The organism is Photobacterium sp. BZF1 (assembly GCF_014349205.1).
In the GTDB taxonomy this organism is placed as follows: domain Bacteria; phylum Pseudomonadota; class Gammaproteobacteria; order Enterobacterales; family Vibrionaceae; genus Photobacterium.
Genome location: NZ_JACSOF010000045.1, coordinates 1 through 42,061, shown reverse-complemented (window position 1 = coordinate 42,061; position 42,061 = coordinate 1). Strand labels below are relative to the sequence as shown.

The window sequence follows — 42,061 nt, the reverse complement described above, 5'->3', positions numbered from 1 at the left end:
GCCGCATTCTGTGCAATATGATTGGTCAGTGGGTAGCAAACGGTGAAGTGCCTAATGATATCAACATGCTTGGTAAGATGGTGCAGGACATCTGTTTCAATAATGCCAAACACTACTTCGCCCTACCGGGAGAGCAAGCATGAAACGCGTAGCCCTTATCGGCGAGTGCATGATTGAACTCAACGGCGCGCCGTTTGGTGATATGCATCAGACTTACGGTGGTGATTCCCTCAATACGGCTGTCTATCTGGCCCGTACTGCAGGTATGTCAGCCGAAGTCCATTACGTGTCAGCACTTGGTTCCGATGCCATCAGTGACGGTATGATCGCGCGTTGGCAGGAAGAAGGTGTTAGTACCGGCTTGGTTCTCCGTGATGGTTCCCGCCAGCCTGGATTGTACTTGATCCAACTTGATGACAAAGGCGAGCGCACTTTCCTCTACTGGCGCAACCAATCAGCAGCCCGTTACATGCTACAACATGATGATTTCGAGCATATAGCAACACAACTTGGCAAGATGGATATGATCTACCTCAGCGGGATCAGTCTGGCTATCTTGCCGCAGCAAGACCGCCAAAAACTTGTTGAGCTACTTGGGCTTCTAGCTGAATCCGGTGTCGATATCTTGTTTGATACCAATTACCGCCCTGCCCTGTGGGAGTCAGCCGAACAGGCTCAAGAGTGCTACCAGCAGGTATTTTCCTACACGGCTTTGGCTCTCGTTACCAATGATGACGAAGCCAACCTGTGGGGCGATAGTAACGAAGAAGTGACTTTGGAGAGGCTGAAAGCCGCTGGCGTACGCCAAGCGGTTGTCAAAATGGGCGCGAAGGGGAACTACTACGAGGACTTCACCACCCAGACCCGCACCTTTGTCGCTACCACACCGGTCAAGCAAGTAATCGACACCACCTCTGCCGGCGACTCGTTCAATGCCGGCTTCATGGCTGGCTTGGTAAATGGTAAATCTCCGGTGAAATGCTCGGAACAAGGCCATCAACTGGCAGGCACAGTCATCCAGCACAAAGGGGCAATTATCCCTGCTGGGGCAATGTCACACATTGAATTTAACGAACAACAACCTGCTCTCTCTGAACAATAAAAAGGAAGACTCAACAATGAGCACTACTGCACAGCAACTTGCACAAATTAAAGTTATTCCGGTGATCGCCATTGATCGCGCAGAAGACATTATTCCCCTTGGTAAAGCATTGGCTGAGAACGGTCTACCTGCTGCGGAAATCACCTTCCGCTCTGATGCAGCAGCTGAAGCCATTCGACTACTTCGCGAGGCGCAGCCAGAGATGCTAATCGGTGCAGGTACGGTACTAAACCGAGAGCAAGCCATTGCCGCCAAGGAAGCCGGTGCAACGTTTGTGGTTTCCCCTGGCTTTAACCCTAATACAGTCAAAGCCTGCCAAGAACTGAGCATTGAAATTGTTCCTGGCGTCAATAACCCTAGCGCGGTAGAAGCAGCCATCGAGATGGGCGTAACGACACTGAAGTTTTTCCCTGCCGAGGCTTCTGGCGGTATCAATATGCTGAAATCCTTGTTGGCACCTTACACCCAGATCCAGTTTATGCCGACTGGCGGTATCAACGCCAAGAACGTCAATGACTACCTCGCTATCGACCGCGTATTTGCCTGCGGTGGTACCTGGATGGTTGATAAGAAACTCATCAATGAAGGCCGTTGGGATGAAATTGGCCGCCTTGCCCGTGAAGCCGCTGACTTGGTAAGCTAACTTCAAATCAGTATACCCAAGTTACCTCAAGGCTTCCTATGGGAAGCCTTTATTTTCTAATCAGTTTTTCATATCGGCTAAGGATTGCACCCAATGAAAATTGCTTTTCTCTACACGCTTGAGGCAAACAAAACCTTGTTTCTTCCTTATATCAACCAATACCTTGCCGACAAAAGCGTGACGATTAGCCACCATGTCAATGAGCTGCTTCTCAAGCAAGCCATAGCTGATGGCCTGACATCGAATGTCGTCAATCTTGTCCAGCAGGAAATTAAGGAGATTGCCATAGCAGGTGCTGACATTATTATCTGCACCTGCTCCACCATTGGTGATGCGGCAGAAAAAACGGCGGATATTACAGCCCGAGTCATCCGAGTCGATAGACCTATGGCGGAGCACGCTATTCTGAACAGCAGCATTCGCGTGCTGGCTGCGCTAGAAAGCACTATCGAGCCTACCCTAGAATTACTTCAGCAGTGTGCAAACCAGCTTAATCAGTCTCCTGCTATAGCCTATGATGTCATTCCCGATGCCTGGCAGTACTATGCTGATGGAGATACGGTTTCCTATGCGAAAACCATTGCAAAATACATCGAGCTCAATGAGATTTCCGACGATACCATCGTCCTTGCTCAAGCCTCAATGGCCCCAGCAGTTAAATATGTCCAACATTGGCCAATACCCATTTTATCAAGCCCAGTATTGTGCTGTCAGTATCTATCCAAGTTGGTTCCATCACACGATTAACCCTAAGAGATCACCGTAGAGACTTGTCATGTTAGAAATTAATTTTGCCCAGGGTGTCGGGCTGTTTGCCTTTGTTGTCGGAGCCAGTGCATTCCTTCATCAAAACGGCCAGCGTTTTCGACTACACCTGACCGTATTTCAAATCTTGTTATGTATTCACTTTTTTATGATGGGTGCATTCACGGCCGCGTTTGGCTGTGGAATTAGTGCGGCAAGAAGTTATGCTTCAACCAGAACGAATTCAAATAAAGTCATGTTGTTCTTTATTGCGTTATTATGGCTAATGGGTTTACCCAGTTTGCAACATAGCTATGAATTACTAACCATTTTTGGTGCATCAGTAGTAACCTGGGGATTATTTCAGGTTGATGGGATAAAATTGCGTCTACTTGTCTTGTTTAATTCATTCTGTTGGCTGACAAATAATTTGCTGCTAGGTTCTATTGGTGGGACATTGATGGAGACGACATTTATTATTGTCAACTTGTATACGATATCTAAAATGTTCATATCAAGACGTGCTATGTAGTCATTTAATTTCTACTATAATAAAATATAAACCACACTTCATATAAAAAAGCACATCACTTCAATTATGATGTGCTTTTAATTTTATCCATTTAAACAGTTTTGCCTTGAGTAACACACCAAGATAAAACCCTAAAAAGTAGAAAGAGTTCAGCTAAGCCGTTTCTAAAATGGCCTTCAACAAACCTTGATCGTGAGTCATACCTGGAATAAAGGCTAATTTGTCCGCCGACATTTTTTGACTATCCGCGAGTTGAATATGGTTTACTGTCCAAACGACACAACCATTCTCCAAGTTAAATAAACTACGTACTTGAGAGTACAAACAACCATCATCGTAGGCATCAGATACTGCGACAGCCCTTCCCTGCCAAGCTCCCAGCACCTTTTCTTGTGATACCGGAAGTTCAAGATAGAGCATTTCTGGCTCAACATCTTTCACCACTTTCATACAAAGGCGGGTCATATTGCTATCGAGCTTCTCAATCCATAATCGATGTGGAATAGCTGTATCTTCCCATTCCAGAACATTCATGTACGTATTCATTCAAACCTCGACTTTTCAATTAAATAACGCTTATTGATTTTAACTACTGCTTTTTTCACATTTTCAGGTTCGGACGTTGCAACCAAAGGACGATGAGGTTGATTTGTATCGAAGATAATAAAATCATCTTGATACAAGGTCACGAACTGCTCTTCATTGATATCCTTACTAAAGGCAACATCCTTCTTTTCTATTAAATCCTCATCAATCGAATTAAATGGGCTTAGGCTATAGCCGTAGCTTTCCTCACCTTCTAATACAATTTGAACATCAATATATTTTGCATGGATTTCTGGCTTTGTCTCTGAAAGCGGCTTTGTCTTATCATCAACAATAAAATAGAAAACATCATCTCCTAGAAGTGGATATGTACCAATTTTGCTATTAGATTGAATTTTTCGCTTTACTACCTGTATGAGTTCAATTAGCGAGTATGGAATGTGACGATAGCTTTCCAGAGAGCTTAAATTACCTCTGTACACAGATACCTCAAATGATAAATTAATTATGTAAGCTAATTATATACCAATCGCACAAGTTGGTTGACCAATTTAGATGAATTAGTAGACCAAGGTCAAAAAATAATACATTTATCGATAAAACCACTATTCCCCATACGAAAAACTCAATGAATAATACTACTTAACCTTACCTCAGTTTCCTGCCGATGCGATGTAATCTAAAAAGTGTTTAACTAAACCATCTTTGGGTGCATTAGATGGCCACACGGCATAAACACTGACAGGGGAAATACTCCATTCCGGTAAAACATAGGTAAGTCGGCCTGCCTCGATATCCGACATAATCAGAAACTCAGGAATAATCGCCAGCCCCACCCCACTGCACGCTAACTGGGCTAAAGCAAGAGCATTGTTAACACTAACTTGTGATTTTGGTTTTTGTACCAAACTAATTTGATCACCTGAGCATAGTTCTAATTTCTTATGCCACACTGGCGCCAATTCCAGCCAATCTTGCTTTGCCAACTCGTCAGGAGACATAATTTGCGCACGAGAGCTAAGATAACTTGGTGCAGCAACTAATCTTCGATTAATTTCATACAACTTCCTCGCTCTAAACGAGCTATCTTCAAGCGCTGTTGTCATTCTGATAGCAATATCAAAGCCATCAGCAATCAAGTCTTGCTTACTGTCCGAGTAATTTATCGCCAAGTTTACCTGGGGGAAATCCATTGCATATTCGGCAATCGTAGTAGTCAGATTCGACTGCGCCAAAACAGCAGGAATTGTCAGTTTAATCGTACCGGATGGCTGGTTAGTCTGGTTGGCAATATCCTGTATACCCGCTTCTGCTGCTTCTAACATGACATGAGCAGCCGCTAAGAGTCGCTGACCATCTGATGTTAGCGACAACTTTCGTGTAGAACGGTAAAGCAACGCAGTGCCAAGGCGCTCTTCTAATTGACCTATATGGTGGCTAACCACCGAGGGAGAGAGCCGGAGTGCTTTAGCAGCCGCACGAAAAGAGCCATGGTCTACGGAAGAGTACGGTTGAACTAACGCAAAAGAGCCTGATAGTGGCTATCAGGCTCTTTGATTACAAAAGGTTATTTGATGTTAGTAGCTCAAGCCATAACCGAATTCATAAAGCGTATCACCAGCCTTGTAATTCGGGTCATCAGAATCTTGGTCCACGATTGCCTGAGCACTATTGGCCAAAGCAAATGGTAGTTTACCTTGTGGATTAAATTCACCACTAACAACGTCCATTACCGCGCGGTCATCGGAGCCGAAGGTTGCAAGGATAGCACCAGCGTCTCTCATGCCACTTTCTTCATCAAGAACGTAAGGTTGGCGGAAGTAGACAGAAAGAACGGTATTTTCTGCGCCCACCTCATCCATCACGGCTTGGATATCCTCCAAGGAAGGGGTGACAACCCAAGAACTACCCTCACCTTTGATATCATTGGCCATGCTTGTAAAGTCGAGGACTGACAATTCGTCAAAGTCTGCGCCACCAAACGCCAAAGCACGGTTAGTGGTAGGATCGCTTCCCATCACCGCTGGAATATTGTCAACCCGGACACGAATAAGTGCATGATCGTTTCCAGTCGCATCAGCAATCTTGTTACCGTCGTCATCATCACCTACGGTTACAGCAAAACCATATTCTTTAGCAATGTCTCCATCCATCCCCATGGTAAACAAACTGGTGTTAGTCCGAAGTGGCAACGTTTTATTTTGGTTTTCAAGCAAAACTACCGCTTTGCGCTGAGCAAGTTGGGCTTTCTGCTGGAACTCTGGGTTACCGACGATTTCATTAGCTTTGCTGGCATCTACATAAGCGTTTTCAAACAGCCCTAAATCAAACTGTACTTTCAGTAGGCGTTTTACTGACTCATCGATACGCGCTACAGAAACCAAACCTTGCTCAACGACAGATCTGATCTCATCGTTTCGGTTAAAGCCAGAGAAAACGTCAGTACCCGCTTCTATTGCAATGACGAATTGCTCAGTTTTAGTCTTATCTTGCAAGCCCCATGCACGGTTGTTATGCATCATCTCGTAATCGGTGTGATCATTATTTTCGTCATTGATAATGCCAGTATCAGAGTTTATCACACCTTTAAAACCCAACTTCTGGCGTAGCAAGTCATCCAAGATACCTTTTGAGAAAGCAACACCCACATTGCCTGCAGGTTCACCAACTTCTGTAGAATAATCATTGTTAGCTACTCGTACCGTAAAATGATCTCTTTCGTCTAATAGATCAATTAGATACTTTCCACCCCCAACATAATGATCTGTTTCATCGGGATCAACCATTGACCAGTCACCACCGCCAACAACGCCGTAATAAGGCATGATTGCCGCAACCCCTGCATCAATAGCAGTAACAAAAGGCTTTAGGTGATATTCAAATTTGTCGGCAGGATAGCTTTGGTGTTGACCAGCCATATAATGAGGGTCTGCCCCCAAAAATTGCGGACCGCCACCAGGGAAGTGTTTCATCGTTAATACGATACTGTTCGAATCGACCTCTTTGCCTTGCAGATTATCGACCAATGTCTGAATAATATCGGAAGTTAGGTCTGCATCTGAACTAAAGGTTTCATGAACACGGTACCAGCGTGGCTCCGTTGCTAAGTCAGCCATATAACCGTACATGCCACGTAGACCAATTGCATTCCATTCAGCGCGCATGACTTCACCAAATTCAGCAATAAGCTCCATATCCCCTGTTGCCGCCAAACCGCCTTCTTTTGGCCACCCTGAAAATGCACCGGAGTCGACATTGATACCGGCTTTGGCATTCGGGTCAATATGGTTGCGCGCATTAGATTTAAACAGTGCAGGGATCCCTAGTCGCGTGCGCTCAGTAAGCTCCTGTACGGTATTCATGTACTGAGCAGCTTCCATTGGACTAATAACATAGTTAGGACCGCCGGGACCTCCAGCAGGCCCACCGTCTTGACGCTCTTCATCAGTCATCGCATCAATTTCTTCCTGAGTCAGAATATTGTTTCGGAAGATAAAGCGATTCATCTTTTGGCGGCTTACAAAATCTTGATGCTTCATACCAATATAGCCATAAGCTTCGGCATTGAGAGTATCGATCAGCATCATGCCAACTTTCTCTTCTAGGGTCATTCGGCTAACCAAATCAGCTGCCCGCTCCTCAGAAGATAAACGCCAATCCTCATAAGGAGCCAATTCGCCATCACCATTAGCATCACGGAATTGGTAACCATCAATTTCTAGAATATCGTGCACACGAGATTGAACAACAGGTTGAACAATCTTGTCTTTATCATCACTATCACTTGATGATGAATTACAACCTGCAAGAATGAGCGCCACCGCTACAGGCGCTAGGGTAAAGAGTTTTTTGCTCATGGTTCGCCTTTTAATTATTCATCGTTGGAAACATGATGAATACTACCTGTCATAAGTATTTGGTTAACCAATTTGTTTTATTATGGCGATCGAGATCAACCAGTTTTTGATTTTGGTTTACCTTGATCACGATACAGCATATTCACAGAAATTTATTCCATTTCTTTGCTATGCGCTCACAGAATCATTTGATCAAAGCTGATATTGCAGAATAAATATTTTGAAGTAATATCAAAAATATAGGGAAGTGTTTTTGTCGATATAGGGAGTTTTCGTGATTACCATCAAGCCTGCAAGATTGGAACACCAAACAGCGATTAGTCGCTTGCACGCGACAAGTTGGCAAACTGTCTATGCCGGTTTACTCAATTCGCAATACCTGTCAGAAGGTGTCTTCACAGAACGAGGTGCCCTGTGGCAGCAAAGGTTTAGCCATCCAAGTACTAATCAACGTATTTTTGTTGCAGAAGAAGGCAGCCAACTGCTTGGCTTTATCTGTATCTATCTGGATCAAAGCAAAGACTACGGAACGTTAATCGAAAACCTTCATGTCGATGCCAACACGACGGGAAAAGGAATTGGCAAAGCACTTATACAACAAGCAGCTCAAGTTATCCAAACAGAAGCCTTGTACAAAGGGGCTTATCTAGAAGTGCTCAGCCAGAACCTCAGCGCCCAGAAGTTTTATGACCACCTAGGTGGTAAACCTATCATAAGCCAGCAATGGCAAGCTCCAGAGGGAAGCCTGGTGGATGAGTTGGTTTACGCTTGGACTTCAATAACGCCGATATTAGAGAGTTAGCACTTCACTTCTCGACTCTGACAAACAACAAGTCACAAGGCATTTTCCGTAGCAAAGGCTCGCTGCTAGACATGGTCAGTTGATGGAACCAACTTGATTCATGGTGCCCGAACACCAATAAATCAACGTCGTACTCTTTAATGGCCTTGATTATTTGATCCTCTACATATCCTGCATAGAAGATGTGCTTGAAGATAGGATAATCAGCCTCCTTCAGTAACGCAGTCATTTCCCGTACTGACTCATTGTGCACCGAGTCATCAAACGCTGAGGGGTTAAACTCCCTCACCCCCTCATATAACTCTGTAAAATCTGGATCGATATGAATCACGCTGAGCAAGGCATCATGGGATCTTGCTTGCTGAGCCGCTTTCATCACCAAATACTCAGCATTCGCATCAAAGTTCACAGCCAACAAGACATGTTTGTATTTCATCTCTTATTCCTCAAGGGGCATGATTTATGAACACTATGAGTTTAGCTTAACGTGCGCATCTAAGAATCGTGACAAACATGACCCGCTATACTGTTAGCCAGATATCTGAAGTTTCACCAATTTCATAGCTTCAGTTGACACGCCACTCGCTTACGTTTGGTTGAGTTTCTTTTCAAGGTCGCCGTATGTATCAAGAGTCCTTTATCGATTCTCTTTCAATTTTTATCATCCTTGGACTGATTTTCGGGGCTATTGGCCTGATGTTCGAATTCGGCTATCGCTTGGCACTGCGCTTTCCATCCAAGCAAATCAGCCAGTCAATCAGCCCGATGGCAACCGGACTTGCCAGTTTGCTCGCTTTTATTCTGGCCATCACCTTCAGCATGGCAGCAGCCAAATCCGCTGACCGCAAAGAGTTGGTACTCACCGAAGCCAATGCAGTGGGTACAACGATACTGCGCACCGGGTTGTTAGCTGAACCTTACCGTTCGCGTAGCCGTGAGTTGTTGCGTGACTATGTCACCCTGAGAGTGGTCGAAAACAAAGAGAGGCAAAAGAAGGTAGTAAATTCAATCATCAAAGAAAGTGAAATCCTCCATCTTCAATTGTGGAATCAGGCTGTTGACTCTTATGGTACTACATCACCAGAACTGCTTTTGCTATATATTAACTCCCTCAATGAAGTCATCGATATACATACAGAGCGCGCCAACAAGGGAATTAGAGGGCGTATTCCCGCCAGTATATGGTTCACCTTAGGGTTGCTGACATTCCTCACCGTTGGACTAAACGGATTACAGGTTGGCGCACAAAATAAAGGCAGGGCGCTCGTAGCTGCCCTGCCCTTTGCGATGGCTTTTTCTTTGGTGTTGACTTTAATTGTCGAACTCGATAGGCCAGCCAGAAGTATCATAGAGATCAGCCAACAGCCCCTTGTCGATCTTCGTGACAGCCTCGATAAAGTGCTGTATCCCGATGGTGCGGGTAAATTGAAACTAACCGAATAGCATTAAGCCGGCACTTTCGCTTGATACAGAGAAAGCTGCGCCACTGGATCGCGTTGCTGGCAAGTAGCACAATTATTCTTACCGTCTAGTTTATATTTCAAACAGCAGGTTTCACGGCGAATATAGAATATACCTATATCTCCTTGAGTTGCAGTTTTCACTGTGTTGAGTTCAGCATAGTCCGGTAATACACTTTCCAACCATGCATCTGCAACTGGCTGTACTTTTTCACTTAATTCACTATCGATGCCGTGCTGGGTCAGTTTCTGAAAAACCAAGCCAAGTGCATAACCAACAGACCCCCAAAATTGTGGGGTATTCACTTTTAGCTGTTTAAACGTTGGGGCAAGGTAATGCCCGATCCCCCGAACTAAATCAGTTAATGCCTGATCTAATTCCTGTTCTGAATTAACCACTTTTGCCTGAGCAGTATTTGCTAGAGGATCATTGGCCAAGCAATAAAAGGCACAATCTGTAGCTACACCAACACGCTTTAATTTGCCATTATCCGCTACATCAAGACTAATTTGCTCAAATCTTGGTACAAGGACACGGTTAAACTTAAGCCTCAGTGCAGCAAGCCCTGAAAACAAATGAGCAGTAAAACTCTTTAGCCACAAGGATGCACCAACCGCTGGCTTGGCATCGATATCCAAACTGAATGTGTTGATAGACTCCTCTATGCCATTTTCAAACCACGTAGGCAATAACACGCCCACTGATCCATATTGCAAACGGAAGAATGGTTCACGCTGGTATAGCCATTCGAGTTGAGATTCTAATGAAGGTTGTGCTGGCTCACCGAGCCAAATTGGCGCTAAGTCCGTGGATAAGGTCATCTTGTTTTCTACTTCGAGAGATACATATTTAAGCTTTCGGTGCTTGAATTTCAAAGCTCATCATTGTCTATTTCGCTGATTCTAACCTAACGAATGACGGGTTCAAGATCTGTAAGCAACAAGATAAAAACAGAGAAAATAGAGCAAGTACTCCACATGAGCATGTGAGTTAACATGCATAAGATTGATAAAGATCACGAAATCATGGGTTTTAACCGTATTGCAATACTATAAAGCTTTAATTCAACAACAGTTTTGTATATATTTCTTGCAAAAGCATCTTGGAGTTGTGACAGTTATCACAGTCCATGGCCAATAAAATTAATTGTCAGCAACGTTGGTCAAACGTGCATGGATTGCATAGGAACTTTTACTTATGAGTAAGGATGCCAAACTGGTTAGGCAAAAGCTAAAGTCAGAAACACAATCGGCACTAAGTAAAGCAAGGATTGCGTTTCTAAGGGACTACCAAAAAGCCAAGTAATTGGCTTTTTAGTAATCAGCAGGAACCACCATCCCCCCCAGCACCACCTGTTTTACATTCAGCGAAGCATGAGGTGTCGCACTCGGCGTCATCATGGCATCATATTCATCAATACTCACTCGTGGTGAAATAGGCTCGACGGGATATGACACTTTTCTTTTCGCTTCTACTGTCGTTGTGGGAGCCGATGTCTTAGAAAAATCCGGATTTACTTGATAGGTTGGCACATTTACGTAATCAGCTGTATCGTCATCAAAGATTGACAGTTTATCTAGCGCTAGAGCCGCAAGTGCAAACCCAATAATAATAAAGTTGAAATGCATGGCACCCTCCTTTTCGCAATGCACTGTTTCTATTGATAGTCCACAATACAAATATGATCAAGATCACAGTGTGCAATCAATTCACCATCATCGATGAAAAAAGCCCCTCAACACGTTGGGGGCTCTGTAAATGATGACTAAAGTACAACACTGTTAAAGAGTTCAATGACCCTTAAAGCACTCTAGCCCAGCGCTTTCTCTATTTCACTTAAGCTCGATGGGTCATCAATGGTAGAAGGCACCACATACTGCTCACCATCGGCGATTTGCCGTATAACCCGACGTAAAATTTTACCGGATCGTGTTTTCGGTAACCGATCAACGACCAGCGCACGGTTAAAGCAGGCAACCGCACCGATTTCGCTTCTCACTTTCAACAAAAGCTCTTTTTCAATAGTGCCGTCTGCCGAATAGTAACCGTCTTTCAAAACCACCAGCCCCAACGGAAGTTGGCCTTTCAAATCATCGTGTATACCAATAACCGCACACTCAGCGACAGCTTCGTGCCCGCCGACCACCTCTTCCATTTCACCAGTTGAAAGGCGGTGCCCAGCCACATTGATAACATCGTCTATCCGCCCCATGACAAATAAATAACCGTCCTCATCAATATATCCGCCGTCGCCGGAGACATAGTAACCGGGGAACTGGCTGAGATAGCCAGATTGGAACCTGTCATGGTTGCGCCACACTGTTGGCAAGCAGCCTGGTGGTAGTGGGCGTTTAATGGCAATATAGCCCTGTTGGTTAGCCGATTTCTCTTCACCGGTTTCATCCAGTACAACAACGCCATATCCGGGGATCGGCATGGTGGCCGAACCAGGCTTTATATCGAAGCTCTCAAGCCCCACAGGGTTTCCTGCAATCGCCCATCCTGTTTCGGTCTGCCACCAGTGGTCAATCACTGGCCGTCCGGTCTTTTCTTGCACCCACTCCAGCGTTGGCGGGTCTAGCCTTTCACCAGCCATGTATATCGCTTTAAGCTCATTCATTGGATAGTCAGCCAGCAATGTTCCTTCGGGATCTTCTTTCTTTATTGCGCGGAATGCTGTCGGTGCCGAAAATAACACTTTAACGCCATATTCATTACAAACCCGCCAAAAAGCCGCAGGATCGGGGGTTTTCACCGGTTTGCCCTCAAACATGACCGTTGTACAGCCATGGATAAGGGGACCGTAGACAATATAGGAGTGACCAACTACCCAACCGACATCGGAAGCAGCCCAGAATACTTCGCCTGGATTGACGTTATAAATGGTTTCCATGCTGTATTTCATCGCAACGGCATGACCACCGTTATCCCTGACCACACCTTTTGGCTTACCCGTTGTGCCAGAGGTATAGAGTATATATAGGGGATCAGTGGCCTTCACAGGGACACAAGGCGCCATCTCGGCTTTTTGTTTCAAAGCCTGCCAGTCACGATCCCTTCCCTCGCTTAGTTCAGCTCGACAAGCATTTCGCTGGAAAACAACCACATGTTCAGGCTTCCAGCGGCTATCCATAATGGCTTGATCAACCATAGGCTTGTAAGGAATGACCTTGTTTACCTCAATACCACAGCTTGCCGTGAGTATTAACTTGGGCTCGGCATCCTCAATTCGAACTGCCAATTCGTTTGGTGCAAAACCACCAAATACCACTGAGTGAATTGCGCCAATACGGGCACATGCCAGCATCGCCATGGCAGCTTCAGGGATCATCGGCATGTAGATCACAATTCGATCACCTTTTGTCACTCCTAGATCAGCCAGCATGCCAGCCGTCTTTGCTACCTGATCCCTTAATACTTGATAGCTGTACTGCACTTTAGAACCGGTTACCGGTGAGTCGTATATCAGGGCAGTCTGATTCCCTCTACCGGCTTCAACATGCTGGTCTAACGCCAAATAACATGTATTCAGTTCACCATCGGCAAACCAGCGCTCTATACCATTCTCGTCTTTGCTTAATATATTTTGTGGAAACTGATACCATTGCAATTTTTGTGCTTGTTGTTGCCAAAAATCTTGTGGCGCAGTTTGTGCCCGTTGATATTCTTTCTGATATGCAGACATAGTGCTTCCTCCAGTATGTCCTGACATTGCTTTATCAAAGAGGTGTCATTCAAAAACATTGGATGGAACACGGACAAAGCCTTCCATCAAGATACGCGCGCTGCGGCTCATCATGACTTTCTCAACAACCCAGCCATGCTCAGCTTTTGTGGCCTGGGCCCCGACCTTTAGTGTTCCTGAAGGGTGACCAAAAGTGACAGATTCTTTACTCCCACCACCTGCAGCAAGATTAACCAGTGTACCCGGCACACATGCCGCTGAAGCAATAGCCACTGCAGCCGTTCCCATCATGGCATGGTGCAGTTTGCCCATAGACAGTGCGCGAACCAATACATCCGCCTGTTCCGTTGTTACTGTTTTGCCACTCGATGTCAGGTATTGCTGGGGTTTTGAAACAAAAGCAACTTTGGGAGTGTGCTGACGTGTTTCGGCTTCCTCCAAGCGGGATATCAACCCCATTTTCAAGGCACCTTGAGCTCGTATACGCTCAAACTTAGCCAATGCCTCCTCATCATTATTAATATCGTCCTGCAATTCAGTACCGATATAACCCAGTGCTTCGGCTTCGATAAAGATGGTCGGGATCCCAGCATTAATCATTGTGGCATTGAAGGTGCCGACTTCCGGCACTTCAAGGTCATCGACGAGGTTGCCAGTCGGAAACATCGATCCATCACCATCAGCCGGATCGAGGAAGTCGACCTGAATCTCAGCGGCAGGAAACGTGACGCCGTCGAGTTCAAACTCACCCGTTTCCTGGACAAAACCATTGATGATAGGAACATGTATTTCGATTGTTTTCTCGATGTTGACTTGCCAGACACGTACTTTCACGATGCCATTTTCTGGTATGCGATCACTTGGGATCAAACCCGCATGAATTGCAAAAGGCCCGACTGCCGCCGACAAATTTCCGCAGTTCCCGCTCCAATCAACAAAAGGCTTATCAATAGAAACCTGACCAAACAAATAATCCACATCATGATCAACTTTACCGCTTTTGGACACAATCACCGTTTTACTGGTACTTGAGGTAGCCCCACCCATACCGTCAATTTGCTTGGCGTATGGATCCGGGCTACCAATGACCCGCATAAGCAATTTATCTCGGGCCTCACCTGCAACTTGTGCTTCCAACGGCAAATCGCTCAGACTGAAAAACACCCCTTTGCTGGTTCCGCCTCGCATGTACGTGGCAGGTAACCTGATTTGCGATTGCGCATCCTGTTTAGGCAGAGAAGTTAAGTTTGTCATATTCTCCCTCCCCCTATTGCGCTAAGAAATCTTGAGCAAATCGCTGCAGCACGCCACCTGCTTTATACACTGCGACTTCATCAGCAGTATCCAGACGGCACGTCACCGGCACATCCACTTTCTCACCATTAGCGCGTGTTACCACCAAAGCCAAGTCGGTGCCTGCCTGAATATCGCCCACAACGTCATACAGTTCAGTGCCATCCAACACCAACGTATTTCTATCAGTGCCTTGCTTGAACTGCAAGGGTAATACGCCCATCCCAACAAGGTTGGTACGGTGGATACGCTCAAAGCCTTCAGCAACTATTGCTTCGACCCCCGCTAAACGAACCCCTTTAGCAGCCCAGTCCCGAGACGATCCCTGACCATAGTCTGCCCCCGCGACAACGATAAGCGGTTGCTTACGATCCATGTACGTTTCAATGGCTTCCCACATACGAACCACCTGCCCTTCAGGTTCGAGACGTGCCAGTGAGCCTTGGACAACCTCACCATTTTCCCGAACCATTTCATTAAACAGTTTTGGATTGGCAAACGTCGCCCGTTGCGCCGTAAGGTGATCACCACGGTGCGTGGCATATGAATTGAAATCTTCTTCCGGTACACCCATTTTCGCTAAATACTCACCCGCCGCACTGGAGGCAAGAATGGCATTGGAGGGAGAAAGATGGTCGGTTGTGATGTTGTCACCCAACACCGCCAGTGGACGCATTCCAGATAACTTCCTCTCTCCGGCTAGTGCGCCCTCCCAATAAGGCGGCCTCCGGATATAGGTACTCATTGGACGCCAGTCGTATAGCGGGTTGCTATTACGCTGTCCTTCGTCCAATTTGAACATCTGAATGTATACCTGATTAAACTGCTCAGGCTTAACATGCTTACCGACAACCGCATCAATTTCTTCATCGGAAGGCCATAGGTCGTTTAGATATACTGGATTACCTTGTTTGTCGGTTCCCAAGGCATCGCGCTCAATATCAAACCGAATCGAACCAGCAAGTGCATAGGCCACCACCAGCGGCGGCGAAGCCAAAAACGCCTGCTTGGCATAAGGATGGATGCGGCCATCAAAGTTACGATTACCTGACAACACTGCCGTAGCGTACAAGTCCCGGTCGATGATCTCCTGCTGGATTTCAGGGTCCAGTGCCCCGCTCATTCCGTTACAGGTCGTACAGGCGTAGGCAACAATGCCAAAGCCTAGTTTTTCCATTTCAGGCAAAAGACCGGCCTCTTCCAGATACAGTTTGGCGACCTTCGAACCCGGTGCAAATGAGGATTTCACCCAAGGTTTACGTTCTAAGCCCAATTCATTGGCTTTCTTGGCGAGCAAGCCTGCCGCCACCACATTTCGCGGATTACTGGTATTGGTACAAGAGGTAATGGCTGCGATAATGACAGCGCCATCCGGCAACTCGCCTTCTTTCTCTTGCCACTCACCCGAGATACCTCGAGAGGCCAACTCTGACGTTGGTAGACGGCGATGAGGGTTAGATGGCCCAGCCATGTTGCGCGAAACGCTAGACAGGTCAAATTCCAATACACGTTCGTATTGGGCTGTAACTAAATCATCAGCCCACAAGCCGGTTTGCTTAGCATAGTTCTCTACCAACTCAACCTGTTGTTCATCACGCCCAGTGAGTTTGAGGTAATTGATGGTCTGCTCATCGATGTAGAACATACCCGCTGTTGCGCCATACTCCGGGGTCATATTAGAAATGGTTGCACGATCACCAATGGTAAGATCCCTAGCCCCTTCACCGAAGAACTCCAAATAAGAAGAGACGACACGCTCATTTCGTAAGAACTCAGTAATCGCCAGTACGATATCAGTCGCGGTTATGCCCGGTTGACGTTTACCGGTCAGGTTAACCCCGACAATATCTGGCAGGCGCATCATTGACGGGCGGCCCAGCATGACCGTTTCAGCTTCCAGCCCACCCACGCCAATAGCTATTACACCCAAAGCATCAACATGTGGTGTATGACTATCGGTACCAACACAGGTATCAGGGTAGGCGACACCATTTTTGGATTGAACAACCGGTGACATTTTCTCCAGGTTGATCTGGTGCATAATGCCGTTACCCGCAGGGATCACGCTGACGTTTTCGAACGCGGTTTTACACCACTCGATAAAGTGGAAACGATCTTCGTTGCGGCGTTCTTCAATCGCGCGGTTTTTATCGAAGGCTTCTGGATCAAATCCGGCATGCTCAACGGCAAGTGAATGATCGACAATAAGTTGGGTTTCCACCACCGGATTCACTTTTGCAGGATCGCCGCCCTGATCAGCGATAGCATCACGTAACCCTGCTAGGTCAACTAACGCCGTTTGCCCCAGAATGTCATGACAAACTACGCGGGCAGGAAACCAAGGGAAATCCAAATCACGCTTGCGATCGATGATCTGTTTGAGGCAATCGGTCAGTGAGTCAGGTTCGCAACACCTGACCAACTGTTCGGCCAATACCCGAGAGGTATATGGCAGGGTTTCGTAAGCTCCGGGTGATATTTCATTGACTGCCTCGCGGGTATCGAAGAAATCAAGGCCTCTACCTGGCAGGGGCTTACGATATTGAGTATTCATATTCATAATTAACATCCGTGATTTGAGGTATTAACTGCGCTTTTCAATTGGCAGCCAGTCCTGATGCTCAGGTCCTTCATAATCAGCACTCGGACGTATGATCCGGTTGTTGGCGCGTTGCTCAAACACATGGGCAGCCCAACCCGTAACACGGCTCATCACAAATATCGGCGTGAACAATTTGGTTGGGATCCCCATAAAGTGATAGGCCGAGGCATGGAAAAAGTCGGCATTACAGAAAAGCCCTTTTTCCCTTTTCATAACCTGCTCTACACGCTCTGATACCGCATACAAATGTGTATCGCCAACATCGGCAGACAGTTTTTCCGACCATGCTTTAATTAAAGCATTGCGCGGGTCAGATTCACGGTAAATCGCATGACCAAAGCCCATGATTTTGTCTTTGTTTGCCAGCATCTGCATAATGCCCGCTTCGGCTTCATCAGGTGTTTGCCAATTCTCAATCATTGCCATCGCCGCCTCATTAGCGCCACCGTGTAGTGGGCCGCGCAGGCTACCGATAGCTGCAGTGATACAAGAATGAAGGTCAGATAAAGTGGACGCACAAACACGGGCAGTAAATGTCGAGGCATTGAACTCATGCTCCGCATAAAGAACCAATGAACAGTGCATGACCTGCTTGTGAAGCTCTGAGGGTGACTTGTCTGTCAGCATTTCAAGGAAATACCCACCAATGCTGTCTTCACTGCTGTTGGCGGTATCAATACGTACACCGTCATGGCTGTAGCGATACCAATAACAAATAATGGCTGGCAACATGGCGAGAAGCTTATCGGTCTTTTCATCCTGCTCAGTAAAGTCGAGCTCTTGGTCAAGGTTACCCAGCATTGAACAACCCGTTCGCATTACATCCATTGGATGGGCATCGGCAGGAATGGTTTCCAATACCAACCTTAATGCTTCCGGTAACCCGCGGAATGTCATTAATGCTTGTTTGTAGCTTTTTAATTCTTGTTTATTAGGAAGTTTGCCTTTCAATAATAAATAGGCCACCTCTTCAAACTCGGCATTATTGGCCAAATCAGTAATATCGTAGCCACGATAAGTTAATCCAGTACCGGATTTGCCCACGGTACAGAGAGCCGTTACACCGGCACTTTGCCCTCTGAGGCCCGCACCACCAATGGCATTGGATTTCTTTTCGCTTCCGTCCTTCTTTACATCAGCTACGGCTATCGCAGTCATAGCAGACTCCTTCTTCAGTTGTATTCACGATATTGAATGGATTAGGCTTCCCCTCTATATTGGCGGGATAAATAGTTACACTGATCCCCAGAGGTTATTTCCACTCTGTATTTCTTATTATTCGAATTATATTTTTAGCCTTTAGCCTTTAGCCTTTAGCCTTTAGCCTTTAGCCTTTAGCCTTTAGCCTGTTAGATTATCAAGGCTGCTTGAATAGCTTATCCAAGGTTTGCTCGTAGTCGTGATAACCCAGGTAATGGTATAGCTCTTCACGAGTTTGCATTTGATCAACAACATTGCGCTGATGGCCGTCTTTCAACAAATGTTGGTATACATTCAGCGCGGCTTGGTTCATTGCCCGAAATGCAGACAACGGGTAAAGCACCATATCAACACCACATTCAGCAAGCTCGTCAGTACTGAACAATGGCGTTTGACCAAACTCAGTGATATTGGCCAAAATCGGCACTTTGACGGCATCTGAGAATTGCTTGTATTGCTCTAGCGTATTCATTGCTTCAGGGAAAATCATATCAGCCCCAGCCTCGACACAAGCTTGTGCTCGCTCAATCGCTGAATCCATCCCCTCAACAGCCAAGGCATCCGTGCGTGCCATGATCACGAAATCAGGATCCACACGGGCATCAACCGCCGCCTTGATCCTATCGACCATTTCCTGTTGGCTGACGATGGCTTTATTCGGACGGTGACCGCAACGTTTCTGGGCCACTTGATCTTCCATATGAACCGCAGCAGCCCCGCTTCGCTCCACTTCTTTGATGGTGCGGGCAATATTAAAAGCACCACCAAACCCGGTATCAATATCGACCATCAATGGCAGCTTAGTCGCTGCAGTTATGCGACGAACATCTTCCAATACATCGTTTAACGTCGTGATGCCCAAATCCGGTAAGCCATATGAAGCGTTGGCAATCCCTCCCCCCGAGAGATATACCACCTGATGGCCGACCTGCTCTGCCATCATGGCACAATACGGATTGACCGTACCGACTATCTGTAACGGGTTGTTGTTGGCTACCGCTTGGCGGAAGCGTTTCCCTGGACTCATGAGACCTTCTCCTTATCCTGCTTCAACTGCTGTTCAATTAACTGGCGGCTTCTCATAATGTGACGCCGCATCAACATCTCTGCCAACTCCCCGTCGCGCTCTTTCAACGCACTGAGAAGATGGAAGTGTTCCTTTAGGGCCTGCTCGGGACGAGAATGTGAACGCTGAGACTGATAGCGGTACATTCGCAGTAAGTGGTATAGCTCATCGCAGAGCAAATTGATTAATTTGGTATTGCGGCTAGCTTTTATCACCCGGTAATGAAAGTCGAAATCACCCTGTTGGTGGAAATACGACGCCCCTTCTACCTGCTCGATATGTTGATGGTGGGTATCTAGCAAGTGTTCTAAAGCGGCAAGCTCCTCGTCGGTGATATGCTCACACGCAAGCCTCGCTGCCATCCCTTCGAGGGCTTCGCGAACCGCATAAATTTCAATCAATTTTTCCTGACTTAAGGCAACAACCCGCGCACCGACATGAGGAATACGCTCAACCAAACCCATGGACTCAAGGCGCATCATTGCCTCACGCAACGGCCCTCGACTCACTCCATAATGCTTGGCAAGTTCTGGCTCGGAGATCTTACTGCCAGCAGAGTAAGTGCCACTGACAATCTGATCGATCAGTTGCTCGGTTAAGCTCTCAGACTTAGTGCCCTCTTTCTCAACTGGGCTGTCGACACTTTTCAGTTTTAAATCTTGCTTGCTCATCATTATTGTCAACAATTTCTTAACTTGTGAACAAATTTAGCGCGAAACCGCCCTCCTTACAAGCCAATTGTTAACAATGTGTATTAGACCTTAGTATAGATTGTCGACAATCTCTCATTTCAACCCATCCAAACCGGCATATTCAATGAGTTCAATGACGTTATTGTCATCATCACGTAGAAAGAGTGAAATGCCGGTAGGATGCGAGACCGGTCCACTGCTAGGAGAAATATCCAAAGTCGGCATCTTAGCCAACACGGCAGACATATCCGTCACTTCAAGCGCTACATGGGTGTACCCAGTATATTTAATGGGTTCATCCATCAAAATGTTTCGCTCAGAAGGATCATTAGCGTTGAGGATCAAGTTGATATTGATCCCAGAGGGGTGAAGTAAGATTGCAACTGGTTCAGGTCCGGAAGGCCCAGTGATAAATTCAAATCCCAACTTTTGATAAAAACTGATGGCCCGCTCTAGATTGCTAACCCGTATACCAAGGTGATTGACCTGTGTTATCTCTTGCATAACTCATTTCCTTATTAAAAACCATTAATTGCCCCGTTATATTCGAAGCAAGTTACTGATTAATAATAGCCAAAAGAAAACGGCAGTGACTTTTCAGCCACTGCCGTCTGTAATATTGATCTTTTGGATTACGCTGTTGGTTTAGCGTCACCAGCCAAATGCTCGGTGGTAATCTCCACCTTTGGTTTACGCTGTGCAAGAATCACACCAGAGAGAACCATACCGCCACCAATATAATGGTAAACCGCTAACTGCTCGCCCAATGTCACGCTAGCGATAAGTGCAGTCAGTACCGGCATCAGGTTCATGAACATTGCGGTGCGGTCAGCACCCAAGATTTCGATCCCTTTCAGCCAACACCATGGGGCTAAGACAGAAGCCGGCAAAGCTGCGTACATGATTAATGGCAATGATTCACCAGTGATCGCCATACGCTCACTGCTCAACAACATTGGGGTAAGCATGGTTACCGCAAAGAGCCCCTGTACATAGACAGACTGCCAATTGTTCAGCGGCATTTTCCAACGCTTGAGCAATACACAGTAAAGCGCATACACAAAAGCGGCAATTAACAGCAGTGCATCACCCTGTTTGATACCTTGTGAAGTCAATGTACTGATATCACCGTGACCTAGCATGAACACCAAACCAGCCAACGAGAGTACAGCTCCCACCATAGCTAAAGGTAGCAGACGCTGACCCAGCAATGGGACACTCAAGAACATACTCAGCAAAGGCACCAAGGAGATGATCAGTGCCATATTGGTTGCAGTTGTCGTTGCTGCAGCGAAATAGCCCAGCGACTGGTTTAACACCATACCCAACAAAGCAAGAAACGCGAGCTTGGTCAAATGCGGCTTGATTTCATGACGCTTACGCCATACAGATGGTAGAACAAAGGGAGTTAATACCATCATGGCAAAAAACCAGCGATAAAAGGAGATCGCACCAGGGTCGATCACGCTGTAAGACATTTTGTTAACGATGGCATTCCCTGCCCAAATAATGACAGTCAGAAGAGGAAATAAATAGAACATGGTTTGCCTTTTAATTTGATTACGGGGCAATTGTGGCACGTCAGCTTACAAATAAATATCTCTAAAAAGACATCGTGATTCTATTGTCAGACATTTAAATTATTCACCGAGTGTTTTCTGTCTTTCATAACATTTCCCCGCCTTCAGAAAACACAGTAAAACATTGAAAAATATACATTTAAATACTTAACCATAAGTTCCCGTCAAATTCATTCCCAATAAGAAAGAGTGATCTGTCTCACGGGAAAGCTGCTTGTATTTCCTCTCAAATGCATAAATACCCCCTGTAGAATGACAGCTCTATTTTCTGTTTGTATTCTGGTCTGACCAGACTATAAATAAAATATGCCGCTCAGCCATTTCGAAAAGGACATCCCTATGCGCAAAAACCTCAAAATCTACCAACAGATGAGTCGCCTCCCTTTTGGTAACAAGCTGTTCAGTTTTGTTGTGTGTCGCCTTGCCCCATACTTTGGAAGTATCAAGCCTAAAGTCACCGCACTAGAGCCAAGCTATGCCGAGGTGACAATTAAGAAACGCAGACGCGTAACCAACCACTTAAATACTGTGCATGCTATTGCGATGTGTAATATGGCTGAATTAGCGGGCGGGATGATGACGGATGTATCTATTCCAGTAAAAAGCCGTTGGATCCCTGTTGGCATGACTGTTGAGTATTTGAAAAAAGCAAAGACCGATCTTACTGCACATGCAAAAGGCGAGAATATCGACTGGAACACAGAGGGTGACAAACTTGTTCCCGTTGAAGTGAAAGACACTGATGGGAATTTAGTCTTTCGAGCAGAAATTACAATGAATGTAAGGTTTACTTAACTGTTTTTAGGCAATAACCAGAAATACAAAATAATGGCGCATTTAATGCGCCATTTTAACATTCATTACTCGACCAGAGATAATTCTCGCACTGGTTGTTTAGCCGATTCGCCATTGGGCAGCCAATGGAACATGTAATCGAATAACTGCTGCTCATCCATTTTGGCTAATTTGCCATGAATAAACGAGCTCATATCAATCAAATGATCGACCTTCGCCAGCGGCTGGTATGGCTCTTTAAATCGACGCCAAATATCAGAATGATTGACATAAAAATTAGCGGCAGCCACAGCTTCATCAAAGGTTGCGTGTTCAGAGATCAACCTCGGACCATCCCAAGTCGCTCCATCAAGCACACAAACACCTATTTCCCCAGACTCTTCATAAGTCAGTTCATCCACATAAGGGACATTCCACCAGCGAATGATCTCCTCAATAGGACGTTGCTCGTTGAGAGTATCAGAGCAGGGAAACTCGTCCATATTGAGTCTATTCCTTACCGGAATTTGACAAGTTGTAAAATCCATAGCCAACAATTTGCATATTTATATTTTTGCATAATCTTAGCTATCGTGCTGCATTTGTCAATTAATTTGGGATAAAAAATCTTGTGAAATTAGAATCTTAACCAAACAACATGCCAGTATTCAGCCATAAACTTATGCTTTAAGGGATTTTCCCTACATCTTTAAAACATAAACGACCAAATACACTATTCCTTTAATCATTGATAAAAAGTGTTCTGGCTAGGCGAGCTAGATTATAAGCATCATCATAGCCTGAGTGCTGGCGACCTTCCCACTCGATTCCGGCCATTTCCATAGCAGCACGTTGGCCACAACGTTTCTTGGTAACATGACGCTGCAGTCTAAACAGCGTGGCCAAGTTTAGGTATTCATCAAAGGGGACTTTTAACCCTTTCTCCTCACACTCTTTACGCAGGATGATGTCATCCCGCCCCCAAGCTGCATATATCTTATGTCGGCCACCAAACTTCTGTTCAACCGACTTCAAAATATGCCCAAGTGGTTTTCCATTCTTTTCGATGACTTCTGGTTTTATCCCAGTAAGTTCAGTACAGAAGGGTGATACTTCATCATGATCCGGTTTTACAAAATGTTGAGCTCGGCGCACAATCTCACCGTTGGTCAGATCAAGCTCTGCGACACCAATCTCTATGATCTCACCTGTTCTCGACTCTCGGCCATCATTCCAACAGCACATTTCGAGGTCAAAACAGACAATACGATTAAAATTCATCTTACTTCCGGATATCACGCTATAACTGGCACGAAGGATAGCATTTAGAGGCGGGTTAGCCAAAAATGAAAATGGGTAGCCGCTATTTCGCTAACCAAATATCATAAGCGATAGAATGAATTACGCGCTTAAATTGCACGATCCCTGCCCTGCAGCCTGAATTGCCAATTCTCGACTTCGTTGGTTTCTAAGCGTTGCTTGACCTTGCTCATCCAACTATCAGACAGTTTTTCCTGCTGTAGAAGTAATTCCAAGCCTTGCTGGTTTAGTGGATCACCAAAAAAGATATCGCACACGGCTTTGAGTGACATCGCATTGGGTACACGCTCAATCAAGGTCAATGGTTCAGCGACACTCACCATTCCTGGCTTAATCACGCGATATAGCCAACCACAACGGCTGATCTCTTGCATATCGACAGAAAAGGCCTCTACGCCCCAACGCTGATTCAACTTATAACAAGGAGAGCGAGGTTGGCTGACTTCAATAATGGCTTCTCCCCATTGGAAACGGTCACCAAGGTAAACCGTTTCTTCTGTCATGCCCTCTGAACTGATGTTCTCTCCCATGCCAGGAGCGGCCCACTTAACATGGTCGCCATATTTTTCCGACCAGTATTGGTAGTGTTCCAAAGGATATTGATGGAGTGCACGCTCAGGACCGCCATGATGACGCATTTCAGCGCATTCATCACCTTCCAAGCCCGTTTCTGTCAGGTAGAGTGACCCTTTGACCGCGACCTTATCAATAGCTGTATTAAAGCCATAACGATGGGCAACCTTTCCGGTATATACGTTTGTTAACTTATGAGTTGTAATCACTTCTTCGCCTCAATTGAACCGCTCACTAACTTATTAGCCATAATAATCGGCGTGCTAAATTTACGGTTTTGCACCGCAACACTCAACCCAATAGCGGGCAATGGGATATGGGAAGACGATACCCTGCACTATTTTATCAAACTGGCCACCATTACGTTCGATGACAGTACGTGAAGCAATATTATCTTCATCCGCTGTGATCAATGCTTTATGAATACCGAGCTGACAAGCTTTGGGCAAGACAAGTTTTAGCATTTCAGTACCATATCCCATGCCACGAAAGCTTGGTGCCACATCATAACCGATATGCCCACCTTCGAGGGCTAGGAATGGCGTTTCGATATTATGGCGCACACGTATGACACCAATGATTTCTTTCTCAGGGTTAACTAGCCAATAATGGTGGCATGGCACATAGTCTTCCTTAAGGTTAACGCCATTTGATTCATCGTTTAATGATTGAATATACCTCTCAAAGTCCTGAACGCCTTCAAGGTAATATTCTGCGTTAGTCACATCGTTATTGGCATAGTCATTATAAAACCGGTGGAAAGCCTCCATATATTCACGATTGGGAGAAATTAATTCCATCTACATATTCCTTATTGAGTGAGCTCTTCTAGTGTTCTTATTACCCGATATTTCCCATTGTCACGGCTGAGAGTTTCTGGGCAGTACCAAATCGCACTTAACCCAGCCTCGACAGCTGGCAATATGTCTTTGTCTAAGGTATCGCCAACCATAGTGATGTTCTGCGGTTCAGCATTCAATGCCAAAGCTATTTGCTCAAAATACCTTGGCGTGCCTTTCGCAAAACCGGTATTTGCACGGCAAAAGTATCCCTTGATAAACGGGGCTAAGCCCACTCGTTCAAAGGCCAATTGGATTTCCTCAACGGATGAGTCTTCGGCATTGGTGGCGACATAAATCTCGGCTTTATCCGATAAGCGACAAAGCGTTTCTAGCGCTCCTGAAACAATGTCGACTTCAGGCCAATCACACATCGGGCCCTGATATTGCGGGAAGTCGACCATCAAGGTATCTCCCCAATCAAATAAATATATCTTTGCCATCTCGAATCCTTTCAGCCTGGCAAGTTAATATAAACGGTTATTTACGAAGAGAATGAATGTAGAGCTTCCAGAGCCTCAGTCGCCTTGGCGCTTTGCACAAATACATGGTCATGGTAATAGGCCGCGATCACATTGGCACTGATCCCCCGCTCGGCGAGCTTGCTTGCAACAGCTGCGGTGAGCCCTACCGCTTCTAAACTGGAGTGAACTGTTAAGGTGATCATCCGGAAAGTACCTTCATAGGCCAAACCGGCTTTATCAGCATTGTCCTTACCAAGTACCAACGTCAGCCCTTCTTGTTCCTGAAACGTCGAGATGGGTGACAACCCCACATATTGCGATAAATCGCCCTCCACCGTGCAGAATACAAACTCTCCATCTTTGAGCTCCGGCGCCATTGATTTCAGTAATTGTTGCAGGTCGGTAATTCCACTCATGTATCCTCCTTGAACGTGATTTTATTTACGCTAAAAAATCGGCTTTAACATGGCTTTTCAACCAAGTTTCACGAGTAATTTGATACAAACAGTGGCGCTCCAAATGGTGTCCTGTCGGCAGTTTGGGGTGGTCAAAATCTTGGCCAATGTTTGTCATTCCAATTTTTTCCATCACTTTTTGTGATGGAATATTCGGTAAAGCCGTAAACGCATAGATGCTAGGAGCCATTAGCTCTTCAAAAGCAAACTGCAACGCTTTGTCAGCCGCTTCAGGTGCATAGCCTTTGCCCCAATAATCTTTGGCAATCCGCCAACCGATTTCGATGAATGGCGCATTTGGGATGCCGGATTGCTCATCTTGGCTATGTAGACCGACAAAACCAATAAACTGTCCTGTTGCCTTCAGTTCAACCGCCCAGAAGCCCCAGCCCCTTTCAGCAATTAATTGGGTGATCCTTGCCGCTTGGGCATCACTCTCCTGCACTGATAAAACAGCAGGAAAATACTGCATTACATCAGGGTCAGCATTGAGCCTAGCGTAATCGGGATAATCTTCACTTTTCCATTGCCTAAGGATTAACCTGTCGGTTTCTAACTCATGTGCCATCTGATTTATCCTTATACAACACGTAACCTCTTCACCAGTATAACCACAGCGTCACACAAAACGAGCCACTAAATTTAATATTCTGTTCGTATTAAATGAGGGGGAAATAGACTTAGAGTGATTTAGACAGCAATCGCTGTTTTTCAGAAAATCCATAACGATGGTAAAATTCATTGGCGGTTTGGTTATTCGACCAAACATGTAAATCAACAGAGGCAGCTCCTTTGTTTTTGGCCCAACCCTCAAATGTCGCCATAAGTTGGCGAGCAAAGCCTTTTCCCCGTTGGTGTTCATCAACCACTAACTCTTCGATATACCCATAACACCGGCTGTTTGTCCAGCGCCGACCTGCGACATCGACGACAGAGCCTAGCAATGTACCAACCACATTCCCATCAACATCTACAACGAGTAGACACTGGTTGTTGTCAGCAATTATTTCTCTCAGTTCCTCCTCAGTAAGCACGTCCTCAGTCTGGCTAATGACATCCGGTGCAATTGCTGCATTGTGGTGGTTTTCTACAATAAATAATCGTTTCAGTGCTAGAAGATCGTTAATCGTTGCTGTCCTTATAAACCTGCGGGATTTATCCATGCTTTTTTTGCTCGTAGTTAGTTTGATCATGTTCAAGGGCTTGTTTCTGTCTGAACTTAATTTCCTGCCAGGACTCTCCCTTTTCAATGCCTGAAATTCTTTCATGGTACTTATTACATGCCCGAGCCAGAACGTTGTCGATGTTAATACCCTCTTCTTCCTCTAGGGCAACCAAAGCATTGAGATAATCCCAGAGCACATCACCCAACTCATCTTCCAAGAAACATAGCCGTTGCTTAGCAATCTCTTCGTTTACTTCGTCGACTTCTGCTTTTAGCTCTGAGAGATAGGTTTTGGCCCCTTCAGACCATGTCGATGTTTTATCAATATCCGCCTTTCTTCGCGCCAGTCCTAATAATGTTTCCAGCTTCTCCATCATTTCCCTAATCAATCAGTCGCACTACTTTATCTCTGGATAGCCAACCGTTCGCGGTCAGCTTTTTTCAGTTTCGCCACCACCAACTCGAATGAGCGATCTATCAAGCCTTTCAACATGCCATCTTCAATCTCTTCGGTTACCGAAACCGTAATCCAGTGCTTTTTATTCATGTGATAACCCGGCTTAATCGCTTTAAACATCGACGTCAATGCTTCATTATCGGCGGGCGCCCCTTTGAGGTTAATGTCCACTACACCGTCATTGACAATAATGAGGGCGAACATCTTACCCAGCACCTTGAACACCATAACATCTGCGCCAAAAGGATAATCCAGCTCTGCTTCTGGTAAGGTCAACATAAAGTCGACAATCTCATCTTTGTTCATCACAGTCCTCTTTAATGATCAGCGAGCCGTTCGCTTTGCCATAGGGTGATCGGGGTTGAGCTGAAGGAGATCCCACAAATTACCGTAAAGATCCTCGAAAACCGCTACCGTGCCGTAGTCTTGTTCTTGTGGTTCACGGATAAATTGAATGCCGTCTGCGACCATTCGGTTGTAGTCACGCCAAAAATCATCGGTATTCAAGAACAGGAACACCCTTCCTCCTGCTTGGTTGCCAATGAAATCGAGCTGCTCAGGCTTTGAAGCTCTCGCCAGAAGTAAGGTTACCCCATTAGAGTTCGGCGGAGATACCACGACCCAGCGTTTATCCTGCTCTGGTTGATAAGTGTCTTCAATCAATTCAAACTTCAGCTTGTTGACGTAAAAATCTAGCGCTTCGTCGTAGTCTTTTACGACAAGGGCAATATGGACGATATTCTGTTTCACTTTGATTCCTTTGCGCGAAGACAACCTTGTTTAGTTAATATTAACTTTCATATGCTTGGAAGGGCTGCTGTCGACAAAATTCGCCCAAACATGATCATACACCTGCCTTTGGCCTGGATATGGCACCAAAGACTTAGCCTCTTCTAAACCGACCCAGCGGTACTCTGTATGCTCTTCATTAAGGGTCACAGGTTGGTTGGGCGGACATAGTACTGCAAACACCGGTATAATTTGCAGCACATTCACATTAGCTTCAAAAAACTGCTCTAAAAACTGGGCGTTATAAAGTTCTGATACAGAGATTTGTGTCTCTTCGTAGAACTCCCTCACGATTGCCTGCCAGCCCTTTTCCTCCCCCTCGATAGAGCCGGCGACATGACACCAGTAGTCACCTTTTACTCGCTTCATCAATAGCATTTTCATTTCGCCATCAATTTCTGACAGAGCAACGCCTGAGACAATCGAGGTATTAACCGGGATCTTTTGGGTTGTCATGCTTTCTCCTTCAAGCCATATATATTATTCAAGCCTATGTTGCATAGGAACTTATTGTGACAGGAGGCTAGATTAGAATCTATGACCGATGTAAAACCGACATAAAAAAGCCCTCACCAAATGGCAAGGGCTTAAGAATAATTAAAAAAGCAATCAGTCTTTTTTCTGACGTTTACTTTTTGGCACGTAATTCAAAATAGAAATCGGCACCGGCTTTCTTGGCTCAAAGCCTTCAACTTCACGACGCTCAATCAAGTGGCCCAAACGGCTCTCAATCATGCACAGGTTCTTGAAATTATCTTTCGAGACAAACGAGATAGCCTCGCCCGATGCATCCGCACGGCCAGTACGGCCAATACGGTGAACATATTCATCCGCAGGGAATGGCAGATCATAGTTAACTACACGGGATAGCTCTTCAATATCAATACCACGGGCACCCACACCGGTCGCCACCAGATATTGGATTTTTCCAGCTTTGAAATCTTCCAGCAGCTGTTCGCGGACTTTCTGGCTACGTCCACTGTGGAAAGCTTCTGCAGCAATGTCGCGCTTTTCCAACTGCGATACCAGTTTGGCAGCACCGTGCTTAGTTTCAATGAAGATCAATGCCTGATCCCAATTGTTTTCTTTGATCAGGTGGCTCAGCAACGCTGATTTCTTGTCTTTATCTACTGTGATCAACCACTGCTCGATATTGGCTTTGGACGCTTGATTGGCAGCGATACTGATCTCATGCGGGTTTTCAACCACAGACTTAGCCAAGTCACGAACTTTGTTAGACAAGGTTGCAGAGAACAACAGGAACTGAAGCTCTTCAGGCAGGCGGTCAATGATCTTGTTGATGTCATCGATAAAGCCCATATCCAGCATACGGTCGGCTTCATCAAGCACCAGCATTTCCACTTCTTCAAAGTGGACCGCACGCTTGCCATACATATCGAGCAAACGGCCCGGCGTCGCGACCAACACATCCACACCGTCAATCAAGCGCTGCTTCTGCTCTTTTTCATCAACACCACCATACATCGCCAGTGATGTCAGGCCTAAGTGTTTACTGTATAGGGTGATCTTCTCTTCTACTTGAACAGCAAGCTCACGAGTAGGCACAAGGATCAACGCACGGATACGCTTTTTGCGCTGCGTCTTACCCTGGCTGAGTTTTTCCAGGATAGGCAAGACAAAACTCGCAGTTTTACCTGTACCGGTTTGCGCCGCTGCAATCAGGTTTTTGCCCTGCAAAATAACAGGGATCGCCTTGTTCTGGATGGTGGTTGGCTTGCTGTAGCCAAGTTCACTGACCGCTTTGGTTAATGACTCGCTGAGCCCAAGTTTAGAGAATGGCATAAATCGCCTCTAATTGTACTGAAACTAAATATGGTAGAGCCGCCTCTACATGAAGCGCGGGAGTGTACCACGAACATGATCGCCACGAGACAACTTTCCTATCAAGCGTAGCGAATTTAAAGCAAAAAAATCATTGAAGCTCAATCCGCTAGCGAAAAGAACTAAACCCATCATTACTACCTGTTACTCAACACTGCGAAGAAATGCACCCAGCCACTCCCATTTATAGACCTTGTATAAGCGCCCGTAACCGAAATACTTAGCACGAATGTATACGCTCTCTAGTTTGGTTCGATTGACTTCCGTTACCATCAAATAATACTCCATACCGTAAAACGGGCGCATTCTATACTGTATAATCCGGTTTGCATATATTTTTAAGATATATTTTTTATGCCTGTTATAAGCTACTGAAATCTTGGCTACCTTCTCTACCACCTTGCCAAAACACAAAACGCCTGATGAAATCCATCAGGCGTTTTGAAAAATATGCACGTTACATTTGAATAAGCAAAAACTACATAAAGCTCACCTTCGGGTTTCGCTCTTCATTGATGTTGTTTTTGCTAAAGGTCTCATGGTAAATCTGCATGAAATCTTCACGGATCAACTGCTCAAGATGCGTTGCCATTTCTGTTGGGCAAAACAGCATGATATGTACGACCTGCTCACCCGTTGCGGTCGTTGTGATATGCACATGGGGATCTGGTCCCGGTAGGTCAACGCCTGCGTGCTTTTCAATTACCCCGTTGTAGCGCCTCGCAACATCAATGAACTCTTCACAGTGTCCTTCGATTTGTTCGATTAGCTCAGGCACAGTGACATACAAATTGACGAACTCTTTAACGGTAATACTGAAGCTGTGGTACACATAGCGCTTCATAAAGTTAAGGTTCTTCACTGGATAAGTGAAAAACATACTGTTCGGCAAGGTGGCCGTTTTACCCGTGAAATGGTATTGCCCATGGTGAAGGTCGATCTCTTGGATCACCGTTGCCATCATATTGTGCTCGATAACCTCTCCGCAAAGTGAGCCAACTTCGATCCAATCCCCAATTCGAAATGAACGGGCACTGGCACGCTGAATAGAGCCAGTGAAACAAAGGATGATCTCTTTAGAGGCAACCACAATAGCAACGGCAATGGCAGTGACCGATAGTGCAAACTCGCTGATCTCAGACTGCCAAAGCATGAACAGCACCACCACCATAATGGTGAAAGTGCCGTTTTTAGTTCGCGACATCCATTTACGCTGATGCTCTGATACAAATGCGACATCACCGCGAATTTGTTTCAGGACTAGCCTACGGAACATCAGAACCAGGGCAATGATCAATACGCTTAACAATAATTTGTTTTCTAGAAAGAAATCGATAACCGGTAATAACTTCTCTGGCATGAGCGCCTCTTCTCACTCCTACTTATAAACCTATAAGTGACTACCTGCTAAACTCCCACAGTTTTCACCCAAAATCCAGTTACAACAAAGTACCCATGTTTAAAACGCTAGCGCATTAAAAAAACACCTACGCAGTCAAGAGTGATTTCCTGCAGACCCACTTAATCAGGCACAATATTTCAAGGCCAAAACACAACAGCAAAATATCGCATGGGATAAAGATCACCCTCCAAACTCTCTATCCAATCATTATAATTCAGATAAAAACTCGGGTATCAAGCAACACATCAATCTTTACCCCCGACAAGTAGCGCCCCGACTATATTTACCTATCAATATTTTTTGATATGCACATATTTCTGTTTGCATGACTAGATTTCAAGGCAGTTTCATTGCGCCTTGCCACAACATCATAATTTTCAATAAAACCCAAAAACATTATTCCGCACAAAAATAGATGACTTCCAAGATAAATGTACGTGCAACAAAATTTCTTAATCACCAAGGTGGGCATCTATGGAAGGACTGACATACCGACAAGCATCCAGATTTTTGGATATGGCAACAATGGGAATAAAGCAGGGAGAAATTGAAGCATTTTTGACTATCGACAGCCGCAGCAGCTGGATAAACAGCCAGCTTTCAGAGCCCTATGAAAGCCACAAAGAACGAACTCTCTACCAAGCCCAACAACGTGGTAGCACATCGACCTCACAAGAAATGCGGGTGAGTGCCTGGTTTGATATTGCGTTATGGAAAGGGGCACAACTGCGTCAGCGTATGGCTTTCGCCCTAAGCCAGATTTTAGTTGTCGGCGACCGTGATGCCCAATTGGCCCCCTACCCCACAGAAATGGCGCATTACTACGATATTCTTACCGAATACGCCTTCAGCGACTATAAAACGCTGCTCTATCACGTTACCCGATCACCGATAATGGGCCACTACCTCACCATGGTCGGTAATCTACCCAAAAGTCACACCGGCGTTAACCCAGACCAAAACTATGCCCGGGAAATTATGCAACTCTTCACCATTGGGCTTGAAGAACTGAACCTCGATGGCACCCCTAAACTTGATGGCAACAATCAGCTTATCCCAACCTACGACGATACCGACATCGAGAATATGGCGCGAGTGTTCACTGGGTGGTTTATGAATGGCAGCAGTATGGAAAATCCTATGGTGGCCTATGATGACTCCCATGACATGGAAGCCAAATCAATACTGGGAACTGATTTCCCCGAAGGCGTAGGAGCAGAAGCCGAACTCGATCAAGCATTGGACTTATTGGTAAATCACCCCAACACGGCACCATTTATCAGTACCCTGCTAATTAAGCGATTCGTCACCTCCAACCCAAGACCAGAATATGTTGCCAGAGTAGCCTCGGTATTTCGCAATTCGGGAGGTAACTTAGGTGAGGTCATTACCGCTATTTTGACCGATAGTGAGGTACTAAGAGACAACGACCAACATGTAGCAAAATTGCGTGAACCCATTCTAGCAATGACCTATTTTTATCGCGCCATGGATGCCTACCCGGGTAAAGGCGGTGACATCATCTACAATCCGATGAACTATGCAGATACGTTTGGCCAGTACCCACTAGGCTCCCCGTCTGTGTTCAACTTCTTTTCTCCCGATCACCGCCCACAAGGCGCATTACAAAATGCCAACCTGACTGCACCAGAGCTTGAACTTATCGATTGGAGCCAAGTGATCAAGACCAGCAATGTCTTCTACCGTACGATCCTGAACTACGGCCAAGATCGTAATAAAACTAACAATAAGCAAGAAATGTATATCGCACCGGTTGACTTCGAAGATGCTGCAAACAACCAAGACAAAGAAACCATGATGTCACTACTCAAAACTCGCTTTTTGCACGGCGAGATGGCTCCTGAGTTAGAAGCAAGGATTGGGGCAATCTATGACACCCACAACAATAAGTATTACGCCGTTCCCAAAATGATTTTCTTTGCCGTCATTTCCCCTAACTTCATGGTACAGGAGTAGCATCTATGAGCATTTCACGTCGACAATTCATAAAAAGCTCAGCTATCGCTACGGCCTCCACGGCTCTCCCGTTATCATTGACGTTACCAAGACATGCCTTCGCGGCGGGTGGAGATGATTATAAAGCGCTGGTCTGCCTTTTCCTCTATGGCGGCAACGACTCTTTCAATATGATCATGCCAGCCAGCGGCGCTAACTATCAAAACTACGTCAACGCTAGGCCAGATATCCACCTTTCCTCAGCGGAGATGCTGGCAATTCCTCCCACGGCGAGCGGACAGGCAACCGCTATCAATAGCAGTATGCCAAACATCGCCCAGTTAATGGCAGAAGAGAAGGCCACTGCCGTGGTCAATGTCGGCACTTTGCTAGAGCCAACCAATAAAGGCAACATCAATAGCGTTAGAAAGCCCTCAAATCTAGGAGCCCACAATAAGCAACAATCCGCCTGGCAAACGGCTTGGAATACCTCTGAATATCACTCCTATGGCTGGGCCGGTATGATGATGGATCTACTGCCAAACGAATCAGCGACTGTTTCAGAAAGCCTGTCACTCTCAGGCAATGAGTTGCTGGGTGGTCAAAATAGTCAGGATTTACGAATAAGTAGTGATGGCGTGAGGGCAATGGATACGCTTGGTCATTCTAATGCGGTAAATAACAACTTCATTAAACTGGTTGACCAGCCTTACGGCTCTTTATTCTCGCAAGAATATATTTCTCGCCTCAAAGGTGTGATCGATTTCCAATCTGAACTCGACTCGGTGATGAACAACTTCCCGGAGGATGAAAGTATTCCCGCCAGTTACCTTGGCGGTCAATGCCGCATGGTGAAGCGGATGATCCAAGCCAGCGAACAGCTCAACCACCAGCGCCAAGTGTTCTTTATCAGCCTTGGTGGTTTCGACAACCACAGTAATCAGCGAAACCTCAACCAACCGGGTAAACATGATGCACTGCTAGCCCAAATTGATACAGCCTTAAGTGCTTTCTACCGCTCGCTAGAAGCCGAAGGCCTGCAAGATAAAGTTATCACTTTTACCATGTCGGACTTTGGCCGTACAATTGCCAATAACAGTAATCGTGGTACCGACCACGGTTGGGGGAGTAACCAGCTTATTATCGGCGGGGCGGTCAGCGGTGGGGTAACATACGGAACGCTGCCGGAATTTATTCCTACCGATGGTCAAGATGCGACGGGGAATAAGTTCATCCCATCCACCTCTTCCGAACAGATGGCTGCGACGTTATGTAAGTGGTTCGGCTTATCTGACAACAGTGTCGACTATATTTTCCCAAGCTTGAACCCAGCCAACGATAACCGGTTCCCCAGCCGTTACCTTGGTTTCCTTGGCGAGGCAACAGAACCACCAGCAGTACCGGAAAAGTTGACGATTGCCAAAGTCTTTGCGTCTGACACCCGCGTTGATCATACCCCTGAGATGGCTATTGATGGCGACGATACAACGCGCTGGACGGCTCATGGGCTTGGCATTACTTATACCCTAGAGCTTGCAGCTGCCGCTGCTATTTCAGAAATAAAATGGTCCCAACAGAAAGGTGATGTACGGCAATACTTTGTCGATATTGCTGTTAGTGAAGATGGGATCAATTTTACGACTATCAGTAATATCACGACACCGGGTAATACCTCTGCCCTTATCGGCTTCCCTATTTCTGCAAGCAATGCGAAATATGTTCAACTGACCTGTAATGGCAATAACGATCCCGCAGGTGGAAGATGGGTTGGATGGAACAACTTCCGTGAAATTGAAGTTTGGGGGAGCTAGTGCTGGCACCAAACAAACTGAGGGCTCTAGCTCTATAAGAGCCCTTTTTTCAATCCATGACTAAGAGAAGTGACGCCGTCATAAGCCATATCTTCACTGAGGATTTCACTTCGTGGGTTTTCTATACTCCATACTTTCCCTGGTATGAGGTAGTTGCCTTCCTTTCTCAGCACGATTAGTGTAATTGATATTAGAACTGACAGATTAGCTTTCCCCTGAGAGAATGAAGAAAATCTACCAACCGCTTTTTGATAACGATAACCCACCCGGAGAGATTTTTTTCGGTCACGAGGTTTTTCTGCCTAATACCACAACCCCCAGCCACAGCCACCCTTGGGGGCAACTGCAAATAATCAATGGCGGGATCCTTGAGCTTAGGGCAGAGAAAAAGCGCTTTTTATCACCCTCACAATATGCAGTTTGGGTTCCTGCAGGTATTGAGCATGAAAGCTTTATGAGGCGAAGCCTTAACTATTGCTCGATGAACATTACCCACCCGTTGGCTGCCCCGTTGCCTGATTACCCCTGTTTATTGGAAGTAAGCCCGATCATGGAAGCAATCATCAATGATCTCAAAGCACGACAATTGACGGTGGCAGAATCGGAACAGGACAAAAGGCTGATCAGCGTATTGCTAGACCAAGTCTACCAAGCGAAAGAGCACGAGCAATTCTTGCCAACCAGTAACGACAAGCTGCTCAAGCCTATCCTTACTGAGCTTGAACGTAACCCAATGTCAGAAAAGACCTTAAAGGACTGGGCTGAGGTGCTCCACACCACAGAGAGAACACTGGCCCGTCATTGTCAGGATAAGCTAGGCATGAGCTTTACCGAGTGGCGGCAACGTCGCAAGTTCCTTTATTCTTTGCATTTACTGCGAAAAGGGTCTTCGGTGAAGGAAGTGGCATTGACCTTGGGCTATCACCAAGCTTCGCCTTTTATCACCCTCTTCAAGCGCCATGCCCAGTGCACCCCGGAACAATACCGTCAACGATTCTTTGCCAGTAAAGAGTAAATATCAAACCTCCGACAATCAAAAACCATCGGAGGTTAATTAAAAGACTTTCAATGAGGCAACAATAAGTTAACTCAATTTAGTTGCATGTAGTTCATTGGTTGATATTCAATAAACTTAAAGATATCCCCAAGCACGACTTCATTTGTACCGGATGAGCGCCACATAAAGTTCCCCCAGCGGAACTCTGACAAACCCGTACGCTCAGTGTAGTCTCGACGAATCTCCGCATCACCATATTCAAGCTTTGCTTCATCCCAGGATTGTCGCGTTGAGTCCTCATTGGTAGATACTGTGCTGTCAGAAAACACATTCAAAGTAATATTTTTGCCCTGATGGTTTACATAAATATTTATAAACCACTTATCATGTTGAAATTCGCTCTCATCTACAACATTTATGATTGGCAAAGTAAGGTGCTCAAAAAGTAAGCCTTCAGGGATTTTTCCAACGTGCTCATAAACAGTTAAGCGGTCACCCCCAACCTCTTGGTCGAGCAAGTTAACTTCTGGATATTCAACCATGGCCAATACCTGACCTGTACTTTTTGAAGCGAGTTTTGTTGACGTGCCATGAATCCGATCCAGATCTACAACAGGTTCAACTACCGGATTGGGTAACTCTAAAGGTGTATCAGGATCTTTTGGGTCACTTGGTTGAGGCTCAATACCCACAGGTTGATCAACGGGGATACCTGGGTTCGGATCAACGATTTGCTTGTTATCATTATCATCGCTATTGCAACCTGCAAGGATTGTGGCAAGTGCTATTGTCAATATTACTTTTTTCATGATTTCTACTGCTATGGTTTATTATTTCAGCACAACTTAAGTCGTACATTGTATGTGAGCGGTGTTTATAAGGTAGGAATCACTTTGGAGATAGGTCATTTCATGACATAAAATCATCTACAATACGTGCTTTCAGATATCCTATTGTTTCAGATAACTTTAATTTTTCGGTTGTAGGCAAGCTCACACACTTGATAATCACTGCCTAAATCATAAATCTATCGCCAAGGTTGAAAGATTCTCTCTCCACTGCGGTCTGTATATCTGAAGCGCGTTGGAGGGGATAGATGAAACAGCTCATTGTTATTCTTTTATACGGACTTATCTTCACTTTGCCGTTAAGCATGCAAGCCGCATCGCTTAATGGCTTTAATCTCTCCAATACCAGTATTCCAGCTGCAGAGATTTTATCTGGGGGACCGGGTAAAGACGGGATCCCAGCTATTCTTCACCCCAAGTTTGTCACGGCCCATAAGGCCAGCTTTCTATCCGCAAAGGATCCTATTCTAGGTATCGCAATGAATGGGACATACCGAGCCTACCCGATCAAAATCTTGAATTGGCATGAAATAGTCAATGATCAAATTGACGGCACGCGCTTTATCATTAGCTACTGTCCGCTATGTGGCTCGGGAATGGCTTTTTCTTCCTCGGTAAACGGCCGCTCACTGACATTTGGGGTATCAGGTTTGTTGTATAACTCTGATGTCCTCATGTATGACCATCAAACAGAATCCTTATGGTCACAAATAAAAGGCTCGGCGGTTTCAGGTCAATCTATTGGGAAGCAATTAACCCAGTACCCGTTGACTTTAACGCGCTGGAGTCAGTGGCAACAACAGCACCCAGATACACAGGTGTTATCCACTGAGACTGGCTATCAAAGAAATTATCAACATGACCCTTATGCCGGCTACAGCCGCACCCCACGGCTTTATTTCCCGGTAGCTAACCAAGCCCCTTCTATCTACAGTTCAAAAGAAACTGTGATGGGATACAAGGGGAGAAATGGTGTAATAGCCTTTCCTTTCACTGAATTGAAAAAGAATGGAAAAGCAACTTTCAGCCACACCTTCGAGCAGCAGACTCTCACGGTTCATTGGGATGCTCAAAATCGCTCGGCTCATATAACCAACAGCCAAGGACAGAATTTACCAAGTACCCTACTATACTGGTTTGCTTGGTATGCTTTTTACCCAAATACCGAAGTATATAAAGCGCGATAATAGCTTCATCTCTCGAACTATCAATCTACGACTGAGCCACAACGATGTTCAAAAAACAATCAACCACATACTCAACAAAGCACATAAAATAATCATCATAGTTGTATATCACAAAAACAGACAACAAAGCAGAGCTTTACTTTATATCAATCCAACAAAACCAGATAATAAAACCACAATAACAACAGTTAGCTAGGTTTTATAACTATGATAGACATGATTTTTCCTGCATTGTTCTTATCCACAGTGATTGGCTTTAGCCTATGGGGCTGGACACAAGTCATACGTGTGGTTTTTCGTTTCTAACCCCTTTTCCTCATGGAAGCCTTCAACATATAAATTGCTCAACAATAACTAAAACAGAACAAGCCAGCAGAATGCTGGCTTGTTCGTATATCAGGTTAAGATGACCATGGGATCATTACATCAACATCATCGTCAAGATTAACAGCGTTAAAATCCCCCCTATCATTGGAATCGCTGTACGAATAACCACAGCTACCGGCGATACATTCGCAGCCCCCGCACAGGCAATAACAACACCAGCAACGGGAGAGAAAGAGCGGAACAAGCCCGCCGATAGCTGCATAGGCACTGCCAACGAGGCTGTAGATGTCCCTACGGTCGAGGCAACAGAGGGAGCTAGTGGTGAAAAGCTAAAGAAAGCAGCATTACCCGAGCCAGACAGTAGTGCAGTCAAACCTATGATAGACACCATCATTAACATCATCGGGACATAGCCAAGTCCTAAGTTACTCCCTGCGCCTAACAACATATCGATAAAGCCAATCGCCCCTAAGCCAACAACAAACGTATTCGCAGCAATGATCAACGCGACGACTCCGGAGAAGACGGTTCCCATTCCCGCTAAATACACTTTAATGGAATCAGCTACCGCTTTGAGATCTCTATTCACAATTAAGTCCGCGACCATAGCTATGAATAAACTGAAGAACATCGCAGTAACGACATCAACTTTAATCGAGCTGATCATAAACTCACTGAACACCAATAAGATTGCTAATGGCATTACAGGTAAGGCTGCAAACCAAATAGGAGCTGTGCGCGATTCCTCCTCGTTGACTGTCAACTCTTGCGCTTTAACGCCTACAGCCGCATCCCGCTTATCAAAGTAGCGCTGGCAGAAAAAATGAAGGATGGCGATAACCGCCATAACAGCTGGGGCAACCACCAACTGGTTTGCGACAAAGTAGTTTGCGGCATCGACACCAATCACTTCAGCCGCACGGTTAGAGTTACCGGAGCCTGGCCCTAAATCGAGACAAGCCGTTGTTGCTAAGACGGCTGCCGTTGCTGCTGGGGTACAGCCTATTTTTACCAATACCGGGTAAAGTGCGACTAGCAAGAGCATGGCAAGGCCGACGGCGCTCGGAATGAAGATATTGAGAATTTGGCCAATAATATAGGTTAATGCCAAAACCACGTAAGGGCTCTTAAATACCGAAAGAGGCTTGGTTACCACCTCAACCATGGCATTCGCCGCCCCAATATGGCTCATATATTTTGAAAAACCCCCTACGGCCATAATGATCAAACCGAGGTTCGCTAAAGTCGATGAGGAAAGCGCTTTTATCACAATGAAAAAGTCAAAGGTCACAGCGCCAGTTGTTGTCGCATTGCTAGGTAGAAAGTCTGTATTCCCGCCAAGGGCACCAAGCAGCATCATCACTAAACCGGCAGTAAATAAAGCAGCATGGGTATTATATTTTTTAATTATAAAGTATCCAGTTAACAAAATTATTGGAATGGCTAAAAGCGCGAGCATATTGTACTCCGTAAAAGAAATTTATTATGTAGATAAAAAGACAACATTAATGCTCAAGGTTTTATATTTAGCTTATCTTAAGCAAAACTGACATTAGCGATTAATCAATATATAGAATAGTAGTGACCTACAAAGAGCAAGATTTCCCTGCTCTTTGTAATTTAAAAATAACGGTATACTTATAAAGTAGAGTTACTCTTCAAAATTACCCATTACACGTTGTTCTTTATCTAAAAGAATGGCAACTCCCATAGAAAAGACTGAATCAACCTCAAGGTTATCATCAAGAAGTAAGAAGTCTGCATCGGCATTTAGTGCTATCTCACCTTTATTTATGCCCAATGACTTCGCAACATTTTCTGACATCATCGCACTTGCTTGTCCAATTTCTAAGCCACGATCAATCAAGGTACGCAGCAAGTGGATATTAGAATCAACAGCTGCAGCAGTGATCGTTACCATTTCTCCTGCCTCATTGAATTTTGGCAAACTTCCATTACCATCCGAACTGATTGTAATTCGTTCTGTAGGTACACCTGATTCCAATGCAGCAAACACAGCTTCACCAGAGTCGCTGAACGCACAACTACCGCCAGAGGTAATATCCATTACGCCACCGGCCTTGGCAAAGCTGGCAGCCTCTTCAAATAGCGGGATAGTTCTTGCTACATGGGTCGGAGAGAAGTTGCTATGAGGTATACCACGTTCTACCAGCTCGTTAATTTGCTTGAAAGGGTCCGGCAACCCGCCCATGTGCATATGAAGTACCCCTTTCTTGCCAGCTAGCATCGCCCCCATTCGCACATCCGATGTAATACGTAATAGCTCATCTGTTGAAGGGAATGACCCACGGTGATCAGCAATTGCGATTTTCACCCCCAATACCGGCTCAAGAAAGACAAGGTCATCACGGATGCTATTTGTTAAAGTGACCGTCGGCACTTGATAAGAGCCAGTATGCATCCATGCCGAGAGTCCCTCTGCACGTAACCCCATCACTTTTGCAAAGAGATCCTGAGGTGAGCGTGTCGAGCCATCCGTGCCCATCACACCGACCACAGAGGTAATACCGGCTTTGATCAATTTGGAAAAAGTGATTGATGGGGTACGGCTACTGAATCCACCTTCACCACCACCTCCAGTTAAATGCACATGCTGATCGATGATACCGGGTATCATTATCTTTCCATTAGCATCAAGGATAGTTACCGCTGTACCTAGCCCACTCACATTCATTGTATCTTCAATGGCAACAATTTTGTTTCCAGCTACTAGTACATCTTTTATGCCCAGCGGGGCGGGAGCATACACTTTGGCATTTTTGATCAGGGTAAGATGCGTCATTGTTTCATTTCCTATTATATAATTATTAAGTTGGTCACATTTTTATTATTATCGTTATTGATTCAGCAATTCGTTATTCCAATAATTTTTCTTTTAATGCACATTCCTGCATAAGAACAATCAATCTTATTCACTGTAATATTAAGAGCATTAAAACTGTGTGATAATATTAATTTGTTACTAATAATTTCAACTTTTGCTATCTACATAAATATTATCCAACTGGATAATCATATTTATCATTAAT

The 42,061-nt window shown here is 45.4% G+C and carries 44 protein-coding genes and 1 pseudogene; 12 read left to right on the top strand and 33 right to left on the bottom strand.

Features of this window, described 5'->3' with window-relative positions:
- Positions 1–5: 5 nt before the first annotated feature.
- The 5 genes from BIZ37_RS12120 (at position 6) to BIZ37_RS12100 (ending at position 3,021) form a co-directional block, all read left to right on the top strand.
- Complete coding sequence (locus BIZ37_RS12120; protein ID WP_370577344.1) at positions 6–143, top strand: glucuronate isomerase; 138 nt, start codon at positions 6–8, stop codon at positions 141–143.
- Positions 140–1,102, top strand: a complete 963-nt coding sequence (locus BIZ37_RS12115) for a sugar kinase (RefSeq protein WP_187461729.1) — start codon at positions 140–142, stop codon at positions 1,100–1,102. The genes BIZ37_RS12120 and BIZ37_RS12115 overlap by 4 nt, the downstream gene beginning before the upstream one ends.
- Before the next feature lie 16 nt (positions 1,103–1,118).
- Positions 1,119–1,745 (top strand): bifunctional 4-hydroxy-2-oxoglutarate aldolase/2-dehydro-3-deoxy-phosphogluconate aldolase, encoded by a 627-nt coding sequence (locus BIZ37_RS12110; protein ID WP_187461728.1) that lies wholly within the window; start codon positions 1,119–1,121, stop codon positions 1,743–1,745.
- Positions 1,746–1,838: 93 nt separating this feature from the next.
- On the top strand, positions 1,839–2,492 hold the full coding sequence (locus BIZ37_RS12105; RefSeq protein ID WP_187461727.1) for a hypothetical protein: 654 nt from the start codon (positions 1,839–1,841) through the stop codon (positions 2,490–2,492).
- A 28-nt stretch (positions 2,493–2,520) separates the two neighbouring features.
- Complete coding sequence (locus BIZ37_RS12100; RefSeq protein WP_187461726.1) at positions 2,521–3,021, top strand: YgjV family protein; 501 nt, start codon at positions 2,521–2,523, stop codon at positions 3,019–3,021.
- A 153-nt stretch (positions 3,022–3,174) separates the two neighbouring features.
- Here the strand turns inward: BIZ37_RS12100 and BIZ37_RS12095 are convergent, their stop codons facing one another.
- From BIZ37_RS12095 to BIZ37_RS12080, 5 genes and pseudogenes are all read right to left on the bottom strand, one after another.
- A complete protein-coding gene (locus BIZ37_RS12095; RefSeq protein ID WP_187461725.1) occupies positions 3,175–3,567 on the bottom strand; it encodes a hypothetical protein in 393 nt (130 codons plus the stop codon).
- The gene (locus BIZ37_RS12090) at positions 3,564–4,049 is read right to left on the bottom strand and encodes a YhcH/YjgK/YiaL family protein (protein ID WP_187461724.1); all 486 of its coding nucleotides are present in this window, start codon (positions 4,047–4,049) and stop codon (positions 3,564–3,566) included. Before BIZ37_RS12090 ends, BIZ37_RS12095 begins: the two co-directional genes overlap by 4 nt.
- Positions 4,050–4,220: 171 nt before the next feature.
- Positions 4,221–4,892, bottom strand: a complete 672-nt coding sequence (locus BIZ37_RS12085; protein ID WP_222939654.1) for a substrate binding domain-containing protein — start codon at positions 4,890–4,892, stop codon at positions 4,221–4,223.
- A 36-nt stretch (positions 4,893–4,928) separates the two neighbouring features.
- Positions 4,929–5,054 (bottom strand): annotated as a pseudogene (locus BIZ37_RS30650) (LysR family transcriptional regulator); the annotation flags it as partial.
- A 90-nt stretch (positions 5,055–5,144) separates the two neighbouring features.
- A complete protein-coding gene (locus tag BIZ37_RS12080; protein WP_187461723.1) occupies positions 5,145–7,424 on the bottom strand; it encodes a glycoside hydrolase family 3 N-terminal domain-containing protein in 2,280 nt (759 codons plus the stop codon).
- 274 nt (positions 7,425–7,698) lie between these two features.
- Here BIZ37_RS12080 and BIZ37_RS12075 point away from each other — a divergent pair, with 274 nt between their 5' ends.
- Positions 7,699–8,226 carry a GNAT family N-acetyltransferase gene (locus BIZ37_RS12075; protein ID WP_187461722.1) on the top strand — a complete coding sequence of 176 codons (528 nt, stop codon included), beginning with the start codon at positions 7,699–7,701 and terminating at the stop codon, positions 8,224–8,226.
- A gap of 4 nt (positions 8,227–8,230) precedes the next feature.
- Here the strand turns inward: BIZ37_RS12075 and BIZ37_RS12070 are convergent, their stop codons facing one another.
- Entirely contained in the window at positions 8,231–8,662 is a 432-nt protein-coding gene (locus BIZ37_RS12070) for a universal stress protein (RefSeq protein ID WP_187461721.1), read from the bottom strand.
- 185 nt (positions 8,663–8,847) lie between these two features.
- Between BIZ37_RS12070 and BIZ37_RS12065 the strand changes: the two genes are divergently transcribed.
- Positions 8,848–9,669, top strand: coding sequence for a hypothetical protein (locus tag BIZ37_RS12065; protein WP_187461720.1), 822 nt, complete (start codon positions 8,848–8,850; stop codon positions 9,667–9,669).
- A gap of 2 nt (positions 9,670–9,671) precedes the next feature.
- Here the strand turns inward: BIZ37_RS12065 and BIZ37_RS12060 are convergent, their stop codons facing one another.
- From BIZ37_RS12060 to BIZ37_RS12015, 10 genes are all read right to left on the bottom strand, one after another.
- Complete coding sequence (locus tag BIZ37_RS12060; protein WP_187461719.1) at positions 9,672–10,562, bottom strand: IucA/IucC family C-terminal-domain containing protein; 891 nt, start codon at positions 10,560–10,562, stop codon at positions 9,672–9,674.
- A gap of 438 nt (positions 10,563–11,000) precedes the next feature.
- A complete protein-coding gene (locus tag BIZ37_RS12055; RefSeq protein WP_187461718.1) occupies positions 11,001–11,315 on the bottom strand; it encodes a hypothetical protein in 315 nt (104 codons plus the stop codon).
- A 182-nt stretch (positions 11,316–11,497) separates the two neighbouring features.
- Entirely contained in the window at positions 11,498–13,372 is a 1,875-nt protein-coding gene (locus BIZ37_RS12050; protein WP_187461717.1) for a propionyl-CoA synthetase, read from the bottom strand.
- A 45-nt stretch (positions 13,373–13,417) separates the two neighbouring features.
- Entirely contained in the window at positions 13,418–14,626 is a 1,209-nt protein-coding gene (gene prpF, locus BIZ37_RS12045; protein ID WP_187461716.1) for a 2-methylaconitate cis-trans isomerase PrpF, read from the bottom strand.
- Positions 14,627–14,639: 13 nt separating this feature from the next.
- Entirely contained in the window at positions 14,640–17,225 is a 2,586-nt protein-coding gene (gene acnD, locus BIZ37_RS12040; RefSeq protein ID WP_187461715.1) for a Fe/S-dependent 2-methylisocitrate dehydratase AcnD, read from the bottom strand.
- Between the two features lie 24 nt (positions 17,226–17,249).
- Entirely contained in the window at positions 17,250–18,425 is a 1,176-nt protein-coding gene (gene prpC, locus BIZ37_RS12035; RefSeq protein ID WP_187461714.1) for a 2-methylcitrate synthase, read from the bottom strand.
- A 199-nt stretch (positions 18,426–18,624) separates the two neighbouring features.
- Entirely contained in the window at positions 18,625–19,494 is an 870-nt protein-coding gene (gene prpB / locus BIZ37_RS12030; RefSeq protein WP_187461713.1) for a methylisocitrate lyase, read from the bottom strand.
- Positions 19,491–20,204: a GntR family transcriptional regulator gene (locus tag BIZ37_RS12025; protein WP_187461732.1), complete on the bottom strand. Its 714-nt coding sequence runs from the start codon at positions 20,202–20,204 to the stop codon at positions 19,491–19,493. The genes prpB and BIZ37_RS12025 overlap by 4 nt, the downstream gene beginning before the upstream one ends.
- A 114-nt stretch (positions 20,205–20,318) precedes the next feature.
- Positions 20,319–20,729 (bottom strand): VOC family protein, encoded by a 411-nt coding sequence (locus tag BIZ37_RS12020; RefSeq protein WP_187461712.1) that lies wholly within the window; start codon positions 20,727–20,729, stop codon positions 20,319–20,321.
- A gap of 128 nt (positions 20,730–20,857) precedes the next feature.
- Positions 20,858–21,766 carry a DMT family transporter gene (locus BIZ37_RS12015; RefSeq protein ID WP_107296202.1) on the bottom strand — a complete coding sequence of 303 codons (909 nt, stop codon included), beginning with the start codon at positions 21,764–21,766 and terminating at the stop codon, positions 20,858–20,860.
- A gap of 378 nt (positions 21,767–22,144) precedes the next feature.
- Between BIZ37_RS12015 and BIZ37_RS12010 the strand changes: the two genes are divergently transcribed.
- Positions 22,145–22,600: a hotdog fold domain-containing protein gene (locus tag BIZ37_RS12010; protein WP_187461711.1), complete on the top strand. Its 456-nt coding sequence runs from the start codon at positions 22,145–22,147 to the stop codon at positions 22,598–22,600.
- Between the two features lie 65 nt (positions 22,601–22,665).
- Here BIZ37_RS12010 and BIZ37_RS12005 read toward each other — a convergent pair whose 3' ends face one another.
- The 14 genes from BIZ37_RS12005 to BIZ37_RS11940 form a co-directional block, all read right to left on the bottom strand.
- Positions 22,666–23,082, bottom strand: a complete 417-nt coding sequence (locus BIZ37_RS12005) for a hypothetical protein (RefSeq protein WP_187461710.1) — start codon at positions 23,080–23,082, stop codon at positions 22,666–22,668.
- 238 nt (positions 23,083–23,320) lie between these two features.
- Positions 23,321–23,860, bottom strand: coding sequence for a 3'-5' exonuclease (locus tag BIZ37_RS12000; RefSeq protein ID WP_187461709.1), 540 nt, complete (start codon positions 23,858–23,860; stop codon positions 23,321–23,323).
- A gap of 128 nt (positions 23,861–23,988) precedes the next feature.
- Positions 23,989–24,678 carry an MOSC domain-containing protein gene (locus BIZ37_RS11995; RefSeq protein ID WP_370577343.1) on the bottom strand — a complete coding sequence of 230 codons (690 nt, stop codon included), beginning with the start codon at positions 24,676–24,678 and terminating at the stop codon, positions 23,989–23,991.
- Positions 24,679–24,741: 63 nt separating this feature from the next.
- Entirely contained in the window at positions 24,742–25,272 is a 531-nt protein-coding gene (locus BIZ37_RS11990; RefSeq protein ID WP_187461707.1) for a GNAT family N-acetyltransferase, read from the bottom strand.
- Positions 25,273–25,283: 11 nt separating this feature from the next.
- Positions 25,284–25,754, bottom strand: coding sequence for an HAD family hydrolase (locus BIZ37_RS11985; protein ID WP_187461706.1), 471 nt, complete (start codon positions 25,752–25,754; stop codon positions 25,284–25,286).
- A gap of 41 nt (positions 25,755–25,795) precedes the next feature.
- Positions 25,796–26,191 carry an ACT domain-containing protein gene (locus BIZ37_RS11980; protein WP_187461705.1) on the bottom strand — a complete coding sequence of 132 codons (396 nt, stop codon included), beginning with the start codon at positions 26,189–26,191 and terminating at the stop codon, positions 25,796–25,798.
- A 25-nt stretch (positions 26,192–26,216) separates the two neighbouring features.
- Positions 26,217–26,798, bottom strand: a complete 582-nt coding sequence (locus BIZ37_RS11975; protein WP_187461704.1) for a GNAT family N-acetyltransferase — start codon at positions 26,796–26,798, stop codon at positions 26,217–26,219.
- 112 nt (positions 26,799–26,910) lie between these two features.
- Positions 26,911–27,393 (bottom strand): GNAT family N-acetyltransferase, encoded by a 483-nt coding sequence (locus BIZ37_RS11970; protein WP_187461703.1) that lies wholly within the window; start codon positions 27,391–27,393, stop codon positions 26,911–26,913.
- Positions 27,386–27,769, bottom strand: a complete 384-nt coding sequence (locus tag BIZ37_RS11965; protein WP_187461731.1) for a MazG nucleotide pyrophosphohydrolase domain-containing protein — start codon at positions 27,767–27,769, stop codon at positions 27,386–27,388. Before BIZ37_RS11965 ends, BIZ37_RS11970 begins: the two co-directional genes overlap by 8 nt.
- 29 nt (positions 27,770–27,798) lie before the next feature.
- The gene (locus tag BIZ37_RS11960) at positions 27,799–28,158 is read right to left on the bottom strand and encodes an MmcQ/YjbR family DNA-binding protein (protein WP_187461702.1); all 360 of its coding nucleotides are present in this window, start codon (positions 28,156–28,158) and stop codon (positions 27,799–27,801) included.
- Between the two features lie 18 nt (positions 28,159–28,176).
- Complete coding sequence (locus tag BIZ37_RS11955; protein WP_187461701.1) at positions 28,177–28,602, bottom strand: VOC family protein; 426 nt, start codon at positions 28,600–28,602, stop codon at positions 28,177–28,179.
- A gap of 30 nt (positions 28,603–28,632) precedes the next feature.
- A complete protein-coding gene (locus BIZ37_RS11950; RefSeq protein WP_187461700.1) occupies positions 28,633–29,097 on the bottom strand; it encodes an NUDIX pyrophosphatase in 465 nt (154 codons plus the stop codon).
- A gap of 153 nt (positions 29,098–29,250) precedes the next feature.
- Complete coding sequence (locus BIZ37_RS11945; RefSeq protein WP_187461699.1) at positions 29,251–30,444, bottom strand: DEAD/DEAH box helicase; 1,194 nt, start codon at positions 30,442–30,444, stop codon at positions 29,251–29,253.
- A 517-nt stretch (positions 30,445–30,961) separates the two neighbouring features.
- On the bottom strand, positions 30,962–31,843 hold the full coding sequence (locus BIZ37_RS11940; protein ID WP_107296187.1) for a mechanosensitive ion channel family protein: 882 nt from the start codon (positions 31,841–31,843) through the stop codon (positions 30,962–30,964).
- A gap of 516 nt (positions 31,844–32,359) precedes the next feature.
- On the opposite strand from BIZ37_RS11940, the gene BIZ37_RS11935 reads away from it, so the two are divergent.
- From BIZ37_RS11935 to BIZ37_RS11925, 3 genes are all read left to right on the top strand, one after another.
- A complete protein-coding gene (locus tag BIZ37_RS11935; protein WP_187461698.1) occupies positions 32,360–33,862 on the top strand; it encodes a DUF1800 family protein in 1,503 nt (500 codons plus the stop codon).
- Between the two features lie 5 nt (positions 33,863–33,867).
- Positions 33,868–35,652, top strand: a complete 1,785-nt coding sequence (locus BIZ37_RS11930) for a DUF1501 domain-containing protein (RefSeq protein WP_187461697.1) — start codon at positions 33,868–33,870, stop codon at positions 35,650–35,652.
- A gap of 223 nt (positions 35,653–35,875) precedes the next feature.
- Positions 35,876–36,667, top strand: coding sequence for a helix-turn-helix transcriptional regulator (locus tag BIZ37_RS11925; RefSeq protein ID WP_187461696.1), 792 nt, complete (start codon positions 35,876–35,878; stop codon positions 36,665–36,667).
- 74 nt (positions 36,668–36,741) lie between these two features.
- On the opposite strand, the gene BIZ37_RS11920 is transcribed toward BIZ37_RS11925, so the two are convergent.
- Complete coding sequence (locus BIZ37_RS11920; RefSeq protein WP_187461695.1) at positions 36,742–37,458, bottom strand: hypothetical protein; 717 nt, start codon at positions 37,456–37,458, stop codon at positions 36,742–36,744.
- A gap of 287 nt (positions 37,459–37,745) precedes the next feature.
- Here BIZ37_RS11920 and BIZ37_RS11915 point away from each other — a divergent pair, with 287 nt between their 5' ends.
- Positions 37,746–38,684, top strand: a complete 939-nt coding sequence (locus BIZ37_RS11915; RefSeq protein ID WP_187461694.1) for a DUF3179 domain-containing protein — start codon at positions 37,746–37,748, stop codon at positions 38,682–38,684.
- Positions 38,685–39,105: 421 nt separating this feature from the next.
- On the opposite strand, the gene dcuC is transcribed toward BIZ37_RS11915, so the two are convergent.
- Positions 39,106–40,470: a C4-dicarboxylate transporter DcuC gene (dcuC, locus tag BIZ37_RS11910; protein ID WP_187461693.1), complete on the bottom strand. Its 1,365-nt coding sequence runs from the start codon at positions 40,468–40,470 to the stop codon at positions 39,106–39,108.
- A 192-nt stretch (positions 40,471–40,662) separates the two neighbouring features.
- A complete protein-coding gene (iadA, locus tag BIZ37_RS11905; RefSeq protein ID WP_187461692.1) occupies positions 40,663–41,814 on the bottom strand; it encodes a beta-aspartyl-peptidase in 1,152 nt (383 codons plus the stop codon).
- Between the last annotated feature and the right edge of the window lie 247 nt (positions 41,815–42,061).

Coding starts and splice junctions, on each gene's coding strand:
- BIZ37_RS12115 (WP_187461729.1), top strand. CDS start 140: ATGAAACGCGTAGCCCTTATCGGCGAGTGCATGATTGAACTCAACGGC.
- BIZ37_RS12110 (WP_187461728.1), top strand. CDS start 1,119: ATGAGCACTACTGCACAGCAACTTGCACAAATTAAAGTTATTCCGGTG.
- BIZ37_RS12105 (WP_187461727.1), top strand. CDS start 1,839: ATGAAAATTGCTTTTCTCTACACGCTTGAGGCAAACAAAACCTTGTTT.
- BIZ37_RS12100 (WP_187461726.1), top strand. CDS start 2,521: ATGTTAGAAATTAATTTTGCCCAGGGTGTCGGGCTGTTTGCCTTTGTT.
- BIZ37_RS12095 (WP_187461725.1), bottom strand. CDS start 3,567: ATGAATACGTACATGAATGTTCTGGAATGGGAAGATACAGCTATTCCA.
- BIZ37_RS12085 (WP_222939654.1), bottom strand. CDS start 4,892: ATGTTAGAAGCAGCAGAAGCGGGTATACAGGATATTGCCAACCAGACT.
- BIZ37_RS12080 (WP_187461723.1), bottom strand. CDS start 7,424: ATGAGCAAAAAACTCTTTACCCTAGCGCCTGTAGCGGTGGCGCTCATT.
- BIZ37_RS12070 (WP_187461721.1), bottom strand. CDS start 8,662: ATGAAATACAAACATGTCTTGTTGGCTGTGAACTTTGATGCGAATGCT.
- BIZ37_RS12065 (WP_187461720.1), top strand. CDS start 8,848: ATGTATCAAGAGTCCTTTATCGATTCTCTTTCAATTTTTATCATCCTT.
- BIZ37_RS12055 (WP_187461718.1), bottom strand. CDS start 11,315: ATGCATTTCAACTTTATTATTATTGGGTTTGCACTTGCGGCTCTAGCG.
- BIZ37_RS12050 (WP_187461717.1), bottom strand. CDS start 13,372: ATGTCTGCATATCAGAAAGAATATCAACGGGCACAAACTGCGCCACAA.
- prpF (WP_187461716.1), bottom strand. CDS start 14,626: ATGACAAACTTAACTTCTCTGCCTAAACAGGATGCGCAATCGCAAATC.
- acnD (WP_187461715.1), bottom strand. CDS start 17,225: ATGAATATGAATACTCAATATCGTAAGCCCCTGCCAGGTAGAGGCCTT.
- prpC (WP_187461714.1), bottom strand. CDS start 18,425: ATGACTGCGATAGCCGTAGCTGATGTAAAGAAGGACGGAAGCGAAAAG.
- prpB (WP_187461713.1), bottom strand. CDS start 19,494: ATGAGTCCAGGGAAACGCTTCCGCCAAGCGGTAGCCAACAACAACCCG.
- BIZ37_RS12025 (WP_187461732.1), bottom strand. CDS start 20,204: ATGAGCAAGCAAGATTTAAAACTGAAAAGTGTCGACAGCCCAGTTGAG.
- BIZ37_RS12020 (WP_187461712.1), bottom strand. CDS start 20,729: ATGCAAGAGATAACACAGGTCAATCACCTTGGTATACGGGTTAGCAAT.
- BIZ37_RS12015 (WP_107296202.1), bottom strand. CDS start 21,766: ATGTTCTATTTATTTCCTCTTCTGACTGTCATTATTTGGGCAGGGAAT.
- BIZ37_RS12010 (WP_187461711.1), top strand. CDS start 22,145: ATGCGCAAAAACCTCAAAATCTACCAACAGATGAGTCGCCTCCCTTTT.
- BIZ37_RS12005 (WP_187461710.1), bottom strand. CDS start 23,082: ATGGACGAGTTTCCCTGCTCTGATACTCTCAACGAGCAACGTCCTATT.
- BIZ37_RS12000 (WP_187461709.1), bottom strand. CDS start 23,860: ATGAATTTTAATCGTATTGTCTGTTTTGACCTCGAAATGTGCTGTTGG.
- BIZ37_RS11990 (WP_187461707.1), bottom strand. CDS start 25,272: ATGGAATTAATTTCTCCCAATCGTGAATATATGGAGGCTTTCCACCGG.
- BIZ37_RS11985 (WP_187461706.1), bottom strand. CDS start 25,754: ATGGCAAAGATATATTTATTTGATTGGGGAGATACCTTGATGGTCGAC.
- BIZ37_RS11980 (WP_187461705.1), bottom strand. CDS start 26,191: ATGAGTGGAATTACCGACCTGCAACAATTACTGAAATCAATGGCGCCG.
- BIZ37_RS11975 (WP_187461704.1), bottom strand. CDS start 26,798: ATGGCACATGAGTTAGAAACCGACAGGTTAATCCTTAGGCAATGGAAA.
- BIZ37_RS11970 (WP_187461703.1), bottom strand. CDS start 27,393: ATGGATAAATCCCGCAGGTTTATAAGGACAGCAACGATTAACGATCTT.
- BIZ37_RS11965 (WP_187461731.1), bottom strand. CDS start 27,769: ATGGAGAAGCTGGAAACATTATTAGGACTGGCGCGAAGAAAGGCGGAT.
- BIZ37_RS11960 (WP_187461702.1), bottom strand. CDS start 28,158: ATGAACAAAGATGAGATTGTCGACTTTATGTTGACCTTACCAGAAGCA.
- BIZ37_RS11950 (WP_187461700.1), bottom strand. CDS start 29,097: ATGACAACCCAAAAGATCCCGGTTAATACCTCGATTGTCTCAGGCGTT.
- BIZ37_RS11945 (WP_187461699.1), bottom strand. CDS start 30,444: ATGCCATTCTCTAAACTTGGGCTCAGCGAGTCATTAACCAAAGCGGTC.
- BIZ37_RS11940 (WP_107296187.1), bottom strand. CDS start 31,843: ATGCCAGAGAAGTTATTACCGGTTATCGATTTCTTTCTAGAAAACAAA.
- BIZ37_RS11935 (WP_187461698.1), top strand. CDS start 32,360: ATGGAAGGACTGACATACCGACAAGCATCCAGATTTTTGGATATGGCA.
- BIZ37_RS11930 (WP_187461697.1), top strand. CDS start 33,868: ATGAGCATTTCACGTCGACAATTCATAAAAAGCTCAGCTATCGCTACG.
- BIZ37_RS11925 (WP_187461696.1), top strand. CDS start 35,876: ATGAAGAAAATCTACCAACCGCTTTTTGATAACGATAACCCACCCGGA.
- BIZ37_RS11920 (WP_187461695.1), bottom strand. CDS start 37,458: ATGAAAAAAGTAATATTGACAATAGCACTTGCCACAATCCTTGCAGGT.
- BIZ37_RS11915 (WP_187461694.1), top strand. CDS start 37,746: ATGAAACAGCTCATTGTTATTCTTTTATACGGACTTATCTTCACTTTG.
- dcuC (WP_187461693.1), bottom strand. CDS start 40,470: ATGCTCGCGCTTTTAGCCATTCCAATAATTTTGTTAACTGGATACTTT.
- iadA (WP_187461692.1), bottom strand. CDS start 41,814: ATGACGCATCTTACCCTGATCAAAAATGCCAAAGTGTATGCTCCCGCC.